Annotated in this window: 32 protein-coding genes and 13 pseudogenes (2 of these 45 cut by a window edge); 22 read left to right on the top strand and 23 right to left on the bottom strand. The window is 58.9% G+C overall.

The window, feature by feature from the left end; translation table 11 throughout:
* Positions 1 to 1279, bottom strand: partial view of an acyl-CoA synthetase gene (locus XH89_RS39730; RefSeq protein ID WP_128929873.1) — the 5' portion only. The gene continues 263 nt to the left of window position 1, outside the view; 1279 of the gene's 1542 nt are visible here — the first part of the coding sequence; its start codon is at positions 1277 to 1279; its stop codon lies off the left edge, out of view.
* A gap of 1717 nt (positions 1280 to 2996) precedes the next feature.
* On the opposite strand from XH89_RS39730, the gene XH89_RS39725 reads away from it, so the two are divergent.
* The 3 genes and pseudogenes from XH89_RS39725 to XH89_RS39715 all read left to right on the top strand — a co-directional run.
* A complete protein-coding gene (locus tag XH89_RS39725) occupies positions 2997 to 4388 on the top strand; it encodes an MATE family efflux transporter (protein ID WP_128929874.1) in 1392 nt (463 codons plus the stop codon).
* A 656-nt stretch (positions 4389 to 5044) separates the two neighbouring features.
* The gene (locus XH89_RS39720; RefSeq protein ID WP_164934297.1) at positions 5045 to 5203 is read left to right on the top strand and encodes a hypothetical protein; all 159 of its coding nucleotides are present in this window, start codon (positions 5045 to 5047) and stop codon (positions 5201 to 5203) included.
* Positions 5204 to 6151: 948 nt separating this feature from the next.
* Positions 6152 to 6832 (top strand): annotated as a pseudogene (locus tag XH89_RS39715) (transposase); the annotation flags it as partial.
* Between the two features lie 338 nt (positions 6833 to 7170).
* On the opposite strand, the gene XH89_RS39710 reads toward XH89_RS39715, so the two are convergent.
* On the bottom strand, positions 7171 to 8199 hold the full coding sequence (locus tag XH89_RS39710; protein WP_128929876.1) for an IS110 family transposase: 1029 nt from the start codon (positions 8197 to 8199) through the stop codon (positions 7171 to 7173).
* Positions 8200 to 8327: 128 nt separating this feature from the next.
* Positions 8328 to 9005 carry a hypothetical protein gene (locus tag XH89_RS39705; protein WP_128955123.1) on the bottom strand — a complete coding sequence of 226 codons (678 nt, stop codon included), beginning with the start codon at positions 9003 to 9005 and terminating at the stop codon, positions 8328 to 8330.
* Positions 9006 to 9089: 84 nt separating this feature from the next.
* Here XH89_RS39705 and XH89_RS41615 point away from each other — a divergent pair.
* Positions 9090 to 9200 (top strand): annotated as a pseudogene (locus tag XH89_RS41615) (IS110 family transposase); the annotation flags it as partial.
* 132 nt (positions 9201 to 9332) lie between these two features.
* Here the strand turns inward: XH89_RS41615 and XH89_RS39700 are convergent.
* The 7 genes and pseudogenes from XH89_RS39700 to tnpB form a co-directional block, all read right to left on the bottom strand.
* Positions 9333 to 9435 (bottom strand): annotated as a pseudogene (locus tag XH89_RS39700) (transposase); the annotation flags it as partial.
* A gap of 128 nt (positions 9436 to 9563) precedes the next feature.
* A pseudogene (istB, locus tag XH89_RS39695) lies at positions 9564 to 10374 on the bottom strand (IS21-like element helper ATPase IstB).
* Positions 10371 to 11843, bottom strand: coding sequence for an IS21 family transposase (gene istA, locus XH89_RS39690; protein WP_128955187.1), 1473 nt, complete (start codon positions 11841 to 11843; stop codon positions 10371 to 10373). The pseudogene istB (XH89_RS39695) and the gene istA (XH89_RS39690) overlap by 4 nt, the downstream one beginning before the upstream one ends.
* A gap of 281 nt (positions 11844 to 12124) precedes the next feature.
* Positions 12125 to 13150, bottom strand: a complete 1026-nt coding sequence (locus tag XH89_RS39685; protein WP_164934317.1) for an IS110 family transposase — start codon at positions 13148 to 13150, stop codon at positions 12125 to 12127.
* Positions 13151 to 13427: 277 nt separating this feature from the next.
* On the bottom strand, positions 13428 to 13661 hold the full coding sequence (locus XH89_RS41610; RefSeq protein WP_232995632.1) for an IS66 family transposase zinc-finger binding domain-containing protein: 234 nt from the start codon (positions 13659 to 13661) through the stop codon (positions 13428 to 13430).
* Positions 13658 to 14059, bottom strand: coding sequence for a transposase (locus XH89_RS39680; protein ID WP_232995633.1), 402 nt, complete (start codon positions 14057 to 14059; stop codon positions 13658 to 13660). The genes XH89_RS41610 and XH89_RS39680 overlap by 4 nt, the downstream gene beginning before the upstream one ends.
* A gap of 69 nt (positions 14060 to 14128) precedes the next feature.
* Positions 14129 to 14395, bottom strand: coding sequence for an IS66 family insertion sequence element accessory protein TnpB (gene tnpB, locus XH89_RS42285; protein ID WP_367401008.1), 267 nt, complete (start codon positions 14393 to 14395; stop codon positions 14129 to 14131).
* Positions 14396 to 15261: 866 nt separating this feature from the next.
* Here tnpB and XH89_RS39670 point away from each other — a divergent pair.
* Positions 15262 to 15987, top strand: a complete 726-nt coding sequence (locus tag XH89_RS39670) for an outer membrane protein (RefSeq protein ID WP_128955124.1) — start codon at positions 15262 to 15264, stop codon at positions 15985 to 15987.
* Positions 15988 to 16432: 445 nt separating this feature from the next.
* Complete coding sequence (gene ectB / locus XH89_RS39665; RefSeq protein WP_128929879.1) at positions 16433 to 17713, top strand: diaminobutyrate--2-oxoglutarate transaminase; 1281 nt, start codon at positions 16433 to 16435, stop codon at positions 17711 to 17713.
* Positions 17714 to 18293: 580 nt separating this feature from the next.
* Here ectB and XH89_RS39660 read toward each other — a convergent pair.
* Positions 18294 to 19379 carry a uridylate kinase gene (locus tag XH89_RS39660; RefSeq protein WP_128955125.1) on the bottom strand — a complete coding sequence of 362 codons (1086 nt, stop codon included), beginning with the start codon at positions 19377 to 19379 and terminating at the stop codon, positions 18294 to 18296.
* Positions 19380 to 20641: 1262 nt separating this feature from the next.
* On the opposite strand from XH89_RS39660, the gene rpoN reads away from it, so the two are divergent.
* Entirely contained in the window at positions 20642 to 22246 is a 1605-nt protein-coding gene (gene rpoN, locus XH89_RS39655; RefSeq protein ID WP_128929881.1) for an RNA polymerase factor sigma-54, read from the top strand.
* 579 nt (positions 22247 to 22825) lie between these two features.
* Here rpoN and XH89_RS39650 read toward each other — a convergent pair.
* Positions 22826 to 23087: pseudogene (locus tag XH89_RS39650) on the bottom strand (transposase); the annotation flags it as partial.
* A gap of 203 nt (positions 23088 to 23290) precedes the next feature.
* Here XH89_RS39650 and XH89_RS39645 point away from each other — a divergent pair.
* Together XH89_RS39645 and XH89_RS39640 are read left to right on the top strand one after the other, a co-directional pair.
* A pseudogene (locus XH89_RS39645) lies at positions 23291 to 23745 on the top strand (transposase); the annotation flags it as partial.
* Between the two features lie 1019 nt (positions 23746 to 24764).
* The gene (locus XH89_RS39640; protein ID WP_128929882.1) at positions 24765 to 24971 is read left to right on the top strand and encodes a cold-shock protein; all 207 of its coding nucleotides are present in this window, start codon (positions 24765 to 24767) and stop codon (positions 24969 to 24971) included.
* 706 nt (positions 24972 to 25677) lie between these two features.
* Here XH89_RS39640 and istB (XH89_RS39635) read toward each other — a convergent pair.
* From istB (XH89_RS39635) to XH89_RS39620, 4 genes and pseudogenes are all read right to left on the bottom strand, one after another.
* Entirely contained in the window at positions 25678 to 26490 is an 813-nt protein-coding gene (gene istB / locus XH89_RS39635; protein ID WP_206736872.1) for an IS21-like element helper ATPase IstB, read from the bottom strand.
* On the bottom strand, positions 26487 to 27959 hold the full coding sequence (gene istA / locus XH89_RS39630) for an IS21 family transposase (RefSeq protein WP_128955127.1): 1473 nt from the start codon (positions 27957 to 27959) through the stop codon (positions 26487 to 26489). The genes istB (XH89_RS39635) and istA (XH89_RS39630) overlap by 4 nt, the downstream gene beginning before the upstream one ends.
* A gap of 281 nt (positions 27960 to 28240) precedes the next feature.
* Positions 28241 to 29266, bottom strand: coding sequence for an IS110 family transposase (locus XH89_RS39625; protein WP_164934317.1), 1026 nt, complete (start codon positions 29264 to 29266; stop codon positions 28241 to 28243).
* A gap of 2105 nt (positions 29267 to 31371) precedes the next feature.
* Positions 31372 to 32260: pseudogene (locus XH89_RS39620) on the bottom strand (IS110 family transposase).
* 1734 nt (positions 32261 to 33994) lie between these two features.
* On the opposite strand from XH89_RS39620, the gene XH89_RS39615 reads away from it, so the two are divergent.
* The 4 genes from XH89_RS39615 (at position 33995) to XH89_RS42280 (ending at position 38651) form a co-directional block, all read left to right on the top strand.
* Positions 33995 to 34306, top strand: a complete 312-nt coding sequence (locus tag XH89_RS39615; protein ID WP_128929884.1) for a hypothetical protein — start codon at positions 33995 to 33997, stop codon at positions 34304 to 34306.
* A 131-nt stretch (positions 34307 to 34437) separates the two neighbouring features.
* The gene (locus XH89_RS39610; protein ID WP_128929885.1) at positions 34438 to 35352 is read left to right on the top strand and encodes a transposase; all 915 of its coding nucleotides are present in this window, start codon (positions 34438 to 34440) and stop codon (positions 35350 to 35352) included.
* A gap of 217 nt (positions 35353 to 35569) precedes the next feature.
* On the top strand, positions 35570 to 36496 hold the full coding sequence (locus tag XH89_RS39605; protein ID WP_128955128.1) for an AAA family ATPase: 927 nt from the start codon (positions 35570 to 35572) through the stop codon (positions 36494 to 36496).
* 1441 nt (positions 36497 to 37937) lie between these two features.
* A complete protein-coding gene (locus XH89_RS42280; protein ID WP_128929887.1) occupies positions 37938 to 38651 on the top strand; it encodes an ATP-binding protein in 714 nt (237 codons plus the stop codon).
* A 307-nt stretch (positions 38652 to 38958) separates the two neighbouring features.
* Here XH89_RS42280 and XH89_RS39595 read toward each other — a convergent pair whose 3' ends face one another.
* Entirely contained in the window at positions 38959 to 39339 is a 381-nt protein-coding gene (locus XH89_RS39595) for a response regulator transcription factor (RefSeq protein WP_128929888.1), read from the bottom strand.
* A 56-nt stretch (positions 39340 to 39395) separates the two neighbouring features.
* Positions 39396 to 40067 carry a response regulator transcription factor gene (locus tag XH89_RS39590; RefSeq protein ID WP_164934295.1) on the bottom strand — a complete coding sequence of 224 codons (672 nt, stop codon included), beginning with the start codon at positions 40065 to 40067 and terminating at the stop codon, positions 39396 to 39398.
* A gap of 776 nt (positions 40068 to 40843) precedes the next feature.
* Here XH89_RS39590 and XH89_RS39585 point away from each other — a divergent pair.
* Positions 40844 to 41590: pseudogene (locus tag XH89_RS39585) on the top strand (IS256 family transposase); the annotation flags it as partial.
* A gap of 51 nt (positions 41591 to 41641) precedes the next feature.
* Here XH89_RS39585 and XH89_RS39580 read toward each other — a convergent pair.
* A complete protein-coding gene (locus tag XH89_RS39580) occupies positions 41642 to 43030 on the bottom strand; it encodes a transposase (RefSeq protein WP_128929889.1) in 1389 nt (462 codons plus the stop codon).
* 72 nt (positions 43031 to 43102) lie between these two features.
* Between XH89_RS39580 and XH89_RS39575 the strand changes: the two are divergent.
* Positions 43103 to 43352, top strand: a pseudogene (locus tag XH89_RS39575) (transposase); the annotation flags it as partial.
* A 312-nt stretch (positions 43353 to 43664) separates the two neighbouring features.
* Here the strand turns inward: XH89_RS39575 and XH89_RS39570 are convergent.
* A pseudogene (locus tag XH89_RS39570) lies at positions 43665 to 44881 on the bottom strand (IS110 family transposase).
* 252 nt (positions 44882 to 45133) lie between these two features.
* Between XH89_RS39570 and XH89_RS39565 the strand changes: the two are divergent.
* From XH89_RS39565 to XH89_RS42275, 3 genes and pseudogenes are all read left to right on the top strand, one after another.
* Positions 45134 to 45393, top strand: a pseudogene (locus tag XH89_RS39565) (transposase); the annotation flags it as partial.
* 2635 nt (positions 45394 to 48028) lie between these two features.
* A complete protein-coding gene (locus XH89_RS39560) occupies positions 48029 to 48835 on the top strand; it encodes a LuxR family transcriptional regulator (RefSeq protein ID WP_128929890.1) in 807 nt (268 codons plus the stop codon).
* A 1614-nt stretch (positions 48836 to 50449) separates the two neighbouring features.
* Positions 50450 to 50753, top strand: a pseudogene (locus XH89_RS42275) (IS3 family transposase); the annotation flags it as partial.
* Here the strand turns inward: XH89_RS42275 and XH89_RS39555 are convergent.
* A pseudogene (locus XH89_RS39555) lies at positions 50733 to 51019 on the bottom strand (transposase domain-containing protein); the annotation flags it as partial. The pseudogenes XH89_RS42275 and XH89_RS39555 sit on opposite strands and share 21 nt — an antisense overlap.
* 9 nt (positions 51020 to 51028) lie before the next feature.
* On the bottom strand, positions 51029 to 52069 hold the full coding sequence (gene nolL / locus XH89_RS39550) for a nodulation factor fucose acetyltransferase NolL (protein WP_210345287.1): 1041 nt from the start codon (positions 52067 to 52069) through the stop codon (positions 51029 to 51031).
* 1075 nt (positions 52070 to 53144) lie between these two features.
* Between nolL and dctA the strand changes: the two genes are divergently transcribed.
* Complete coding sequence (gene dctA / locus XH89_RS39545) at positions 53145 to 54374, top strand: C4-dicarboxylate transporter DctA (RefSeq protein ID WP_206733223.1); 1230 nt, start codon at positions 53145 to 53147, stop codon at positions 54372 to 54374.
* An 839-nt stretch (positions 54375 to 55213) separates the two neighbouring features.
* A complete protein-coding gene (locus XH89_RS39540) occupies positions 55214 to 55885 on the top strand; it encodes an FkbM family methyltransferase (protein ID WP_128929894.1) in 672 nt (223 codons plus the stop codon).
* A 169-nt stretch (positions 55886 to 56054) separates the two neighbouring features.
* Here the strand turns inward: XH89_RS39540 and XH89_RS42270 are convergent, their stop codons facing one another.
* Positions 56055 to 56186 carry a transposase gene (locus tag XH89_RS42270; protein ID WP_237867166.1) on the bottom strand — a complete coding sequence of 44 codons (132 nt, stop codon included), beginning with the start codon at positions 56184 to 56186 and terminating at the stop codon, positions 56055 to 56057.
* 370 nt (positions 56187 to 56556) lie between these two features.
* Between XH89_RS42270 and XH89_RS41590 the strand changes: the two genes are divergently transcribed.
* Together XH89_RS41590 and XH89_RS39525 are read left to right on the top strand one after the other, a co-directional pair.
* Positions 56557 to 56865: an integrase core domain-containing protein gene (locus XH89_RS41590; RefSeq protein ID WP_128929896.1), complete on the top strand. Its 309-nt coding sequence runs from the start codon at positions 56557 to 56559 to the stop codon at positions 56863 to 56865.
* Positions 56866 to 57103: 238 nt separating this feature from the next.
* A protein-coding gene (locus XH89_RS39525; RefSeq protein ID WP_164934317.1) for an IS110 family transposase crosses the window boundary here: on the top strand, positions 57104 to 57671 show its 5' portion. Its footprint extends 458 nt past the window's final position; the window shows 568 of its 1026 coding nt (coding positions 1-568); the start codon lies at positions 57104 to 57106; its stop codon lies beyond the right edge, outside the window.

The raw sequence follows: 57671 nt of genomic DNA, 5'->3' as shown, positions 1-57671 counted from the left end.
TATGGAGAGCCGCTTCGATCTCCGCGGGATAAATGTTGACACCGCCTGAGATTACAACCTCCCGTTTTCGGTCACAAAGAAATACATATCCATCAGCGTCGATATAACCGAGGTCACCGGAAGCAGTGAAACCGTCGTCATCGGCCTCGGCAGAGCTCCCAGGTCGATTGTGGTACTTGAACCGTGGGTACCATACGTTGCGTGAACAGATTTCTCCTATTTGTCCGGCCGACAATTCTCTTCCGTCTGCACCAATCACACGCAGCTGAACGTGCTCTAGCGGCTTGCCGACCGTTCCCGGCTTTGCAAGTGATTCTCGCGAACTCGCAAATGTTACCGCACCGGCCTCCGTCGAGCCGTAGAACTCGCATATAATGGGGCCCCACCAATTTATCATGGCATTCTTCACGATCGGGGGGCAGGGCGCAGCCCCGTGGACTACGTGTCGCAAGGACGCGAGATCATAGCTTCGTCGAATACTGTCGGGCAGCTGCAGAAGGCGAATAAACATAGTCGGCACCATCAAGATGGTGTCGATCCTCTCCGCCTCTATCAGCCGCAACAACTCTTCAGGCTCGAACCGCGGCATCAGCACAAGCGCACCACCGCGGCGGCTGAACCACATTCCAAATAAATTCGGCGCTGAATGATAAAGCGGGCCTGGGAGTAGCGCGCGAGTGCCAGATCCATAGACTATGGCTCGCATTTCCTCCAATCCGATCGCCTGCTCGCTGGTTGGTGGGCTACGACGCACGCCTTTAGGACAACCAGTCGTTCCTGAGGTGTAGATCATCGTCATCGGCTGCCGCGCGGGCGCTCCTGCAAAGAGCGGCTGATCCGCTATCCACTCTTCAAAATCCCGCGCGAAGTGCGGCACTTTGAGGCGCGTCCCTTCAATCTTGTACGCCTCTGCTACTTCGGGCGGCGTCGGAACGCTTAGAATTGGCAATCTGCTAGCGAGATCGGCATCCAACAAATGCAAGAGGTCCGCGTGGCCTATTAGCAAACGTGCTCCACAGTCGGCCAGAATGTACCCGATCTCCTGTCGCTTGAAATGCCAGTTTACAGGTACTGCAAGGGCTTCGGCTCTCATGATCCCATCGGTAACTTCGACGAATGCGATATCATTCCGCATTAAGATGCATACACTGTCCCCTTTCCCAATGCCGAAGCGCTTGAGCCCCCCAGCAACGCGAATTGCGCGATCTGAAACCTCAGAATGACGGCGGCGCCTCTTACCTGAGATAATACCCCGAAATCGTTTAGACGGCTGATACATCGCTCTTCCTTTAGTGGAGAAGGGCGACGTCGACGATCCGGCCGTTGGCTGGACATGCCCGAGACACGTGCCCTGCCTTGCCTCAGAGCAAAGCGCGTGCCGATTTCATACAAATTGGGACAGTGTAGAAACGCAAGAGACACCTCAGCTGCTCTGACAACTACTATGCTTTTTCTGACACTCGTGTTTGTCCGCCGCACGCGGGTACCTTTTCATCCGGCTTCACCACTCTGGAGCCCGCGTCGACATTATGGCAAGGCGCGTCGGCCCCCTTTTCCTGCAACACAAGCTCGCAATCGGAGAACTAAACTCAATCCCATTCGATGTGTTGGAATCGGCTTACTGACCGGCGACGACTTATCTGATGTCGGTCCACAGACTTGGTTGTCCCAATATCGCGATCATGATGATGATGGAGATCGACCTGAAGTCGCTGACGAGGGTCGAAATACAGTGCAGGCTAGCTGCGAACCCGGGTCGTGTTGGCTTTCTTGCAGAGGGCAGAACCAGAAGGAGACGACCACATGGACCTGAAGTCCGAAATGGGAGAAGTGGCGGCGCCCGATTCCCGCATCGAAGCCGGTGATCGCGCGAGGGAAACTGCCCCAAGACGACCAACCATCGGAGTTTTCGCGGCACGGTAAAGGCCAGCGGCGGCCGGTATCGACATGCACCGCATTCGCCGGCCTTCCGGCTCCCCGCGCCTCGGATCAGAGAGATTCAGGCTCGACCGATCCGTACGTCTTGATCGACATTCGCGATGCCGTCGGATTTTAGGGCTCCCCAAGGATCGTTTCGTGTGCGGACACACAGTAGTAGCCTCAAGTCATGCTTTGGGCCGCAGCGCGCCGATGTTGCCGATGCGTCCTGGCCACCCAGCCGCAAGGAGCCATGACTACAAGCTGCATGGCGCCAAATCGCTATTCACGTTTAACATTGCGAGGCAAACGCCGAACTGGCACTGCGAATAACCCGAAAGAAACACCTAGATACTACTCAGTAACTGGTTTCAAGTTATTATTACAGCCGCCTCAGGCTTTGAACCGCAGGAGGTCATGGCCCGAAGCTGACTTGAGGCTTTAATCGTTAGGTTGTTTGGACCACAAAGAGTTGACCGTGACACTCTGCGCGGCTGGTTGGATTGACCGCAAGTGCCAGCCCTGAGTGACCCAGCAGCCCCGCTCTTCCCAACGGGGACTGTCGCAGATGCGACAGCTGTCCGCCTCATGGCGCCTTCCCTTCGGCAAATTCACTCAGACTTTCATTGTGGCACAGGTTTTGAAAGGACTTGCTCATCTGCCGGGACGGTAGAAAACGCCCCAATGACAGAGCACTACCTTACGGCACTTCGGCGCATCCTACACTGCGCACTTAACCTCAAGACTAGCTGGACAGCGTTAGCGATACTTTCTTGGAGAGAGAGACGCACCAGCGCGCGGCGCTCACTATGGCGGCTTCCGTACGTTCATCATGTCTTCTTCCAAACCAACATGCACCTTAGCACGTTGATCGCGTTTTCGTTGTCAACGGACACAGGCTCGCTTGGGCCTACCAATGACGGCACTAGCATCGAACCGGGGCACCGTATCCTGAGGGCTGCGACGCACCTGGTTCTACCTTCTTTACAGAATCAACACCTTTTGCACTCGACGCCCAACATCGCGGGACCGTGGGCTCGAGGCGGGCAGGCGTCTTCACCGAGCACGAAATACACCAAATGAAGCAGCTTTCTGCCTTGCGTCGCAATCCAAGGACACGAACGGTTTTGAGTAGATTCGCTGTCGAGCTCCGTGCGACCGCGGTGTTGGCTTGGCCAATGGCACTGGCGCAGCTTGCTCAGGTCGCAATGATGGCGACGGATCTTGCCTTTGTTGGTCGTCTTGGGCCCCGGGAGCTCGCGGCCGCAGCATTGGCCACCACCCTGTATGTCATAAGCTTCACGTTCGGCGCCGGGTTACTGACGCCGATCGCACCTTTGACGGCACAATCTCTTGCCGGCAAGGGTGCGGCCGATGTGCCGCGTGCACTGCGCATGGGGCTTTGGCTGGCCCTGCTTTTCTCGTTGCCTATTATGGCTGTTTGTACGGCAGGCGAACAAGTTCTGCTCGCCCTCGGTCAGGAACATTGCGCAGCACGGCTATCTCAGCAGTACCTGCTTGGACTCGCGTGGGGCGTGACGCCAGCGCTGTGGTTTCAGGCCATTCGACATTTCATGGGCGCAGTGGGACGGCCGCAACCGATCTTCCGAATTACCCTGGCCGCTATCCCGGTCAACGCGGCCATTGTTTATCTTCTGGGCTTCGGAAAGCTCGGGCTGCCACCACTAGATCTTCTTGGCGTCGGCATTGCGACCGCCCTCGTAAATTGGGGCATGTTCGTAGCAGCTCTATGGCCCGCAATAGCTTGCCGCCCGTTCCGCGACTACCAGGTGCTTGCGCACCTGTGGCACTTCGACTGGCCGCTCCTACGAGCGATCATTTTGATCGGAGCGCCGATCTCGGTAGCAGTCATCATGCAATACGGCGTGTTCGCCGCCGCCGCACTCCTTGTAGGTAGGATCAGCCCGAGCGCGCTTGCCGCTCATCAGATTACGATGCAGATCGCCACAATCGCCTACACGGTGCCCTTCGGCATCAGCATGGCGGCCGCAGTGCGGGTCAGTCATGCGGTCGGGCACAATGACGCCTCCGGTATCAAGCGCGCAGGCCTGGCTGCGATCCTGCTCGGTGTTTTGGCCTCTGCGCTTGTGACGGTTGGGGTCATTGCGACGCGTTTTCGGATCGCCGCGTTTTTCTTAAACAAGTCACTGAACGACACGGACACGGCAATCGGACTGACGTCATCCCTCCTTATGGTTGCCTCAAGCTTTTTCGTAGCTGATGCAGCGCAGGTCATTGCGGGTGGCGGGCTCCGTGGGCTGAAAGACACGGCAAAACCGCTTCTGTTCGCAATCTTTGCGTACTGGCTAATCGGCTTCCCGGTCAGTTTCGCCTTGAGCTGGGTCTTTGGTGCAATTGGAGTCTGGATCGGGTTATCCGCCGGCGCAATTACCTATGCAGGTTTCCTCGTCACCCGTTTTCTGTTGCTGGCAAGTCGCTTTACTGTATAGGCCGCTCCTATGCCTCTTAAACCCAAGGAGAAGATTCCGTGCTCGCGCGTGCCTCCGGGGTGAACTTCATGTTCGGCCTTTAAGCAATGAAACGCTGACTGCAGCAGCATTTTTAGCGTTTCGACGGGAGATACTCTCATTACGAAGGCCGCCTTACGAATCGGAGGAGGCCGCCGGCCACGAAAACAGTCATACAAAAACGGGGTTGCACACCGTCCTCACCATGAGCTTACCATCGGGGCTCCCAGTGACTGAATACATCCGTCACAATCTGAGCCCCGATGGTAAGCTCACGGTGCGGGCGTCGAAACTAGCGGCCGGGATGACGCAGCCGGAACACCAGGACGAATTCCTGTGCGAAGTCCCGGAGGGTGCGAAGTTCGTATGGGATCAGTAAATCGAGGGTGTGAGTGACGCTCGATGTAGATGTGATCTGTACTGCGGCCATATTCCATAGCTCGTGTGGCAGCGAGCGAACGGGGCCTTCGTTCAGAACCGTCGCTCATATAAGAGCGCGTATTCCGCTTTTAAATGACAACGGGCAAATATCCCGGCCTCCTCGGTTGTTGATTTACTCAGCGCAGCGGCAGGGCGCTATTTTCGCGCCGTTGGCGCACGCGCAACAATAGTCCCCTTCCTACAAGGAAAGAGCGATCATGGCTAAAGTCCCTCCATTCCATTCGATCAAACCCTATTCAACGAATGTCTATCATGACAACGACAAGTGCACTGAAGGCAACAACATCGAATGGCAGTATCGCCTTCTGGCGCAGCCGGTCGGCCCCGTTGCGAGCCACTGCATCCGGCTTGCCTGACTTCAACGGTGGTCGTGGTGTACGGCGCAAGCAGTCCCACGCTTCGTGATTATCCAATGCGGCACCGAACAACCTTGTTGGGGAGCACGTCCGCTTCCATCACCATCGGAAGCAATATTCGCGCTTTGGCGGCCTTCTTTCCGGCGATAGTTAGCGCAAAACGCCGACAAGTCGCATCCGATATGGATTCTAGCCTGCCCGAGCCGCCCCTGTCTTCAAAGGCTCGGGTCCTGTCGCAAACGCAACACTATAGCGACCGTATCGCACCACGCTCCTCGGCGGCAGGTATTCTAATAAGTTGGGCAGTTCCGAGGTCTGTTTGGGCGAGCTACGAGATCGGTTTGCCCTTAGCAAGTCGGCACATGCAAGACAACTGTGGGTCCACGCTGCTTCAGGCCAGCCTTTGGCAAGGATTTCGCAGGAGATCCCAGCAGATATTGCCGGATTCGCCAAGAGAGCCGATGCCCATCAATGATGAATTGGCTGCCATGCGTAGTCATCGTAACCGCATTCACCGCTACAGCCAGCTCCTGGAACGCGAGCTGCCAGAGCACGATCGCAGCTATTTGGAAGGACGCTTGTCTGAAGAATGCCGCGCGCTTAGACGCCTGACAGACGCCGTTTTTCCCATCGCGCTTGGACTCCCGCGCAGAATTACTCTTTCCGTACGGTCAGCCGAGTAGAGTAGGCGGCTAGCACGTGGCTAAAATCCAGGTCACGCTGCCCGACTGTGCCATACCGTAAACCCAACGGCTCGCCACTCGTAAGCTAGTCCCCCGTGAAGTAACGCGAACAGCCTGAAGTTACGGGCTAGTTCGAGGAATGCCGGCGATTGATTTTGCCGGCAATCGCGATGGCGAGGCCGATTTCCTTGCAAGATCGAATGAGGTATTCCGTCGAATTCAATCGTGATCCTCTGCTCGTCGGAGTGCATGAGCGGAGGTTTTGATGCGGCCACGGGAGCGGCGCGAGACCGGCGAGCAGGATCTGTTTCGCTCCCTGCTCGATCAGATCATCGATAGAAAGCATTCGCTGGCGACGCTGGCGCGCACGGTGGATTGGGGCTTCCTGGAGCAGGCGTTCGGAATGGTCTACACGGACGGTCCTAGCCAGTCGCCGCTGCCGACGCGCTTGATCGCAGGGCTCGGGATCCTTAAGCACACCTATGACCTGTCCGACGAGGTCCTGTGCGAGCGCTGGGTGGAGAACCCCTATTACCAGTTCTTCTGCGGCGAGGAGTTCTTCCAGCACCGGCTACTGGTGTTCGATCACTCGTCGTTGAGGCGCTAGCGCAACCGTATGGGCGAGGAGCGGCTTCAGGCCCTGCTAAGAGAGCCTGTCGGTTGCCGTCAGGACCAAGGCGATCGAACCGTCGGAGTTCTCCCGGGTGATGGTCGACACGACGGTGCAGCCCAAGAATGTGATGTTTCGGACTGATGCCAAGCTTCTGAACCGAGCGCGCGAGAAGCTGGTGCGGCTGGCGCAGCTCACCCGGGTGCGTTTACTCCAGTCCTATGCGAGGGTGGGCAAGTTCGCCCAGATAAAACATTAGCGCTACGCCCATGCCAAGCGGTTCAAGCGTGCCAGGCGGGCGCTGAGACGATGCGTACCTATTTCGGCCGGGTAATGTGTCATTGTCAAGCTCACATTTTTGAACTCTCCAACGGCAAGGTGGTAGCGCTCGTGCCGTCGCAGCTGGTCAGGGTTGCGGAGACGGCACGGGCGCGGGTGATACATGGTTTGCCGGCCAGGCTTGGGATCGCTCGGACCGGTTGACGTCGTCGCTGGGGTCATGGTCCTTTCCGAGGTCGCGCAGCGCCTCATGATGATGTCCGGGTCGGGTGCCTCAACGTCTGCAGCGGAGTACGGTCAAGCCGCCACCAGCCGAATGAACGAGGTCGCCACAACACCGTCCCAGCTGGACATCGCCAGTCCGGCGGACCGGACCAGGAACTTCACAAATCGGATCAGGCTTCCTTCGCCTGGCCCCAGTCGAACGATGTGCCGTCTACCCAGATACAGTGAAGAACTAGGGCGATCTTCCGCGCGATAGCAACCTTTGCCTTTCTCATGCCAATCCGCTTGGCAAGCTTCATTCCCCAAGCCTTGAGAGAAGACCATTTCTTCGTCCGATAAAGCAGAACTGTCGCCGCTTCGAACAGGTAAGTTCGGAGAAGACGGTCGCCCCATCGGGATATCTTGCCATTGATATCCGTTTCGCCAGACTGACTGCGCCGCGGTGTAAGACCCAGATAGGCGCCGACGCTCGATGCTGATCGGAATCGCGATGGGTCATCGATCGTATGCCGGAACGTCAAGGCAGTCACCACACCAACACCAGGAACCGTCATTAAGCGACGCGTCGTCTCATCCGACCTCGCAAGCTGTCGGACTTCATCGTCGAACTTGCTTTGCTGCTTGCAGATCTGCTCATGGATCGACAGAAGCGGCGCGATCACACCGAGGAGCTGATGACCGTCAGCCAACAGGTCACGGACCAGATTGCGGAACTGCAGGCCTATCGCGCGTGGAAACAGCAGCCCGGATTCTTTGATCAGGCTGCGGACCTGGTTTTCGATATCTCGACGAATGGCCACGAGCCGGGATCTCGCGACGAGTATCGCGCGAATCTTCTGACTTTCCTCGCTCTTGACTTTGACTTCTCGATACCAGCCAACTCGCACCAGTTCGGCCAGACCTCGAGCATCATTCTGATCGCTCTTGTTCATGCGTACCGACAAGGCCGCGTGGGCATGCCGAGCGTCGATGCAAACCACCGGAAGATCGACCCTGCGAAGTTCATGCCACAGCCAACTCGCCATCGCGCCGGTCTCAAAGCCGATGCGCTCCGCCTGTGGCGCCCGCTTGCGAAGCAGTGCCGTGAGCGCCCCCGGGTCGGACTTGGCCTTCCCCTCGAACAAGACCTCGCCCTCTTCATTGACCACGCACATCGAAGTTTCTTTTTGCGATACATCGAGTCCGACATATTGCTTCATGACAGGTTCTCCGAATCGGTTGATTGCGAGAGCTCGATTCTAATGGAGCTTTTCGTGCCCACGAGCGCTGACCGCAATTACGTCATCGTTTGCAATATTGACCCCCCGTATTGCCTCACCTGAGGATGTTACTTTCGCTTGACGGATGTAGACCCCACTGTCAGCCGGTCCGAGGTTGCGTCATTGCTCGCAGGATCGGAGGGACTGGGGGACGTCGCGGAATGCCCATCACACGCAGCGGCGGCCCCAGTCCCGGGATCACCGGCCAGTGCCGCACCCTCAGCCGTGCGCGGGATGATCGTCTCGGCTGCTTTGCGTCTGAGCGATCGCAACAATCGCTGCACGATGGTGTGCTGCGGCGGACCGAATTGTTCGGGGCGTTGTTCAGCGAGGCGACCGAGAATTGCCAGCGCGGTTAGACGGGGCTCGGCCGCCAGCCAGCGCTCGATGTCGGCGAGGTGCGGATCGAGCATTGATGGCATTCTCATGCGCTTTTTGTATGGCTTGTGCAGACGCCGATGGATGATGCGCTGCTCCCCCAAATGCACATCATTGCCGAGCCTCTTCGCGAACGCTGCTGCGTTCGTTGTCGGTACCGGTGGGCTGGCTGCTGCCACGAGCTTGCCCGCTCGGGCGTCGACGCGCGTGCCGAGCTCCGCCTGGGCGTCTCTCATCTCGGCCAGCAGGGCCACAGGATCGAGCGTGCGATAAAGCTCTCGAAGACGCCGTTTGACGACCTTGCTCAACCTCGGATGCGCCAGTGCGCGTTCATAGGGCGTGGCTGGAACATGATAGCGCTTGATCACTTTGGCGCCCTCGCGTCGCTTGTCCTTCAGCTTGGGGAATGTCCGAAGTTTTGTGTAAGCGATCGACGACGGCAATCAGGATAGAAGGCAAAGGTAGCCGTTGCCCGGAAGATCGCCGTAATCCTGCACTGTATCTGGGTCGACGGCACATCGTTCGACTGGGCCAGGCGAAGGAGGCCTAACCCTATTTTTTAAGTTCCTGGTCCGGCCTGCCGGACTGGCGATGTCCGCTGGGACGGTGGTCGTGGCGACGGCTCCAGCATCTGCTGGTGGGCTTCGATCGGAATGCTGCTGTATGTTGGAGGGCTCTCGAAAAGATCCCCCTGACGACGCAGTTGCCCAGTGTCGCCCGATCAAGCCGCAGGCCCTGGCGCGCATAGATCTCGGACTGGCGGTAGAACGGCGTATGGTCGCCAAACTTGGAGACGATGTAGCGCGGCAATCTGGGTAGGAGGTGCGCGGCGATCAGGATGGCGAGGCAGTGTCGCGGCCTGATGATGATTGCCGCGATGATTGTCGCGCGCAAGAGTTTTGTTGAACTCTGATTGTCGCGCAGCGTCAATCAGCGACGGTTTTAGGTGTCGCGTGCGATGGCGGCCGTCCTGGACCGCGTTTTCGTTCGAGGGCGGTCCGTCTGCGATAGCTCTCGACGTTCATCTCGACGATGGTTGCGTGGTGAACGAGGCGATCGATAGGCGAGGGTCATGGCGGGATCCGGGAAGACCCTGTTCCATTCGCCGAATGGCTGATTGGCGGTGATCAGCATCGAGCGGCGCTCGTAGCGTGCACTGATGAGCTCGAACAGCACGCTGGTCTCGGCCTGATCCTTGGTGACGTAAGCGAGATCATCAAGGATCAGGAGATCGAAGCGATCGAGACGATTGATGGCCGCCTCGAGGGTGAGCTCGCGTCGCGCCAGCTGGAGCTTCTGCACGAGATCGGTGGTGCGGGTGAAGAGGACGCGCCATCCGTTCTCGATGAGGGCCAGGCCAATCGCTGCCGCCAAGTGGCTCTTTCCGCCGCCGGGCGGGCCGAACAACAGCAAATTGGCGCCCTTGCCCAGCCAGCTGTCACCGGCGGCGAGCGCCATCACTTGCGCCTTCGAGATCATCGGCACGGCTTCGAAGTCGAAGCTATCGAAGGTCTTTCCGGCGGGCAAACGTGCTTCGACAAGGTGTCGTTCGATCCGACGGCGTCCGCGTTCGGCGATCTCGTGCTCGGCGATGGTCGCGAGGAAGCGGCCGGCCGGCCAGCCTTCCTTGTCGGACTGTTCGGCAAATTGCGCCCACAGCACCTTGATGGCAGGCAGACGGAGCTCATTGAGCAACAGATTGAGGCGCGCGGCATCAACCGTGTTCGTTACGCTCATGCGGCACCTCCGGTCTCGGCGGTACCGATGAGGCATTTGTAGGTCGCAAGCGGCACGAGCTGCACCACGACGTTCGGCAGGTTGGCGGGATCGGGGGCGAAGTGAGCACCTAGCCGGTTGAGGTCGGGCAGTCGGCCGGCCTCGAGGTCGGCGGTGAGCTGACCGGCGAGTTCGGTCTCGCAGCCGCGTTCATGAGCGAGCGCGAGGAGATCGACCATGATCCGGCAGGCTTTTTTGTCCGGCAAGCGTTCGCGCAACCGATCGAAGGTCTTCCGATAGGCATCGCGCGGGAACAGCCGATCTCGGTAGACCAGATTGAGAAGCGCCATCGGCTTGCGCCGCAGGGAATGGATCACGTGCCGATAATCGACGACCTGGTCGTACTTGCCATTGGGATGCGGCCGCCCACGCGGCAGGGTGACGAGATGGGTGCCGCCGACGAACACGTCGAGACGATCATCGTAAAGGCGCACCCGCAGCCGGTGACCGATCAGGCGCGATGGCACCGTGTAGAACACCTTGCGCAGGGTGAAGCCGCCGGACGATGTCACGCGGACGATCACCTCTTCGTAGTCGGAGGTGCGGCGATCGGGCAGCTCCTGCAACACCATGCGCTCGCTATCGATCCGCTTGGCGTTGCGGGCATTGCGGCGGCTGACGATCTCGTCGATGAAGCCGCGATAGGTGGCAAGATCGTCGAAGTCGACAGTTCCGCGCAGCAGCAAGGCGTCCGCGATTGCTCGCTTGAGATGACCGTGGGGCCCTTCGATCGAGCCATTCTCGTGGGCGACGCCTCGATTGTTGCGGGAAGGCCTCATGCCGTAGTGGGCACAAAGGGCCTCGTATCGCTGCGTCAGATCGTCCCGTGCATCACGATCGAGATTGCAGAATGCGGCCGACAGACTGTCGGTCCGATGCTCCCGCGGCGCCCCACCGAGCGACCAGAGGGCATTCTGCAGGCCTTCGGCCAAGGCAACGAAGCTCTCACCGCCAAGCACGACGTGGGCGTGCTCGAACCCGCAATAGGCCAAACGGAAGTGACAGAGACGATGATCGAGCGGGACCCCCGCGATCGTCACACCCAACTCGCCCATGTCTGTGAAGTCGGAGAGCCCTAGTTGGCCAGGCTCGTGGGTTTGGCGGAAGATCACCTGCTGCTCCTCGCCGTGGATCGCCCGCCAGGCACGGATACGGCGTTCCAGGGTACGACGGATACCGCTGCCGAGATCCGGATGACGTCGGAGCATCTCCTTGAACACCGCCACCGGGCGTAAGCCAGGGGCCGCCTTCAGGATCGGGACGATCTCGGTCTCGAACACCTCGCTCAACGGGTCCGGTCGTCGCCGGCCGCGGGGCGCCTTCCTTTGCGATGGAAGTCGGGGGTCTCTCTCGATCCGATAGGCGGTCGACGTACTGAATGACGCCTTGGCCGCCGCCACTGGCGGGCTATCGGTCTGACGGTACTTCATGTAGAGCCTTCTGTGGTTGCCGCCCGCAATGCAAGAAGTTTCTGACCCTTTGGCGTGTGATCGAGTGCGGTCTTCTGTCAGGCCTTCCTTTACGGCATTTTCAGAAGCCGCTGGCCGGTATGGTGATCCGCGGACCAGGTCCAATTCTCATCTCCGAGCACGTCGGCTCTTTGGCTCTAGCTGGTTTCCTGATCCAGATCTGTTCGATCGTTGCGCCCATTCGGGTCGTCGCCTTCTCACACCCCCTTCGCCAACGTCAGGCTATTTCGTGCTGCATGCAGTCATGCCGTCACTGCCTGCGCTGGGTTCCGATAATCCTCCTTCCGGGTGAGCATGGCCCAAATCGTCCGAGCCATCTTGTTCGCCAAGGCGATCGCCACAAGCATGCGCGGCTTCCTCGCCAGCATCTGCGCCAGCCAGGATCCGCTAGGGATCGACTTGCGCCCGAGCCAGTTCAGCCGCGACATCGCCCCAACGATGAGCAACTGGCGAATGTCCGCCTGTCCTTCCTTCGAAACGCGTCCGAGCCTTTCCTTTCCCCCTGAGGAATGTTGCCGTGGGACCAAGCCGAGCCAAGCCGCGAAGTCTCGGCCACGTCGAAAGGCCGCCATGTCGGGCGCGAAAGCCTCGATCGCGAGTGCGGTCAGCGGGCCGACCCCCGGCATTGTCTGCAGCCGCTGCGCCGTGACCGTCCGCGTCGCCAACTTCTTGAGCTGCTCTGCCTTGGCATCGATCCGCTCCGTCTTGTAGGCGATCTGATCAATGAGACTCCGACATTCCTCGCGGACCAGTTCTGGTAGATCGCTGTTCGGATCTTCGAGGATTGCGTCAATGCGTTTAAGTTGTTCGATTCCTTGCGGGATGATATGGCCGAATTCGTAGAGAACAGAACGCAGCGCATTCACCAGATCGGTGCGCTGATGAACAAGGCGCTTCCGAGCCCGAAAGAGCACTGCCCTGGCCTGCTGTTCTTCCGATTTCGGCTCGACGAAGCGCATCTCGGGGCGCTGTGCCGCGATCACGATTGCTTCGGCATCAGCCGCGTCGTTCTTTTGGCGTTTCACAAAAGGCTTCACATATTGCGGAGCGATCAGTTTCACTTCATGGCCGAGCTTGACCATCTCCCGTGCCCAATAGTGGGCGCTGCCACAGGCTTCCATCACCACCACTGCCGATGGGTGGCCCGCCATGAACTTCCGAAACTGAAGCCGCGACAGTTTCTTTCGAAATTTCAAGTGTCCCGCCATTGACGCCCCGTGGAGCTGAAACACATTCTTGGCTAGATCCACTCCGATCACCGTATCCATCAATTTGCCGTCCTCTTCGCTTCGGGGTTCAAACACTGCGTTCTTGGCACATTACGATGCCGTCTGGGGAGGGCGGCAACCATCCCATCTCATCTGGTGATCTGTGATGTGTCGGCCGGGCACGCGAGTGATTCCTCTTGGCGGAAGAACCACTTGCATAATCCCGACCGGCCGCGATCACCAGTCGGCGCGGTCCTCCTAGGGATCGCGCCGACGCTGGGCTCGTAACTCCGGTCGGGCTACGCCCTCCCTACGTCACGAGCCCAGCGAAACTCTCTCACCTTGATTGACGCTGCCTTCCATCCTGATCGCCGCGCGACAAGACGATCACGTGCGCAATGGCCGCTTCGGTCGGCGGCCCGCTGAGTACGACGTGCTCCGGCGCATGCGCCTGCACGACAGTGCCGGAGTAGCGGCGGCAGATGTATTTCGGGCGGCGTGTGACCAGCACGCGCCATTGCGCCGGGATCACGTCAAGGCGCTTGCTGACGTCCTCGCCGATCTTCGTCATGGTCCGCAACCGCACGGGCAGAGCGTGCTCGCAGGCTCGATGATCCGTTCCACGCGCGGCAAATGGGCAGGCAAGCAGCCGCGATTGCGATGAGAACCTTGATCCGGTACGCTCCGCGATCGGCCCTTGATCACAGCCTCGGCTCTCTCCTGCGCCGCGTCCAGGATGCCTTGCGCGATCTCCACGTCTTCCAACGGTAAATGATACTGATCTGGCCGCAGCTTCTCGGATTTCGCGCCGAACCTGTCGCGCCGCAATTCGCCGAGGATGACCTCCAGCCGACGCTGCGCTTCCTCCGACGCCGCCAGCGCCCCCTGATGCTCGCTCAAGGCCGCCCGCGTTTGCGCCAAAAGGGCTTTCAGTTGTTCATTTTCGTCGCGCAGCGCCGCGATGCTCATGCGCTATTTCGAGCACATCGCCGCCGCGCGTGCCACGCTCAAAATAGCTGCCGAGTCATTCTGCCGCAGTTATCCCGCCGCCTGGGGGCGCCGTGCTTCTTCCGGGCGGACCAACCTCCAATCCAGCCCCTCGAACAGTGCCGCGAACATCGCCGGTGATATCCGCATCACGCCGTCTGCGATCGTTGGCCAAACGAACTTGCAACCTTCAAGACGCTTGTGCACCAACACCAGGCCCGTTCGATCCCAGACAAAAGTCTTGATCCGGTCCGCTCGTTTCGATCGGAACGCGAAGGCGCCTCCGCTGAATGGATCAAGACGAAGTATCTCCTGCACTTCGCCGTAAGCCCATCGTGGCGACAGTGGAAGTCGATCGGCCGGTTGCAATGTAACTCTTATCAGCAGCGGCCGCGATCATCGTGACGCTCGCACCTTGCGGATCACCCCGGACAGCTGCTCGCCATCTGTCGCCGTATCCGTCTGCAACACGACATCGTCGATTGCGGCGTCTCAAGCTTGATCGCGGAACTTGACACTCCTCCGACGCATCTCCCACGATCAGCGGCGCGAATGTCGGATGCGACTCGGATAAGTCGCCGAGAGTCTGTTATCCCGTGTCGCGGTGGCCGAGGGGCGCGCAAGCACGGAGCGACGCGCTAGCAGATCTACGATTGGCGACGGCAGTTTCGGGAGCGAGGCGTGTTGCCGCCGTGCGAGGCGGCTCTCAGCCTCCGAACGCACGCGGCGCCCCGAAGGTCCTCCAAGAACCTCCAGCCGGCTCACCGACCTCGCCGATGAGACGTCCAAATGGACATCCTTTTTGCCGTCTAATCCCATCTAAACCTCGATCCAAGCCGGACGCTTCTTCGCACAGCTATCCGCTCTCGCTAAGCGCTTACGCGCTCTCGTTCCGCATTCAACAAAAGCCTATAACGGCGTATACATCCGGGCCGCAGCCGGCACGCACTGTCAGCTATCATTTGCTACACGAGCCAACACGCAACATCGAGCGCCGCAGGCGCCTTCGTTCGCCTCGAATTCCGACGCCTGCGCGCCATGCTCGCACTATCTCTTCACAACCTGACACTACGTCAGGTTCGGCTCTGCTATCGTCGAGCTCTGTTGCACTTCAGGTACAGCAATTCGCGTAAGCGCTGATACAACGGCCACACTGGGGGCCATTAAAGAGAGTAACAACCGAAATGAAAAAGCAGTCACTCGTTTGCGCGAGCATTCTTGCGATGGCCGCTGCGACGTCCGCGTCTGCCGCAGATCTCGCCGCGCGTCCCGCATTTCCGAATACGCCGACGCCCAGCCCGGCTGTCATCGCGCTCTACGACTGGAGCGGCTTCTATGCCGGCGTCAATGGCGGCTGGGGCTCGAGCCATAACTCCTGGGATTTTCTCGGCTCTATCCCCGAGGGCTCTCACGACGCAACCGGCGGCACAGTAGGGGGCCAGATTGGATATCGTTGGCAATTCGGCAATACCGTGCTCGGACTCGAAGGGCTGGGCAACTGGGCCGATCTCAGCGGCTCAAACGTTAGCATTGCCAACCCGGGCACCACCAATCACACAAACATCGACGGTTTCGGCTTGCTGACCGGCCAGATTGGCTATTCGGCCGGCAACGTACTGCTCTACGCCAAAGCGGGCGCGGCTGTGGTAGGGAGCACTTATCGGATCACTAATTCGGCTGGCTTTCTGGGCGACGCGGATACCACACGTTGGGGAGGTACGGCCGGTGCCGGTCTTGAGATTAGCCTAACACCGAACTGGTCAGCTGGCATCGAGTACGACCACGTGTTCATGCCGGCTAGTGACGTTAGCTTCGCAACAGGACTAGGAAACGACCGCATTCGTCAGGACTTTGATCTCGTCACCGCCCGCCTCAACTACAAGTTTGGCTGGCCACTCGCGAGCAAATAAGGATCTCAGTTTCTCAATCAATGATCGAGGGCCCCGGCGCCTGCCGGGGCTCTTTGTCCAGGGTCATCGTCCTGTATCGCCGTCGGCCTTTCAATAGGTGTTATCAGCTCTCTTGATCCATGAGGGCTGCGTATAATTAGGCTCGCTTCGCCCGGCGATCACGGTCTGGCCTCCGACGAGTCCCTATATCGCCGCCTCAAGCTCGATGTTGGAAGCTTGATATTGCCACGGCGAGCCGTCCGGCATCGGCAACAGTGCGCATGCCAGCCGTATTCAAGCCGCGCTTAGTGAATGGCCTCCTGACCAAACCGCAACAGCGTCGCACCGGCTCGACGATTCTCCCTCGCTCGACGAGGGACTACCAACGCTGAGAGGTTTAATATTCCGCATGGTGGAGTATGTCACGTGCACCAGCCATATTCATGGACAAAGTGAAGGTGCGATCATGAATAACTCTGCCGACCCCTCACGTACTCTTCGAACGTTAGAAACGTTGGAATCCAACGTTCGCCTGTACTCGCGTCTCTTCCCAGCGTGCTTTAGTCATGCGCGCGGGCCCTTTCTGCTAAGCGAGACGGGCGAACGGTTCATCGACTTCTTTTCCGGGGCTGGAGCGCTCAATTACGGCCACAACAATCATCAGCTAAAGGCAGCTATTACAGAATATCTGGGATCTGATGCTGTCGTTCACGGCCTCGATATGGCCACTCCGGCCAAGGTCGACTTTATGGAGACTTTCAACTCAGTTATTCTTCGTGAGCGGGGCTTGGATTATCGATTTCAATTTACTGGACCTACAGGTGCCAATGGCGTTGAGGCGGCATTGAAGCTGGCGCGTAAAGTAACCGGGCGCCACAACATCATTTCATTCACACGTGGTTATCATGGCCTCAGTCTCGGCGCCGCGGCTGCGACCAGCAGTCGCTTTCTTCGCGAAGCCAGTGGAGTCCCCCTGTCCGGCGTCACGATAATGCCCTATGATGGTTATCTTGGAGATGAGATTGATACGGCGGAGCACCTGCGGAACATATTGCTGGACTCTAGCAGCGGCATCGATGCGCCAGCCGCCATTCTCCTTGAAACAGTACAGGGGGAGGGCGGCATCAACGTCGCTCAAAAGGAATGGCTACGATCCGTACAAGCCCTAGCGGCAGAGATTGGAGCCATATTTATCGTCGACGATATTCAGATGGGTTGCGGCCGTACTGGCGATTTCTTCAGCTTTGAGTTCGCCGAGTTGTCACCAGATGTCGTAATATTGTCGAAGTCCTTAAGTGGATATGGTCTGCCGTTATCCATGTTGTTGATCAAAGAGGCAATTGATATATGGGAACCGGGAGAGCACACGGGCACCTTTCGAGGAAATAACCTAGCGCTTGTCTCTGCAACTGCAGCTTTGAATATCTACTGGCGCACTGAGATCTTTTCGCAAAGCATTTATCGACTGGGAACGCTGATGCGTCACCGGCTTAATGCTATTGCGCGCGCGCATGGAGACCACTTCACTGTCCGCGGCCGCGGAATGGCGCTCGGCTTTGATTGCCGAAATACTCACCTCGCTGAGACTGCAGCACGCAAGGCGTACGATAGGGGCCTCATCATTGAACGATGCGGCCCGGCGGACGAGGTCATCAAATTCTTTCCTCCGCTAACGATCGACCCGGAGACGCTGACTAAGGGTTTGGACATCTTTGAAGATAGCTTAGCGGAAGCAGCCCCGCTCTGACATGACATCTGCATCGGGCCTCGCTGCCTCGGCGAGGCCTCACGCCAGACGCTTGATCACCGCGGCAGGCTAGCACCTGTTCCGCATCTCGCTGGTGCTACACTTCGAGTACCACGACCGTCTAACTCTTGTTTCTCCCTGAACATGTTCCAGCTTCAGTCGACTAGCTCCCTGGGGACGGGCCTAGTCGTCGGGCAGGTCGCCTACCCGCATCACACTGCGGCCCAGGTCAACCTGGACTCGGATACGGATACGCTAACCGCCCGCACTCACGGTGAGCCCGGCTACAGAACCAGTAGGCTAACGAAGGCCGTTTGCATGTTGGGCGCGCGGTAATTGGTTGCGCATCACTTGCCTGGCAGGCACCTGGCAGATCGTGCGTTCTGGCGTTGCGTAACTCAACTGCCCAGTAGCGGAATGCACTTATCGAAGGATCGGTCCGCTCGGCGATGGTCATCGTGACAAGCCATCTCAAGACTTCTACAAGGGAGGTGAAGTTGCCGCTGACGACTCATTTCCGCGGTGAGTAGCCGGCTCTCCCGACCTGCAGCGCGGTATATCGCCAATCAGGAGGTGATGGCTAGTGAGGTGCTTCCACCCCACTAGTGCGGAGCTCTGCATGGACCCTCTGAGCACAGTAAGAAGCGGCCTCAAGATCTCGCAATTCGTATGTCTTTGGCTTGGACCCGGTGAGCGCTAAAACAACAATCTTCTGCGCACTCCTCACGGGGTGGATGCCTTCCCGATGCAGAGCGGTAAGCGCGGCCTCCGCGTCATGCGTCAAATACCCCTCGGGGCTTTCATCCTGCTCGAGATCGATCCACATGATACCAAGCCTTCGTAAAACGTCTTCAGCATTACGTTTTTCGAAGACGCTTTGAAATGCAACCCGTGTTGCTGACGGGTTGATGACCACGCAAACCCCGCCTCCTGCGTCAGTCACCAAAGTACCGGCCATCTCATTCGGCAGTAACGATTTGCAGGAGATGGCTATTCTCCGGCCGGCAGCATAGTCGATTGCGCCATGGTGAAGCACTTTCGCCCCGCAGCGTGCTATCCGACTTGCGTTGGCATAGGAGACTGTCGGGAGCAGCCTTGCTTGCCTCACAATCCTCGGATCGGCGGAGTAGATGCCACAGACATCCGAGTAGACTTCGCAAACGCCACTTCCCACCATATCGGCGGCTATTACCGCAGTCAAATCCGAGCTATTGCGGCCGAGCATTGAGACCCGTCCACCTTCATCCAGACCCTGCGCTCCGGCAAGGATTACCACGCGGCCATAATCGAGCGCCTTTAGCAGCGGTTTGTTGTCGACCTCCTCGATGACCGTCCTACCTAGAACCAAGGATGTCTTGATTCCAATCGAATAGCCAAAGAGCGATGATGTCGGCACCGAGTGTCTTTGCAATGCTGCCTCAAGAAGTCCAGCGGAAATCATTTCTCCCGCTGTCAGGACGGTGTCCAAGGCAACGGTGCTGCAGATTTCATTCACAGAGAGCGCTAGAGACTTCAGTACGTCCGTCTGGCCGTGCATCGCGCTAACGACGACCACGACTTGCCGCGCGTCATTTGCAAGCCTATCTACTATATGTCTGGAGACAGCGCGGTACGCCTCCGCATCACGAAAGCTCGATCCCCCAAACTTCATTACTTTGATTGACATGCGCCGTGGCCCAACGTGCGAGATCACTTGCTTTAACTCACCCGGCGCCGCATTAGATCAGACGACGAGCCGCTTCGCGCGCTCGACATCCGGCTGCTTCTTGAGAGCTGCTCCTCGCGCTAGGCTTGTCATCGTCGCAGCAATAGCTGTACCACGAGATAGCTCACGATTAGCGCCGCCCGGCATCTCGCTGGCGGCTTGGGCGTGTTGCGGCAGCACAGGACGATGCACCTAAACAATGGCGCGCTAGTTGCCTGAGACCTCCATCCCGCGTTGTTCGATGTCGCCCATCTTGATTGTTGCGGTTGCCACAAAGGTCGATCGGGCCGCTAGTTCACACACCGCAGCGAGCTCCGTCGTACTGCATCACTACCTGAGATCATCAACAAGGGACATGAGCGGCATCCGGCGTACTGGCTTGGCACACCTCTTGCTGATGCTTCCACTGAACAGATCTCGGGAGGCCTCTTGCTCAGTCCGTTGAATGATGTCCGGCACGCCGCGTTGTTGCTGCCCGGTCTCCGGCACTTGCCGCCCCAGACCTGCGATGGAGCGACGTGTTTCGCCCGGTTCACTCGAACGGGCGACCCACTGCGCCGAGCCAGAATTTGGCCAAATACGGCCTTGCACGGAAGAGCTCGCCTCTGGGAACGCGTTCCCAAGATGGTGCTGCGACCGCAGCGGCAAGCGGAGCGTTGCAAAAAGCGCTCCGGACCCTATGCCACCCTCGGCGGGGACAGCACCAAGCGATTATATGCGCTCTACCTCAGCCCGGGCCCCGCCGGGACACAAAGCCCTCGCTTTTTTTCAGCTGGAGCGACCACCGCCGGTAAGCAGTCCGGTCCTGCGCCTGTTAACAATCGAGGCGCGCCAATCGTGTCAGGCCAAGAACGTATTGTGTGGAAAGGCCGGACGATGACACACGCCTGCGGCGTAGGTCGCCGCGACAACTTCGATGCGAAACCCGGCAAAAACTATGGCCTCTGGCAATCAGAACGCAGATTCTATTTGCCAACTGGACAGTTCATTGTCGTGGCGCCCTCGTCTCGGTTCACCAGAACCAGACTATCAACAGCAGGCCGCATCCTTGGCCTCCCCACAGGCGGCCATCAAACATTCTATGAAGATAGAGCGAGAGGGGACTCTGCGCCTGTAGGGCGGGAGATCGCCTTGCGCTTCCATATCCACAACCGTCTGCGTGCCGAACATCAATTGGTAACTCGCATACAGACGCCGTACATCAGCCGGGGAGAGACCTTACAATGAGCCTGGGATATCAGCAGAATGTTCGGCAATCGCAATCAGCCGTACTATCGCCGCGCCTGGCGAAGGCGATAAAGCTGCTGAAATTGTCTAATCTCGATCTGGCTGATTTCGTGGAGGAGGAGCTCGAGTGCAATCCATTGCTGGAGCGCGACATAGACATGCTGACGCAAGAGGATGCCGGAACAACGACCGACCTCTTCAGCGAAGCCAGCGGTCCGGACGACGCTAGTGATCTTGACAGCGACGCGTTCGACAATAGCCAACAAGACGGCTTGAGCGTAGACCCTGGCACTCGCCCCGAGCTCGACGCGGCGCCCAGCCCGGAGCTTGACGATCTTCATTCCGAGCCATTTGATGAGGACATTCCTCAGAATTCGGACCAAGATCGGCTGGACGTCGGCACAGAGGCGTCCCGCAGCCGATCTTGTCAGGAAGACTATAATCTAGAGGCGTGCGTACCGAAAGAGATCACCCTCCGCGATCATTTGACCGAGCAGCTCGGACTCGCGCTGACGTCGCCCACAAAGCGACTCATCGGACGCTATCTAATCGACCTCGTCGATGACGCCGGATACTTGCCGCAAGACCTAGGAAATGCCGCCAAACGGCTGGGGGCCTCGCAAACAGATGTTGATCTCGTTCTGGCAACATTGCAGACGTTTGACCCTCCTGGCGTCTTCGCTCGTTCTTTGAAAGAATGTTTCGCGATCCAGCTGCGCGAGCGCAACCGCTATGACCCAGCGATGCAGGCACTGGTTGAGAACCTCGCTCTTGTACCTGAGGGGGTTCCTGCCCTGCGCAGCGTTTGCGGAGAGAGCGATGAGGACATCGCCGATATGATTGCGGAACTTCGGTCACTCGACTCGAAGCCGGGACATAAGTTTGGTTCGGTGCGCCTGGAACTTTTGATCCCAGATGTCTTTGTTCGCCGGGGTCATCACCACAATTGGGTAGTCGAGCTGAACAGTGAAGCGTTTCCCAGCATTTCGCTGAATCAGGTTTATTATCGCGATTTCAAGGGCAAAATGCGCAACCGTAATGACAAGGCCTACCTGGCCAATAAGTGGTCTGATGCACGCTGGCTGGTAAGTTCACTTGAGAGACGTGCGAACACAATCTTGAAAGTTGCGAGCGAAATTGTGCGTCAGCAACATGACTTTTTCTCCTACGGCGTAGAGCATCTACGACCCCTCAATCTGAAAGCAGTGGCCGACGCCGCGGGGGTGCATGAGTCCACCGTTTCACGCGTAACGAACAACAAGTACATGGCCTCCAATCGTGGACGGTTCGAGCTCAAATACTTCTTCAAACCATCCATTGCTTCAGCCGTCGGCGAGACGGCTCACTCGGCAGAGGCTGTTCGCCACCGCATTAAGAGGCTCATCGACTCCGAGGCCCAAGCATCAGTGCTCTCAGATGACGCAATCGTCGAGCTATTGCGTTCCTCTGGGATCGATATAGCGCGCCGGACGGTCGCAAAATACCGTGGCAAAATGGGCATCCCTCCGTCCGTGGAGCGACGGCGCCAGAAGCAAGCTGCTCTCGGCTATGTTTCCTCAACGACTCCGCTCAATTCCCCAGACCGTACGGAGGCGGCTTGATCCTATTGAAGGATTTCGTTCACAGCGGCGGAGAAACGCATAGTTGAGCTGTCAGGCAGGACCATCAAGCTTGCTAGGCGCCGGGGATTGCCCCCAACCGCCTAAAGCCCTTAGATTGAAGACGGCCAATTGGGGCGTTAAGTCGCCCCGACGGCCGTTCTGCTAGGCTCAGGGGCAACGGCTGCATCCTTTCGCAGCCCCGATGGCCCCGCGTGAGCGTGATCCTCTCTCAGGCTGCTACGCGATTTTCATAAGCAAGAAATGGGTTGACTGGTTTAAGCAGGGCATCCGAAGCATCGATTGGAGCTCTGCCGCTAAATTGCTTGGTCAACCCTGCACTGATGAACCATAAGATGCCATCGGCGAGCATCCTGTGGGACGCTTGAACACTTCGTCTCACAAGATCGCCGTGTTGATGCCTAGGCCGCTCCTCGACGGGTAGATACCGCGCCTCAAATGCTGAGAAACGAAGAGACGTTCGATCCAATTGACGCAAGCTCCGCTGCCAGCACCCTGCCGGGGCATGGTGTAGCTGACGGTAGGTTACCTGCGATTTTCCGGCAGGCGGGTCGGAAGGCATCAGCCTGCCACGTCGGGCAGACCGACGATGAATTCATCGCTTAATGGCGCGATGCTTTCCGGCGTCATGTAGCGGGCGCCTGGACCGCACATTCGTCGTTCTGCTCGACAGGGTCGCATCGATTAGGTCGGCGATTGCGTCTCCGTTAGGGAAGATGCCGACGACCTCGGATCGCCGCTTGATCTTGCCGTTGAGGCGCTCGATCGGATTGGTAACCGGTATTTGAGTTTCTCGGTGCCGATGTCCCGCTGCGATATTCAAGATAGTGGCGTATGGTGCAACCATCGGGAGAGAGGCACCGGGAGCACCAAGGTGCGGGCAGGCCGATGCATACGATCAGCCACGAGCTCGGGTTAGTAGCTGGCCGCCTCTGCGACCAGCCCGGTTGCGCTGAGAGCGCGCATCCGTAGTTGTCGTGTCGCCCGTAGCTCCCGTCATGTGGTCTGATTTGGCAGGAGGTGCAAGTGCGACGGGTGATTGACATCGACGTCCGAACCTCGGAGAGGTGGTGGTTTGGGAGGATGGCAGCCTCCGACATGCGGGCCGTATTGATATAGACGCGGACTGCGTTGGACGGTTTTGGCAAGACCCTGCTGGCCAGTGATGCGGTGGTGGTCGAAGCGACCGCGAACAGAGTGGCGGTGTCGCCGGTTCTGGCGTCGTTCGTGGCACGCGTGATTGTCGCCAATTCGCATCAGGTGAAGGCGATCGCCCAGGCTCAAGTCGAGACCGACAAGATCGATGCCGGCACACTCGCGTGTCTGCAGGCGCCCGCGGCACCTGCCGCAGATCCGGACGCCTGACGCAGAGACGGAACGCAAGCGTCGGCTAGCGGCGCGGCGCTACCAGGTCGTGCGGCATCGCGCGGCTCAAGAACGAGGTGCAATCGATCCTGCACGCGCACCTGATCCCGAAGTGCTCCAGGCCTGCTCGCGGTCCCCGAGATCGTCCGCGCCACTTGTCGGGCCAAGCGCGCGTCCGCCGGGTTTCAGCAACGGTGCGCTTGATCTAACACCAGGCAGTACGATTATTGTTAGTTTTGCGCCAGCTGCCCATGTTAGATGTCCAACGATGGCAGCATGGGCGCTGCAACTGCTGCCGCGCATACCGTCATGGACCGCCTACATGCGGCAAGAGCCTCTCCCTCATAGCGCCAGGACCTATCTCAGGAGATTGAGCGTCACTCTCAAGCTTCTGGGCAACGGCCCAAATGTTCTGCGGCCGAGGCAATGCTGCGAGCAGGAGCATAGTCTCTCCCACACTCCTACATCACCAGAACCAAAACGGCAGAGCAACCTAGTCGGCAGTTGGTCCCGTTGTCATAAGGCGCGGCACGCTACTTGCTTAACGGCCAATGAGAATAGATGCATTGGTCTCTCGCGAGAACAGGTGCTCGATGACTTTTGTCAGGATACTTCTGCCAACACTTTGGCGCCGAGGCGCTGCAATCGCAAGCGGCGGTGCATCTTATATCCGAAGTAGCGACATGAGCTCTCGCTTGGATTCCATGCGAGCGGCCACAGCTGCCCCCACTAGCGCCGTGTCCGCTTTCACCGCCGTAGATCTCATCCAAACCGACCGGCGCACTTGCTCGACCGCTTTGCGCCGAGCGGTGCGCCTGACGGCGAATGACGGTCACCACCACCTTTCACTCTTCTTCCAACCTGCGTCGCTCGGACATGCGATAATGACGCCTTGCGTTGAGCAACGGCAAGCTGACAGTGCACCAAAGTCCGCAATCTTGTCGCGCCGCGATCGCACTTTTCATGGAGCACAAGCGAGCGCATCAAGTGAGATACGCAATTGTATGGCATACCGACGGCTTTTTACCTTCTTTCGCAATCTTACATTGTTCTACAGCGCCCTTGCGTGCGGCATGAGCTTCGCTGGCTGAGTGCGTACTTTTTGTTAGCTTTTGAAGACGCCGGAGTTCGACACATGGCAACAGGTATCGTGAAATGGTTCAACGCAAGAAAGGGATATGGCTTCATCAGACCGGATGACGGAGGTCCGGACGTATTCGTACACGCCAGCGCGGTCGCAAAAGCCGGAAGAAGCGACTTAGCCGAAGGCATACGAATTTGCTACGAGCTCAGGACCAGTGCGGCAGGCCGAACCTTTGCAGAGGACCTCAGCATCCCCTAGACCCTTTGTCCGCCCTGTGAGGTGACGGGCGGCCCCGCGGCAAGCTCCTATCGAGGGTTGCGCCGGATGGTCCGGCGCCGAACCCCAAGCATGGGGAGCGGGCCTGATGAACCATAGCATTTTCGTAGGGCTGGATGTACACAAGGCAACGATTTCGGTTGCGATGGCCCAAGGAGTGCGCGGCGAGGAAGTTCGCAACTTAGGGATCATCCTAATCGCGCCGACCAATCAACAAGCGGGCAAAGAGCCCAGGTCAAGCTGTGCATCCTCTATCACCCCTTGTCGGCGGCCAGCAAAGCCGGGGTGATCGTCACCACCGCCATTGCACGCGAGATGGTCGGCTGCCTGTGGGCGACGCTCTTCAAGTAAGAACTCGGCCCGGCCGCGTGTGAAGAGCGCTGGTCGAGCGTATCGGTGCCAGGGCGGGAGGCAGGGCGCGGTGGGGACTCCTCGTATGAGCCGGCATTGTCGACGCTCGCTCGCAGATCTCGCCGCAAGTCCAGCACGGGACCTATTTGACGCTGGATCGAACGAAGCCACGTCTTGTGAGCGTGTAACTATGGGGGCTTGATCTAGGCTGTAGCGCGGCAATCTGGGTAGGAAGTGCGCGGCAATCAGGATGGCGAGGCGTGTCGCGGCCTGATGATGATTGCCGCGATGATTGTCGCGCGCAAGAGTTTTGTTGAACTCTGATTGTCGCGCAGCGTCAATCAGCGACGGTTTTGGGTGTCGCGTGCGATGGCGGCCGTCCGGGACCGCGTTTTCGTTCGAGGGCGGTCCGTCTGCGATAGCTCTCGACGTTCATCTCGACGATGGTGGCGTGATGAACGAGGCGATCGATAGCGGCCAGGGTCATGGCGGGGTCCGGGAAGACCCTGTTCCATTCGCCGAATGGCTGATTGGCGGTGATCAGCATCGAGCGGCGCTCGTAGCGTGCACTGATGAGCTCGAACAGCACGCTGGTCTCGGCCTGATCCTTGGTGACGTAAGCGAGATCATCAAGAATCAGGAGATCGAAGCGATCGAGACGATTGATGGCCGCCTCGAGGTTAAGCTCGCGTCGCGCTAGCTGGAGCTTCTGCACGAGATCGGTGGTCCGGGTGAAGAGGACGCGCCATCCGTTCTCGATGAGGGCCAGGCCGATCGCTGCCGCCAAGTGGCTCTTTCCGCCGCCGGGCGGGCCGAACAACAGCAAATTGGCGCCCTTGCCCAGCCAGCTGTCACCGGCGGCGAGCGCCATCACCTGCGCCTTTGAGATCATCGGCACGGCTTCGAAGTCGAAGCTGTCGAAGGTCTTTCCGGTGGGCAAACGTGCTTCGACAAGGTGTCGTTCGGTCCGACGGCGGCCGCGTTCGGCAATCTCGTGCTCGGCGATGGTCGCGAGGAAGCGGCCGGCCGGCCAGCCTTCCTTGTCGGACTGTTCGGCAAATTGCGCCCACAGCACCTTGATGGCAGGCAGACGGAGCTCATTGAGCAGCAGATTGAGGCGCGCGGCATCAACCGTGTTCGTTACGCTCATGCGGCACCTCCGGTCTCGGCGGCACCGATGAGGCATTCGTAGGTCGCAAGCGGCACGAGCTGCACCACGACGTTCGGCAGGTTGGCGGGATCGGGGGCGAAGTAAGCACGTAGCCGGTTGAGGTCGGGCAGTTGGCCGGCCTCGAGATCGGCGGTGAGCTGATCGGCGAGTTCGGCCTCGCAGCCGCGTTCATGAGCGAGCGCGAGGAGATCGACCATGATCCGGCTGGCTTTTTTGTCCGGCAAGCGTTCGCGCAAGCGATCGAAGGTCTTCCGATAGGCATCCCGCGGGAACAGCTGATCTCGGTAGACCAGATTGAGAAGTGCCATCGGCTTGCGCCGCAGGGAATGGATCACGTGCCGATAATCGACGACCTGGTCGTACTTGCCATTGGGATGCGGCCGCCCACGCGGCAAGGTGACGAGATGGGTGCCCCCGACGAACACGTCGAGACGATCGTCGTAAAGGCGCACCCGCAGTCGGTGACCGATCAGGCGCGATGGCACCGTGTAGAACACCTTGCGCAGGGTGAAGCCGCCGGACGAGGTCACGCGGACGATCACCTCTTCGTAGTCGGAGGTGCGCCGATCGGGCAGCTCCTGCAACACCACGCGCTCGCTATCGATCCGCTTGGCGTTGCGGGCATTGCGGCGGCTGACGATCTCGTCGATGAAGCCGCGATAGGTGGCAAGATCGTCGAAGTCGATAGTTCCGCGCAGCAGCAAGGCATCCGCGATTGCTCGCTTGAGATGACCGTGGGGCCCTTCGATCGAACCATTCTCGTGAGCAACGCCTCGATTGTTGCGGGAAGGCCGCATGCCGTAATGGGCACAAAGGGCCTCGTATCGCTGCGTCAGATCGTCCCGTGCATCACGATTGAGATTGCAGAATGCGGCCGACAGACTGTCGGTCCGATGCTCCCGCGGCGCCCCACCGAGCGACCAGAGGGCATTCTGCAGGCCTTCCGCCAGGGCGACGAAGCTCTCGCCGCCAAGCACGACGTGGGCGTGCTCGAACCCGCAATAGGCCAAACGGAAGTGATAGAGACGATGATCCAACGGAGCACCCGCGATCGTAACACCCAACTCGTCCATGTCTGTGAAGTCGGAGAGGCCGAGTTGGCCAGGCTCGTGGGTTTGGCGGAAGATCACCTCCTGCTCCTCGCCGTGGACCGCCCGCCATGCACGGATCCGACGTTCCAGGGTACGACGGATACCGATGCCGAGATCCGGATGACGCCGTAGCATCTCCTCGAACACCGCCACCGGGCGTAAGCCAGGTGCCGCCTTCAGGATCGGGACGATCTCGGTCTCGAACACCTCGCTCAACGGGTCCGGTCGTTGCCGGCCGCGGGGCGCCTTCCTTTGCGATGGAAATCGGGGATCTCTCTCGATCCGATAGGCGGTCGACGCACTGAATGACGCCTTGGCCGCCGCCACTGGCGGGCTATCGGTCTGACGGTACTTCATGTAGAGCCTTCTGTGGTTGCCGCCCGCAATGCAAGAAGTTTCTGACCCTTTGGCGTGTGATCGAGTGCGGTCTTCTGTCAGGCCTTCCTTTACGGCATTTTCAGAAGCCGCTGGCCGGTATGGTGATCCGCGGACCAGGTCCAATTCTCATCTCCGAGCACGTCGGCTCTTTGGCTCTAGCTGGTTTCCTGATCCAGATCTGTTCGATCGTTGCGCCCATTCGGGTCGTCGCCTTCTCACACCCCCTTCGCCAACGTCAGGCTATTTCGTGCTGCATGCAGTCATGCCGTCACTGCCTGCGCTGGGTTCCGATAATCCTCCTTCCGGGTGAGCATGGCCCAAATCGTCCGAGCCATCTTGTTCGCCAAGGCGATCGCCACAAGCATGCGCGGCTTCCTCGCCAGCATCTGCGCCAGCCAGGATCCGCTAGGGATCGACTTGCGCCCGAGCCAGTTCAGCCGCGACATCGCCCCAACGATGAGCAACTGGCGAATGTCCGCCTGTCCTTCCTTCGAAACGCGTCCGAGCCTTTCCTTTCCCCCTGAGGAATGTTGCCGTGGGACCAAGCCGAGCCAAGCCGCGAAGTCTCGGCCACGTCGAAAGGCCGCCATGTCGGGCGCGAAAGCCTCGATCGCGAGTGCGGTCAGCGGGCCGACCCCCGGCATTGTCTGCAGCCGCTGCGCCGTGACCGTCCGCGTCGCCAACTTCTTGAGCTGCTCTGCCTTGGCATCGATCCGCTCCGTCTTGTAGGCGATCTGATCAATGAGACTCCGACATTCCTCGCGGACCAGTTCTGGTAGATCGCTGTTCGGATCTTCGAGGATTGCGTCAATGCGTTTAAGTTGTTCGATTCCTTGCGGGATGATATGGCCGAATTCGTAGAGAACAGAACGCAGCGCATTCACCAGATCGGTGCGCTGATGAACAAGGCGCTTCCGAGCCCGAAAGAGCACTGCCCTGGCCTGCTGTTCTTCCGATTTCGGCTCGACGAAGCGCATCTCGGGGCGCTGTGCCGCGATCACGATTGCTTCGGCATCAGCCGCGTCGTTCTTTTGGCGTTTCACAAAAGGCTTCACATATTGCGGAGCGATCAGTTTCACTTCATGGCCGAGCTTGACCATCTCCCGTGCCCAATAGTGGGCGCTGCCACAGGCTTCCATCACCACCACTGCCGATGGGTGGCCCGCCATGAACTTCCGAAACTGAAGCCGCGACAGTTTCTTTCGAAATTTCAAGTGTCCCGCCATTGACGCCCCGTGGAGCTGAAACACATTCTTGGCTAGATCCACTCCGATCACCGTATCCATCAATTTGCCGTCCTCTTCGCTTCGGGGTTCAAACACTGCGTTCTTGGCACATTACGATGCCGTCTGGGGAGGGCGGCAACCATCCCATCTCATCTGGTGATCTGTGATGTGTCGGCCGGGCAAGCGAGTGATTCCTCTTGGCGGAAGAACCACTTGCATAACCCCGCCGGCCGCGATCACCAGTCGGCGCGGTCCTCCTCGGGATCGCGCCGACGCTGGGCTCGTAACTCCGGTCGGGCTACGCCCTCCCTCCGTCACGAGCCCAGCGAAACTCTCTCACCTTGATTGACGCTGCCTTCCATCCTGATCGTCGCGCGACACTAGGCGCCCGTCGGCGCGATTGACTCGATGTCCGCGAGCGAGTGTGGCCGCCGGTTGTCGCTGAACTGGCAGCAAAGAACGCTGCCTATACCGGGACGCGACTTGCACGAGCGGCTCAGGCGCCACAGTTTGCTCGTTTTGACCGATGGCGGCGACGGTGCGAGGAACGCGATGCTCCAGCTGAAGCGGCAGGCCTGCTGTAGAGTGAGGGCAGCTGTGCTACGTCTGATTATGGGATCAACACCAGAACGCAACTGACGTCCCCGTCTGTCAGACTCGGGACAGTTGTCGCACTAACATGGCGTCGCGACGCTCTCGCAATGGTGCTCAGAATCCCCTAACTCATTTATACGTGTCAGAACTGTCATGCTCCCGCCGATGGCATCGGACTTGCTGATCCTCTCCTTGAGAGGCTTGCCCGGAGCTACTCCGGGGAGGTTTATTTGGCCCTGGAGGGGAATTGTAAATGGCGGAGAAGGCGTGCTCGAGATGCGGTCGATATCAATAAGATCAGGCTACGCGCTGACCAATACGTCCATTATCCAAGATACTGTTCGACCGATCCCACCTTCGGGCGCTCACGACCGCCTAAAACGGTAAAGCATGGAGCGCGCGGTGATCTTGGCACTCTGCGTGGCCGCTCTCGCAGCCGGTGGAGTGCTGCTTTCGTTCGCCAAGCAAGCGCTATACGTCTTGGCATTGGGGTAGGAAAGTAGCGTAGCGATCATGTGGCTGTGGCACTTGATTGGCGGCAGCCAATATTTGGATCAGCAGCACTGGCTGCGCAGGCCGCCAGGCGGGAGCTTTTTGACGACATCTTGGAGCCGACTGTCGAAACGACCGTGATAAGGAGTCGAACGATGAGCAGCTGGAAGTCCCTATTGAGCTGTACGGTGGTGGGAGTCCTGATGGTTGTCCAGTTGGAGCTGGCGACGGCAGCGCCGATGCCGAGGAGTGTCGGAGTCGTGCAGGCCTTTCCTGGAGGCACGACCACGATGTCCCCTGTCTCTCACTGCAACTGCGAACGGAGGATCTCCAGTCTTGCAAGAGCCGAACTCTTCCGTGGCGCAAGTACGAGCGGCGGCTGTTATGGCCCTTATTGCGTATATGCGGAGCCGCCTTATGGATACCCTCCGGTCAGTTATGGCTGCAGTCCGTACCATACCGGCCCGCGGTCGTACCCGTTCCGCGCATATCCCTGCCACGGTTATAGGCACGGTTGTTACGGACGCCACTGTTGTTATCGCCAGTACGACTGCCCGGATTTGTGACCGACCGGCGAGACGAAACTGTCGGCTACTGGTGAAGCGGATCTATAGCAAGGAGCAATATAAATGACCCCGATGTATGGTCCGGCCGTGCGTTGCAAGTGGTTTCGCCGAGCTGGCGGTGAGCGGTCTTGCATCAATGTATCCGGCCTTTGATTGGAGCATTTGCTCCGGCCACCATGGATATCAGCGCGCGTGCGTTCTCGTTAGCGGACAGGCCTCGATTGGACCATTCGGGTCACCAGTGTTCGCATGCGCCGGGAAGACCGAACCTCCATCTCGTCTCATCCTCTCGCAGACCTCGGCTGGAAATTATTGATAGGGGCTTACGTCATCGCTTGCTCCTCATTTTGCTCAGTTCCTTTGTTCGAGCCAAGGGCCGTTCCTTCGTCCCGGCCCGCAGAACGTCGATCGCGTCGCGCGCAGGGGCGGTCAAGGCCAGCCGTCGCGCTTGGCTTGCGGCTGGCTCCGGCGTTGCCAGGCTGCGCCTTGACCGCGCCCAGCACGGCGCGAGGATCAAGCGGGTCGGACGCCTGCATCGTCAGTCCTCGTCAGCTCGAAGGCGCGTCCTTTGGCCAGCACCGCCCAGGCGATGCGGGCAAGCTTGTTGGCGAGCGCGATCGCGAGCACGTTGTGGTGCAACCGCCTTTTGGCGGCTTCGATCCAGGACTTGAGCCCATAACTTTCCCAGTTCTTTATCCTGACCAGCACAACGCACGCCGCCTGCACGAACAGAACGCGCAGGTAGCGATTGCCGCGCCTCGAGATTTTGCCGAGGATCGTGCGGTCTCCCGTCGAGATCTGCTTGGGCAAGCCAAGCGCCGAAGTCGCGGCCTTTGGAGAATACGTCTCCGGTGCCGATCGCGGCCACCATGGCGCTCGAAATGATCGGCCCGATGCCAGGCACCGTCATTAGGCGCGAGCATGCCTGATCTTGACGGGCCAATGCTTCAATCTCGCCGGAGAGGCCATCGATGCGCTGATCCAGCCGGTGCCAGTCGCCTGCCAGCTCCTCGATGACACGCAACATGCGTGGCGACAGGGCATCGGCGCGCGTCGCAAGGATGGTGGGCAGTTCGGTGCGCAAGAAGCCGATACCTTGGCGCACGGCGATCCCGCGCTCCAACATGAAGGCGCGAATCTGGTTGATGATGCCGGTGCGTTGCGATACCAGCCGCTCGCGCACCCGGTGCAGCGCCTGCAGATCCAGTTGCTCCGCGGTCTTGGTCGCCACGAACTTCATCGTCGGGCGCTGCACGGCTTCGGCAATCGCTTCGGCGTCATTGAAGTCGTTCTCCTGTCCCCTGCTATAGGGGCGGACATATTTGGCCGGCATCAACCTCGCATCGTGACCAAGCGATGCGAGTTTGCGGCTCAGGTGATGTGCGCCGACGCAGGCTTCCATACCGATCAGGCAACGCGGCAGATTTGCGAGCCGCGCCTCCACTTGCCCACGCGGTCACTTTTGACGCAGAACGATGGCGCCGCGCGCATCGTGGCCGACGACGTTGAACGAGTTCTTGCCGATATCGATGCCGATCACGGCGATCGCGGTATTGGGTGTCTGAGACATGGTGTGCTCCTTGTCTTTGCCGCCCCTTACCAGCTTCGCTTGCTGGCGGGGGCAGGAGGCCCATTAGCGGAGCTCGGAAGAGGAGGCGAACATGCCGTCGATATCGGGAGAATCAGGCTCCGCGATGACCAATATGTCCGTGAGTTTATTCGAACCTGATAACGACGTTCCAGGCGGCAAGCAATTGTAAAAGAGAACGCATGGAACACGTGGCGTCTAGGCACTCCGGGGCGTCGCTCTGTCGAGGAATGTCTTGGCCATCTCGCTGTCAGTCATGCAGGTATACGTCGGCATTCATCTCCAGTGCCGGATCGAGGTCTGCATCCAGGTGCATCTCCGGCGCCGACATGCTCCGGCAACACTATCCATGCCTGTTGCGAGTGACTGTCGAGTTACGAAGAACTCATGACCGCACATGGACGCATGGAGCACGCAGAGCATGCTTTGCTGATCGCCGTGCTGGCGCTATTCCGGTATCCTGGGCGATCTCGGACAAGCTCGGTAAGAGTGCACAAACCGAAGCGATCAGCAAACCTGTGGACGCCGTCATCGACTGGGCCTTGTTCATGGCCAAGACCAGCCGCCGCACAATGGTGGAGATGGTAGCTGAGCTGGAATCTCCTGCGGCGTCTATGTCACGCGTTCGCCGAGCTTCGACAAGCCAGGCCGATCGCCAGGACGGGCACTACGTTGGGGCCGGCAGCAATCACGCCCTCCCGCTCGATGCCGTCGGGAGCGCTGACCTAAGCGATGTGAGGTTGATACTTTGTGCCTCCGTTATGAAAAGGCTTGAATCGCACCTAGCGTCACATTGTACGATCCTGGAATGAAGTCGAGACCTCTGGTGAACCAACGCCGGCTACTCCTTAGCACCTGGGATGGCATACTTGGCTGTGGAGTTCTCGTATCTGTTCTAGTGGAAACCGGATGAAACGCGCGCTTTTGACTACGGCCGCACTGCTTTTGTTGGTAGGCACTGCTTCAGCCCGCACGCAAGAGGGCCCACCGGAAGGCGCGCAGGAGCCCCCCGCCCGGGAGACTCCCTGGGACCCTGATGACCCGGGTGCGGCGTGCCGCCGGGTGCCGGTTCCTTGTTCTGAGGAAGAGAGAATTAAACATCCAGGCCGGCTGATTTGCGGCCATCAACGGCGCGGCAACTGCCGCACCTGACAAAGAGAGCCCGCCGACGACCGTGCAACTTGATCGATCGGCCGCTATTTGGACTTGTGTTAGTTACCGCCGTCCACATCGAGCCTCGACGTCAGCACACCGAGGCCTACTCACCGCGCCGCAACCTAATCTCGGCAGAGGCTACACTTATCGATGCGGAGATTCCGTTCCGGACAGCAGGGACCATAAGAGCCCGTCGATGGGGATAGTGCTCTAGGGTTGGGTGATGGCTCCGCGACAGCTGCAATGTCGCGGTCGATCTCTTGCGCAAGCGAGGCCAGTTCGCTCCTCGCAGTATCCACGATCCATTGATCGAGACCGAAAGCATCTTTGCCCCCATAACAAAGCCGTGAGCCGTCGAGCGAGCTCGCCGGCGGTGACGAACTTGCATTCCAGATGACTACTGTCCTGACTCACAAGTTCGCAATCGTAAAATCGCATTGGATTCGCTTGGTTGTGCCAGAGCTGGGTGCTGGAATAGCGACGAAGGATTTGATGTCGGTCCAGCTACTTGCGCCCCTGATATTGAGCGATGATGAGCGTGCCGCACTGACGTCACTGACGAAGCGGCGGAACACGGCGCAGGCGCTGGCTCTGAAAGCCCGGATTGTGTTGACCTGCGCGGAGGGAGGACAGAACAAGAAAGTGGCGGCCAAGCTGCGCCTGGAGCGGCGGGACGGTAGGCAAGTCGCGCCACCGTTTTTGTAGAGCAGCGCGTGGCCGGGCTTCACGACGAGCCGCGTTCCGGGGCTCCGCGCACGGTTGATGATGTCCGAATCGAAGTCGTGACCGTGCGAACGCTGGAGAACTGCCCCGCCACGCATTGGAGCTCCCGCAGCATGGCAAAGGCGAGCGGTCTGTTGGTGTCGACGGTTCAACGCATCTGGCGGGCCTTCGGGCCAGCCGCATCGGATGGAGACGTTCAAGCTCTCGACAGACCCGTACCTACTGGCCAAGGTCCGCGACGTCGTCGGCTTTACGTCTCGCCGCCGCAGCACGCCATCGTCCCGTGTGTGAGCGACAAATCCCAAATCCAGGCTCTGGATCGCAGCCAGCCGATGTGGCCGATGCGACCTGGCCAGCCGGCCCGAAGGAGCCATGACTACAAAAGGCATGGCACCACCTCGCTGGTCGCGCCCTCGATATTGCGACCGGACGGGTCATCGGCAAGTGCTACCGACTTCACCGCGCCGCCGAATTTTGCAAGCTCCTCGACGAGACCCAGCCCGCGCCGGCTCGACGTCCATCTCGTCATGGACAACTACGCCACGCACACGACCCCGCTGATCCGGCGATGGCTAGTTAAAAGGCCGCGTTGGCATGTGCACCTGACCCCGACCAGCTCGTCATGGCTCAATCAGGAGCGCTTCTTCGAGCTCCTGACCGACAAGAACATCAGGCGCAGCGTCTATCGGAGCATTGCCGCCGTCAGGGCCGACATCGCTTCATTCATCGAACGGCACAACGCCGATCCAAAACCATTTCCATGGACCAATTCAATCGAGCGCTTCTGCCGATCCAATGCTCTGGTTCAGGACACTAGACTTGCAGCAGCACCCAGTGTGGGGCTCTGCGCATTTGGCCATAACGTTAATCATGGGCATGTACTCGAAGAGCGACCAAACACAGTTCGGCCCGCCGAACGGAATCGAGGCAAGAATGTGTCGACCCACGATCACGAGGATAAGTCTGGCCAGACCGCCCAACTGCTCGCAACGGCCAGGCCACTGAATGCCGAAGTGATACTTCATTGAAAACAAGAACGCCGCGGCATTGCTTGGTCGATTTCGGACAAGTCTGTCGAATTAGCCACACATCGGTGTCGCAACGGGTGAATACATAAGCCTTCCCTTCACCAGCCACGTGACTGCCGCCGGTCAGGATCGCGGTCGCTATACGGACCTCGTTTGCGATGGCACAACTATTGCTACCCCTTTACTCTGACACTCCATCTAACAATCGAGGAAGTACATGAAAGAGGCCTTCTCCGTAAACGAGAACAAGGACGAGTGCGTGGACGAGTGCGTCGACGAGTGCGTGGACCAGTACATGGATCACGAATTCCATCTTAATGCTGCGCTGTGGGCGCGGAGCGGCACGACCTTCCTCCCAGTCTCTGACGCTTCCTTGGAATTGCCAGCAGGTGCTTATCGCTGCCGCGAAAATAGTTGCACCGTTTTTTTCGAAAAGGTGCCGACTGTAACTGACACGCTCTTGAACTTGCCGGACACCGCCGCGGAGAGGCTTTTGGTCGAGTTCGACAAGTTCTGGGCTCTGCGCGAGAAGTACGTCGAGTACGGCTTCACGCACAAGCGCGGCATGCTCCTGTGGGGCCCTCCCGGTAGTGGCAAGACCTGCGCAATCGGACAAATGACACAGGTCGTTGTCCGAGATCATAATGGCGTAGTTGTCTTTATCGATCGCCCGCAACTGGCTAGCGCGTGTGTCGGTCTGCTGCGTCGCATTGAGCCCGAGCGGCCCGTGGTCATGGTTATGGAGGATCTGGACGAGCTCGTGGAAAGATGGGGCGCTGAGCACTTTCTTGCGTTGCTCGATGGCAACGCGCAAACTGCGAACGTGCTGCACGTTGCGACCACCAACCACCCTGACCGTCTGGACAGGCGCTTTGTCGATCGCCCTTCTCGCTTTGACACCATCATGGAAGTTGGTATGTCGTCCGCCCAGACCCGCCGCGCCTACTTCAAAGCCAAGGAGCCATCGCTTGACGATGCTACGCTCGACCGCTGGGTCGAGCAAACCAAACGCTACAATATAGCACATCTGCGAGAAGTCATCATTGGCATTAAGCTCTATGGCCAGAATGAGCGATCAGTGTTCGAAAGGTTGAATAGCATGCGTCAGAATCGCTTCGACTGCGAGAGCGAGGACAAAGAATGATGTCTTACTCCTAAGCTATGGCGACGCTGATCCTGTTTTAGGACCCGAATAGCTCGGCCGGAAGGTGGTGGCTCGGCACGCGTCATCCGGGTGTCAACTCGGGGGACGGACAATGGAGCCCTGCCGCCTGAGGCAAACGTACGCTACGCTCCATTGATCCTGACGAACCTCTGGCGGGGGTACGGTCACCCTGCGGCACGTTTCGTCGGGCCTTCCGCTGGCGCTACCGAAGCACGGACGCGTCGATCAAAACAGCGGTCTTCGAGCTTTGAATACCCGGGAAGGAGTACGTAGCTTGATCGTTCCCGTCATTAGTGTGACCGTCGCACTTCAAACATGATGCGGAGCCGAACCATGGCGGATGAGCAGCGAGCTTCTGTCCAAACTGCACGCAGGATACTCTATTTTACAAGGTCCTACTAACCCTTCAGCGTCGCCTTAACTCTTCGCGAAACGAGCAGGCGAACGCGCTGCTGCTTGCATCGGCCGTCAGCACAGCACGAACTGACGACGTCGCAAATGCCTAGTAACGAAAGGAGCCGGTCATTGCGCAACCCCGGCCAGCTCCACGGCCGGCCTTCTCCTCCGTTCCCCCCGGGGGCGAATTTGCACGGGGCAACCACCGCACGTTCGGGAGCCTCCACATACGCTCTCACCCTGACCGTCGCGCTAGGTCGTTCTCGATCCGATCATGAGAGACCGTGAGATATCGTATGGAAGAGTTCACTCCTGCGCGCCTTTTGCTTCGTGGTCTCAATCCAGGAGTGTATAACGATGCCTGCCCTGCGGGCCAGCCGAGAGGCCTCAATCAAAACCACGGCGCCAACTCGCCCTTCGCAAATGCGGCGAGCAGCTTCTCGAACCCGCGACGCGCGGTGCCACCACCAAAGCGACCGAGATCATGGTCGATCACGCTCACCTCGCTCCAGCCAAGCTGCCGCGCACCGTCACCTAAGCCTTACTGCCGGCGCGGTCCACTCGGTTGTTGATAACCTGGTCGTCCGCCGACTGACGAACGTGCACGATGGCCCGGCGAGGAGCGTGCTCAGGCGTGTTCTTGCTCACCGCTGTCCTCCTCATGTCGTTTGCGTCGGTCACCCCGTCGGTGAGCGATTCGGTAGGAAGCTCCTTCAACAGCTCCAGCGTTGCTGGCAAGTTTCAATCGGAATGCTGCTGCATCTTGGAGGGCTCTCGAACCGATCTCCCTGTGAGGTGACGCGCTCGCCACGACGACGTCCCCACAAATGGGACGAATAACCCTAAGAGGAGGATAAAACCGCGTCGACAAGAGCGCGCACCTCCAGCGACCGTCCACCGCAAGCCGCGGAGCAGGGATCAATCGGAAGGACGCGGTGGTGCACCGTCCATGCCGGCAGGAGCGTTAACATCCCATCAGGTTGCCTGATAACTAAATCGGTCTCACCCTCAAGCCGCTTGCAAGGTGACAACGACGACTAACGCTGCGCATTGCGGATGGAACGGGGAGGATCTCAATCGGGCTCCTAGACATCGGCCAACGCTGGTTGCCCCGGGGACTGGCAAGACTAACCTCGCGATCGCAATTGCCCGCAGCTGTGTCCGCGCTGGCGCCCGTGGCCGCTTCTACAAGGACGTCCACCTCCTCAACAGGCTAGGAGCCGAGGTCCGCGATGGCCGCCAAAGACGGCTCGCCGATCACCTGACCCGGTTGGACTTCGTTGTTCTCGACGAGCTCGGCAATCTGCCATTCGCCCAATCCGGTAATCAGCTCCCTGTTCCACCTCATCGGTCGCCTACGAGCGCACTCGTGCTGGTGACCACCAATCTGGTAGTCGGGAATGGCCGAGCGTCCTTGCGGACACACCAAGATGACCACCGCGCCGCTCGACCACCTGAACCTTCATTAGGATATTATCGAAAGCGGAATCGACAGTTGGCGCTTCAACAGTCGGGAAGAAGATCACGCCCGAACGCGCGCTCCCCGCGTCTCCGCAACCCCGAAATTGTGAACGTTAATCGACATTCCGACATTCCGAACTTGACGGCCACTTCTCGCCTTAGGGGGAAAACCATCGCATTCGCGTTCAAGACGCACCGCCCACCGAATCTCCCTTATTCGGCAATAGTCAGGAAGCGGACGCCGGAAGCGTACGACTCGCCCACGCTCAGCCTTTAGGGACCAGGGCCGAGAGTTAAACCCGCCGAAGATGTTCGGCGACCGCTTCATGATCAACGATGTGCGACTTCGCCCGAGCGCCTCAACTGGAAACAGCTTTCACTTGAAACTGCGCAGTAAGATGAGCGCGTCGGCAGGATTTGGCCGCCAAGATTAACTGCACTGAACATCAAGGAGCCTCCGTCAACGCACGCGTGCATCGCAATTGCAAGAGTTCCGATTAGGACGTAACGTGTACCGCGAGTGCAGGCGATTATCTCAGACTCACCAATTCCGTTGAGGTGCTTTCCGCAAAGAGTGGTCGCTTTCATTTCCTTGTGTCGTCAAGTCCTTCGAGCGCTGCAATGAGGCAGTTGATCAATGTCATTGTGGTAAATGGTTTAGCGAGAAGGCAAATACCGCCAGCTTCGATTGCGCGGGCGCGAACTGATCTCTCTGCATTGGCCGTAATGAAGATAAACGGCGTTTGACGACCGTCGTTTCGCATTTGCCGTAGCAGCTCAAGCCCGTTCATGAAAGGCATCTGGATGTCGGCGATTACACACGACGTGGCAGCCAGCACCTCCGAGCGTAGAAACTCTGGGGCGGATGCAAACACTTGAACGTCGTAGCCGCGAGAGGACAGAAGGTTGTTCGTGGCGGCACGAACGGACGGATCATCGTCAATGATCGAGATGAGATGAGGCATTATAAGCGGAAAGCCTTTAGCTGCAGCGCTATCCAACCGAGAGCCGCCGCTCGTACTCAGGTTTGCACGTTTCCATTTGAGCGGGACAGGCCCAGCAACTCAATCATTCTTATGAGATCGGCGAGCGACTTAGCGCCGACTTTGCGCATGGCTTGGCCACGGTGGACTTTGACGGTGATCTCGGCGAGGCCGAGCTCACCCGCTACTTGCTTGTTCAAGAGCCCTGACGCAACCAGCGTCAGAATATCACGCTCTCGCTGCGTCAGACCTTCAAAGCGTGAGCGCACGCCGGCTCGCATCTTCTCAAGCTCTCGCCTTTGTCGATCTCTTTCGATTGCAATCTGGACTGCGCGAAGCAAATCCCGATCGCGGAAAGGCTTTGTCAGGAAATCAACCGCCCCCCCTTTCATTGCCTGTACCGTCATTGGAACATCCGCATGACCCGTTATGAAAACAATTGGCGTATGCATATTCGCGCTAGCGAGACCGGATTGCAGCTCGAGACCGCTCAATCCAGGCAACCGAACATCGAGCACAAGGCAGCTCGGCCCCTCGGGGCGGTCCGCTTTTAATATCTCCGCGGCGGAGGCAAAGTCCTTCACTTTCAAACCCGCCGATTGGAAAAGGTTCGTAAGAGCCTTCCGTATCGAGGCATCGTCGTCGACAATCAGCACCACTGCTTCGTTGTGATCCGGCACCAATTGCGATGCTTGCAAGCGCTCGTTCACGTGCCATCCTTTCAAACAGAACCATGGCAAATCCAAAAAACCTAGATTCTCGGCCTTATAACGGCTCTGCTTGGTCCGGGATGAGGGCCGATTACTGCTCTCGCCCAAAACCTACGGACTTCCGATTATAGGCCCGCTCCGGTATACACAAGTATGACCCGGGCCCTCACTGCTTTCTTCTCGAGCTACCCCTCCGAATTCGGCAATTCAACCTGACGTAGAGAACAAAGCCGCAAACGAGCGCGACCAGCCCAGACTTCCCGCTCAGGACTTCGCCTGCCCGAAGATCACCGTGCTCCGATATTCCTGGCACACCTCGATCGACAGTACCACGTTCCAACATACCAGCAAAATCAACAACCTGAATCCTTGCCGCATGAGGTGGCAAGGTACCTTGCAGCCGCCACTTGGGTTGTACAGGTCGAGGCAACTTGTTTCAGCTGAAACGGCCTGATTGAGGCAGATAGGGCAAGCCGGCGCTCCTGCGACTACCCGCTGAGAGGCGAGCATTTACACCATCTTTGCTTGCATTGCGCATACGTCACACCTTTTGGCGTTGGATTCCGACGCGGTACTCGCAACTGGCTTACCTCCTTAATCTCGGAGTGACGAGAGTGGGGTCGTGTCCCAGGGAGTGGTGTAGCTCATTAGCAAAGCCGCTCGCGACGCGCGCTCCCCCATAGCGCTGTAGCGAGCGAGCGGCTTTGCGAGTGGTCACCGATGATTCGTCGGTAAGGTTTGGATTGCGACAGCCAACCTGACTCGAGGAACCACCGATGACCGACGACATGATGAACCTGCGCACGCTCGTAGAGAAGATCCCCGATGCTGATCTGTTGCGCGAGATGATCGGCTTTGCTGCCCACCGGCTGATGGAGCTGGAGGTCGAGGGCCTGACCGGAGCCGCGTACGGCGAGAAGAGCCAAGAGCGGCAGGTCCAGCGTAACGGCTACCGCGATCGGAGCTGGGAGACCCGCGCCGGCACCGTCGAGCTGCGCATTCCCAAGCTGCGCAAAGGCTCCTACTTCCCCGGCTTCCTGGAGCCGCGGCGGATGGCCGAGAAGGCGCTCACCGCGGTGGTGCAGGAGGCCTATGTCCACGGCGTCTCGACTCGCTCGGTCGACGACCAGATGCAGGCGAAGGGCATGAGCGGCATCTCCAAGAGCCAGGTGTCGCGGCTGTGCGGTGAGATCGACGACAAGGTGAAGGCCTTCCTCAACCGCCCGATCGAGGGCAATTGGCCCTATCTGTGGATCGACGCCACCTATGTGAAGGTGCGCCAGAACGGGCGCATCATCTCGGTCGCGGTGATCATCGCGGTCGGCGTCAACAGCGACGGAAGGCGCGAGGTGCTCGGCATGGACATCGGCCCGTCCGAGGCCGAGACGTTCTGGACCGCGTTCCTGCACAAGCTGGCGCGGCGGGGATTGCGCGGCGTCAAGCTGGTGGTCTCCGACGCCCACGAGGGGATCAAGGCGACCGTGGCCAAGGTGCTCAACGCCTCCTGGCAGCGCTGCCGCGTGGGGTCGTTGAAGAAGTGGCCCATAGATTCGCGCGATGCAGCGACCGGCCTATCATGGCCCTCGCGTCAAAGCCCGCGCTACGGCGCGATCTGAAGCCGCAAACGCATTTTGAGGGACAATCCAAGACAGAATAAGCGCAAGGAGAGCGGTTGCCAGCCGCTTGAGGTTGATGGCGGCGGCCGTCAGGTAGGCCTGGATCTTCATATTCGGTAGACCGCGCCGTACGGCGCGCGCCAGCCCATGCCAAGTTTTGGCTTCGCCGTGGAATCCCTCTGAGCGCCAGCGATGGCGTTGATAGAGATGTCGATCCTGCTTACTCCATCGCTCGCGACGGCGGCGGGCGCGCAGCAGTGCCGGATAATGGTCACCGACAACGACCGCTTTGTTAACCCGCCCTTTGGATAGGCAATCCCGCTTGAGCGGACACCGGGTGCAATCCTTCGCCTTCGCGTAAAAGAAACGGCCGTGCTTGATGGGCCGCGCGGGGCGCAAGATACGTCCTCGCGGGCACTTCAAGATGTCGTTCTTGGCATCGTACCGGAAGCGTCTGAGCGGTACGCGACTCTTGATTGGTTCGGCTTTAGCTGGGATGAGGGCATCAATGCCGCGCCGCTCGAGCGCGCCGTAGACTTTAGCGTAGGCATAGCCCGCATCGGCGGTGACGACCTTGATGTCGATGCCCGTAATCGCTTCGATCTCATCGACTTGCGGCTCGATCATCTCTCCTTCGTTCGTTTGTTCAGTCGTGACCGCGACATCCAGAATGACACCGACCTTGTCATCGACGGCAGTGTGCTGCTTGTAAGCGGGTTCCAGCCGCCGGTTTCGGGCATTCGTAGCCATTGTCGCATCGGGATCAGTCGTGCAGACCTTTTTGTACTTCCCGCTTTGCCGGCCCTTTCTCTCATCCTCGCTTTCATCTTCGCTTTGATTTTCGCTCAGCACATCCACCGCATGCTGCTCGGTGAGGCTATCCCAACTCACGTTGGCGCGGATTAGCGACGCATCGATGTGAACCACTTCGGCTGTTGCGATCTTGGCCTTCAGACAGGCCTGGACCGTGCGTTTAAAGATCCTACGGAATCGCTCTTCGCCCCAGCGCTGGCGGATGCGCGTCAGGCTGGAATGGTGCGGTAGCCGCTCATGCAGGCCATAACCAGCAAACCAGCGAATGGCGATGTTAACCTGAGCCTCTCGGATCAGCTTGCGATCGTGTACGATGCCGGTGAGCAGACCCGCGAGCATCAGGCGGACCGCGGCCTCCGGATCGACGCCCGGCCGACCGTCGTTCGCGCTATAGCGGTCGGAGACCTCTTCCCTTAGCCAAGATAGGTCGAGCACACGATCGACCCGTGCCAGCACGTGCTCATCTGGGACGAGCTGTCTGAGCGAGCCAGTGATGAAGAGCTCCAACTGATCCCGCTCCTTGCGCCCCAGCATCTCGTTTGCTCCGCCAATCGCGAATCGCCGACGAGAACGGAATCAGCCAATTGCAGCTTTTTCAACGACCCCCGCGTGCACTTCATGCGCAACGCGCTGGCGCATGCCGGCAAGAGCGGCCGGCGCGTCGTCTCCTCCTTCATCGCCACCGCCTTTGCCCAGGACCATGCCGAGGAGGCGCGGGCGCAATGGCGGCGCATCACCGACCAGCTCCGCCCCAAGCTCCCGAAGCTCGCCGCCTTCCTCGACGAGGCCGAAACCGACGTGCTCGCCTACATGAGCTTCCCAGCCGCGCATCGCGCCAAGCTGCACTCGACGGATGAGATGGACAAGCGATTTCTTCAGACCGAGACGACGACTGCGAAAATCGCTGTAAGTCCATTCTTTTGTTCGGTCGCGCGGGTCATTCTTCCGTCCCGGCCACCGATCACGCAGCCGCCGCGCGCAGGGGCGGTCAAGGCTGGCCGCATTTGCGGCTACCGCAAGGCTTGGCCATGATCCGCCCGAGCACGGCGGCTGCGTGGAACGGGACTGGCCCGGCTGGAAGTTGCCGTCAGCTGCGATTATGATTGTTGGGCGCGGGCGACCTCGTGGCGAAGCGTGACGCGTCGGCTGCAAGCGTCACCGGACTGCCCTATTTTGTCTTGCCGAACTGAGGCGCCCGCGCGCCGGTTTTTGGCCGCCGCGCTTTCCATTGCGACATGAACCGTTCGTAGCTTCGCTCCGCCTGGGCGGCAATCGACATCTCGCCATCGCGCAGCGCCTTGATGTTGCAGGTATAGGCTGGTCCACGCCGGTTGCCTTTCTGTTGCGGATGTCCGGCTTGAAGTTGCATCGCGCGGGTCTTATTGGCGACCATCGCTGGGCGGGCCCACAGGTAATCTTCGCCCCTTGTCAACAAATGCCAGCAGAGCACAGTGAGCTTCCGAGCCACGGCGACCGCGGCGATCTGGTGGCCACGCCGCGCACGGATGCGCACGAAAAACGCATGCAGTGGACCGGGCGCCTTGGCCGCTGCCCAGGCCGCCTCAACCAGTATGGCGCATGCGTGACTGCGGCCGATCTTGCTGATTCGACCGTGATGGGCGGCTCCCAGTCCCGACTGCCGCACCCTCGGGTTCAGCCCGAAATAGCTCACCAGCTTCTGCGGGCTGCTGAACCGGCTGATGTCGCCGATCGCCGCCACGATCCCGGTAGCGACTGTCACATTCACGCTGGTGATCGTCATCACTCTGTTGACCGCGGAATCGTCGATGGCGTCCTGCGCGATCTCGCGGTCGAGCAGGGCCAAGTCCTCCGCCAGCCGGTCGAGCTCACGAACGTGCCGATCGATCGCCGCGCGCTCATCGTCCGGAAACTGTTGAGCGGCCAGCCACGCCCGGCCGCGGGCATTGAAAAGATCGGCATGCGAGCACTTTGGGATCAGGTGCGCATTCAGGATCGAATGCACTTCGTTCTTGAGCCGCGTGCGATGCCGCACGACCTGGTAGCGCCGCGCCACCAGCCTGCGCTTGCGTTCGGTCTCCGCATCAGGCGTCCAGATCTGCGGCAGGGAGCCCGCCGCCTGCAGGCTGGCGAGTGTACCGGCGTCGATCTTGTCAGTCTTGACGTGCGCCTGAGCGATCGCCTTCACCTGCAACGGATTGGCGATAGTCACCCGCGCCACGAATGGCGTCAGCACCCGCGACACCGCCATGCTATTTCCAGTCGCCTCGATCACCACTTCGTCGGTCGACCGCAGACTCTTGCCCATCCTTCAAGGGCGGCCCGGGTCATGTCGACCCGGCCCGCATGTCGAAGGATGCCGTCTTTCCAGATTACCACCTCGCCGAAGGTTCGGTGAACATCGATACCAATCACGCGTCGCATCTGCGCGTCCTCCCTTCCGTTGATTATTGCGGGAGCGGCGGGCGACACGACAACTACGGACTCGCGCTCACGGCGCAACCGGGCAAGTCGCAGAGGCGGCCAGCTACTAACACGAGCTCTCGGCTCATCGTGTGTATCGGCCTGCCCGCACCTTCGTGCTCCCGGTGCCTCTGTCCCGATGGTCGCACCATACGCCACGATGTCGAACACCGCAGCGGAACGTTGGCACCGAGAACTCTCATACCGGTTACCAATCCGCTCGAACGGGTCAATGGCGAGATCAAGCGCCGCACCGAAGTGGTCGGCATCTTCCCCAATGAAGACGCCATCGACGCCTCGTCGGTGCGATCCTGCTCGACCAGAACGACGAGTGGGCGGTCCAGCGCGGCCGCTACATGACACTGGAAACCATCGCCCCGTTGGGCGATGATCCCGCCGTCAGCTTCCCGGCAATCGCCAGCGACCGATCCGGCCCATGCCGGCGAACGCGGTGACCCGCACTCAGCTACACCACGCCACGGAACACGATCTCGAATTGGTCGCAAATCATAAGAGTTTGTCGCTGATCTCGTAGCTGCAGAACTCCAAGGCCGGCCCCAATTAGACTCGAGCCAGGCTGAGTGTCAGCGCTTTTGGGTTGAGGCGCAAGGGAGAGCATCAATTTTGCCCCACGCATCGTCGCGCGGCTCTGGGCTCTTACATCATCACGCGCCCAATCGAGACCGTAACTCCACGTCCCACTGATTGGGCCGCACGAACGAGTACGGTCCATCAGGAACTTGCTGCGAGGTCCTCGAAGCAGCACAGTTCTTCGAGTAACAGAACGTAACAGCTACTCGTTGCACTACAAGCTTCTACTCTGTTGAAGCGAACCAGCGGACACTTCGCTTCTGATCGAGGCAATCAAAGGCAGCCGCGAGGATGAGCGACGGCATGCCACAATACCCATGCTCCTACCTAACACAACGGCAGACAGCGCTTCGAGATCGCCGAGAGAACAAGTCGATTCGGCTCCATCAACGAGCCCTCGTTTGAGACCCGACAAGCGGTCCTTTGGCACCCCTGCAAAGCGAGCTCGCGAACCAGCCCCTTGCGCGCGGATTAACGGCTCGATCATCCACCGCTAAACGCGCCATCTTCTCGCAGATCACAAGACGTTCGGCGTCACGGAGCATGGAGCGAACTGCGACCATGCAGCAAGGACACAGCGCTTTGCACGGCACGTGCCGCGAATCACAAATAGGTTGGCCTAAGGCCCACTCTCATCTGTTATCGTCTACGATCGTCGGGGCGGTCCGGCAGCAGCTGGTCGTGCCGAACCCGCCCCTAACATCACCACAAGGGAGGCGGGATGGTGATGCTTCTTTGTAGGCAGCAAGAGCCGTGCCTCGACTAACCAAGAGAGAAGAGGGGGACACGCTGAGAGGCGACAAGATGAACTCACTGCCCTGCATGCCGTCGCATAGAAGTAAGTTGCCAAATGAGCGTCGAGTTCTGGCCAAGACTAGATAAATTCCATGCGATGGACAGGCAGCCCGACCACGGAACGCTCTTCTGGCATTTCCTTCGAAGCGAGCCCACCGGCCATGACCACCGTTCCGCAACCATCCTTGTATTTCCCGGGGAGCGAGGCCAGCCGAGGTACGGTTGCGATGGCATTCGCGCAAGCGGTAGTCACCGCTGAGATCAGGAGCGAAACGAGCGGCCGAGGACGGTGGGCCGGCCGAGCCGGGTCCCTTTTCGTACAGAGGCGTTGGATAGCGCGCATGCGACGTTTTTTTGGGGGCACACCTCTGTGCTCCTCGTCTGAAACGAAACACCTCACCGCGCCAGCCGTGCTCGGCTGACTTGAATGAGCTAAAGCGAGAGCCCCTTGGGTCCCAACAACTGTTTGTTTTAGATCGCTCCATAACTAGCGTTGATCTCTCACAATTTGTCTTGGCTCAGCAGAGTGACTGACAAGACGCTTACCTCCCAATATTCCGCTAAAGCAAGGCCTCGCTAGACGGCGTAAATCGCCGCATCTGAGCACCGTATACGCTGGTGTTATTAGCCGCTTGACGGTGCCTTCGATACCGCTGAGAGCGGGCACCACGCTTAGCCCGGGCATGCGGCGGCCAAGAGATCTCACGATAGAACATTGCAGCGCGCCCGACTGTCATGCCCGAAGATCGGCGATCGTCTTTTGAGAACGGAACCCAAATCAACACACCTGATTCAAACGTGCCGCTTAGGTCAGGGTCTCTCGGCCAGAGCCGCTCCTAAGCGATAACGGATTTCCTCAGGAAGTTAGCGAGCTCTGGGCAACTGCGCTCGCGTGGCATCCGATCGATACCCCTTGGGCCATTTCGGCTGACCCATAGTCCCTGTTTCATTGTGATCGCCTGCTCGCGATCACAAGCGAAGACTTCCATCTTCAAGAACAGAAGTCACCGCTCTCGCCCATCAGCTGTGCATTACCCGCTAGTTCTATTGTGCTCCTAAGCACGCGCATCACCACGGCATTCTTAACAACAATCGTAACATGGCGCCTGCATGCAGCTGGTCGACCCAGCGGCACGCAACTTGCTCACCGAGCATAAAAGCGTTGGAGATCCACATGAGCAATGGCTTCGTAGCTTGTCCCCACTCAGACACCGAACAGCGGCGCATACGCAATAGGAACACCGCAAGAAAGCGCGTCAAACCCGGTCATAGAGTTGTGAATGCTCACGACAACCGCGCGACGCTGACCTCGCGATTACCTAAAAAGTTACGTCTTTGCGTTCATCCGAGCCTATGTGGACGCCGCACGCGCCTTAAACAAAGCAGGGCCTTTAGGCAGCACGTCGTTAGTTTTGCTCGCCGGCTTCCGCAGCGCCGGTCCGCCGGATACATCCCGCTCGTCCTGCACGAGTCGGAACAAGCGGCGCATCACACCGTAGGAGCGACGCCACCGCCCGCACCCAGTCTTATGCCAAAGCGCCAAGAAAGGCAGTCGCTACTACCGTCTCGGAGTGAGGACCTACAACCAAGCCCGCTGGTCCTCATCTCGGCGGCCACCGGGAGACGGATGACAGTCGATATCAGTCGGACCGCTCGTCTACCCCGCAATCAACTCCCCAAGCATGAACCCATCGCGTGGCAGCTATGAACTACGACTTGATCAATTGCGCAGCCAACACGCAGTCGCTTTCACCTCTGTTCCAAATGCTGGTAAGCAAAGCAGGAAAGCTGGGCTTCGGTTCAGTAGCATATGCGGCAGTAACATACGCCCCGCCCAAACGCCTTCGTGAAAGTCCTGCCCCCATGATCGCCTCGAACTTTCCATCCCACTGGAGTAAGCCCTACGCAGAACACGAATACGGCAATATAGACCCCGCAATTCATCGATCACGGCGTTTTTCACGCCCAATATGCTGGGAGGAGCTGTCTGCACGATGTCGATTGCTGCCAGAAGAGCAACGCGCACTGGATTTCTACAAAATAGCGGGCTTTAAGCGCGGCATAAGCGTTCCCCTTTTCGCAGCGCAGGGCCATGTATCCGTGGCGCTGTTTGCCTCCGAAAGCGATCGGGCTGATCCGAAAGGCTCCTTACTTCACCTCGCCGCACTGGCCTCTCAATTCCACATCGGTTATGGCCTTATCGCGCCCCTACCAGATGAGAACCGATATCTGAATGTTACTTTCACTCCACGTGAAAAAGAGATCCTCTTGCACGCGGCGGAAGGCAGGTCTTCCTGGCATATCGGCCGGCTCCTCCACATCAGCGGGAATTCAGTCGACTTCCACATGAAGAACATTATGCGAAAGATGGGTACAAGTACGCGCACTGTGGCAATCAGAGAAGCCTACCGCGCCGGCCTTATTCACTACGCTTCCCCAACGAACGAGGAGTGCCGCTTCTCAAAGGGACATACAGTGAAATCGAAGAACCGTACTTTGGCAAGGCAATGAAGCATGGCCGCTGCCGGGTGCCCACAAGTTCAGACGATCCCCTGAGCTTTTCTGGTCCTGATCCGACGGATGCCCGGCGCGCGAACTGCTCAGAGAATAATTCCGGTGCTACCGATCCAACGCTGCGCTTGGTCACGTCCGGCTAAGTGAGAACAACCATAGCTTGCACCCGAAGTGATGGATAGTTCGCTTACAATGCTCGACACTGCGCCGCCTAACTTGCGTGGGAGATCAACACGTTCGCTGCGCCCCGATTTCTCAGGCTCATGCCGCGCGGCAATTAGGGTGGAAGCTCCCCACCCAGATTGTCGCGCTATACAGGCTCACTTGCTTTCAAGCGAGAGGAACGGTTGATGCGACTGCGAACAGATACTCCCGATCCATCATGCGCTCGCAAGTCCCGACTGTTCGCGGATCAATCCTTGCTGATGATGCAAATGCGACGCTGGCACATTCAGGCGCTTCCCCCGGGGTGGCGATAAAAGATGCCGCCGAAGACATGCCGCTCTTCACGAATGAGGCTGGCACGGCCGCCGACTAGCGAATGCATCCCAGAAGTGCTTGTAAGCCTTGGCAAGACCGGTGCCTTCCTGATATTGTTCGCGTAAATAGGACACCGGAGCAAGTATGGCAAAACAGGTAAAAAAGAAGATTGCGCGACGCGAGTACAGTAGAGCGGACGTGAAGGAACTCCGCGCCCATTCAAGGGCCAAAACACCGGTCATTCAAATTGCAAAGCTTACAAAGCGTACCGTTGGGTCGCTGCGTCAGAAGGCGCGAAAACTTGGCTTGCCTCTCGGTCACCGGCGCTAATCAGGGTCCTAACTCGATGGCTCTCTATTATTATCCCTCTCGTAACCACGCCATTGATGATGGCATTAGCTAGTGATCCGCCCTTCAGGGGGCCTGCGCCCGAAGCAGCAGTCGTGGGCAACGACAAACCTTCGCTATCGGGCCAGTGCAATTCTCTCGTGTTCCATGTGGATTGGAACGTGCGGGGTCGTTCCCGTATTCCACAACATCTCGGTAAATTCGTCGCCCCCCGGGCAGGATGCTGCATCTCGTTCACCCTTGAAGGGAAGGGCGCAAATAGAGCTTGAGCCCCCCTAACCCGATTTGGCGGTTTCGCGATCGCATTTGATGTCTGTATCTCGTCTGGCTTGCCCAATCACAAGCGTCACATTATGCAACTCTCAAAGCATGGTGCCCCGCGGACCACACGAGCTCTGCGCCTGCCGTCACGACATCGCGTTTTGACGAGTTGAGTCTGGATTAGTGCGCTGCATCGCTCGGCTCTCACGAGCTTATCGTGGTGCGGTGATCCATTCATGTGTGTCTACCTTACAGCGATCAGGCGCGAGCATCTCCTGCAAATGGGACGCTATTTAACTTGCTCAGCCGCGAATTCGTCTCTCTTATCTTTCTGATATCCCCTGGAGCTCGCGTACGGTTTTCGATTTAATCCACCAGGTGTGTGCGGCTACCAAGTGGGTTTCAGATAGGTCGGGTAAGAGTGGATGATCGCGCTAGCTCCTGTCACCATGCGCACGGCTCTGCGGGGCTGGTTGAGCGATCCACGAGCCGAATAGCCGGCACTAGCCGAGCCGCGGCAGCGAGGGAGAGCCCCGGCAACTAACCGGATCTAGTGACTTTTATCGCGGGAAAGGCCCCCCGTCCGCCAGCGGCGGGCTCGCCACAAAGCCGTGGGACCGTGCCACGACCCTTGTCGAGGCGTGGCCCAACGCGAGCCGTCGCTGGACTTTGTGCAAGACAGGTTCTCCAGTGGATCTCAGGATGGCGCGTCGCCCGCGAACTGACGGCGATCGTCGAGCGACGCGACAAGCCAGGAATGATCGTGTCCAACCACGGCACAAGTGTAAGCGGCAGGGTGAGGCCGTCAGATGGCGTGGTTCCATGGCATAAGGGCGTGGATTTCGCTGCTCAGCCAGCCGTTGGCGATACGCTGAAGCGTGAGAGCAAGCCAGCGAGCGGATCGACGTTGTTCTTCTTCGCTGTCTGCAACAGTGTCGCGATGGTCGCCCAGGTTCGTCTGCCGCCGTCGCTGCCGGCAAACAGACTATTCTTTCTCGTAATTGTTTGTGGCCTGATGGCGCGCTCGACGATGTTGGAGTCGAGCTCGATGCGACCATCGGTCAGGAAGCGTTCGAAGATGGCACATCTGGCGTCACGACGCTAAACGCTTCTGTCCCAAACGGAGGCCACACGGCCAATAGCGATCCGAGTAGCGCTCCGGCGACACTCCCAGATCCTTCGAAGGCCGCGCACAATCCACTGAATCGCTGCGGCGATGACAACAATTCCCGCCCCTAGCGCCGCAGCGATTGCGATTCTAACTGATAGCTCGAAAGGTCTTTCAAACGAAATAAAGTCCATCAAGCGGAACACGGCGCCCTGGATCAGATAAAGGACCAGCGTACGCTGCCCAAGACCTACCGCAACGAAGAGAACCACGCGACTAGAACAGCCAAAGCGCCAGACCTGCAGCAACACTTCCATTGCAATTGCCGAGGCAGATGCAGAGCCAAGAAACATAAGCAACACTTGCTTTGTATCGTGAACCAGTACTAGGTTGTTGTAGGCGTAGGTTGTTTTGTTCCAGTTGAAATAGCACGCACAAGCCATTCCACTAAGCAAGACCATCAAGAGCGATTTGTATCGTGAGATTATGGCCGTCCGCCATTCCTTCGAATGAGCGAACACGACTCCAAGGCAAAAGAATGGGTAAGTGTATCGCGCCAATGGCACTATCGAAACTGTCAACGGAGTGAGGGCAACAAAGATCGCTGACGTGCCAATCACCCAGGCCGATACCCGGCCGCACAACGCGAAAAGACTCCTCATGACGAGGAATGAGGCAAATGTGGTCCAAATGAACCAATATGAGCCTACTAGCTCCTTCGCAAGGTCAAACAGTACATCACGCAGGCTTGTTGGCACTGACCCCGTAGCTAGCTTGAACGCCCCCAACTTGATTGCTTCGAGAAGCGTGCCGCAAAATAGCGCCGGCAGCAACAATTGCTTCACACGATCAGCGACGCTGCGCGACAGCGACTTGTAAACTAGCGCTCCGTGGGACAAATAGCCGCTTATCGCCATGAAGAGCGGCATGTGAAACATGTAGATGAACTTGAAGTAAGGCGAATGCCAATATTCGTTATTTCTACAAATAACGTATTGTATCAAATGTCCGATGATCACCAAGATGATGAGCATGCCTTTAGCAAAATCAAGGCTTAGGTCTCGCGGCGCTCCTTTGAGCGCCTGCGAACTACACTCGGTTGATTGTGCTGAGCAATGAAACATGATGCCTCGGCATGCGATTTACGACCCGCGGAGCGCCAGTTGGGCTGACCCGATCGGGCTCGAAGGCTTCCCGACCGATTGGTGCACCCTCCGACGAAACTGACGTAATCATTGCGACGAATGCGACAATTCCGCCGTTCCGTTCCTCGTCTTTGCTCATCTTTCCAGATTGGTACAATCGGTTGTATTGATGCGACACATCCAGATGGTGAATGATGTGAGACGATCGCCGCCCGGCCACCGTTACCAGAGCTCTTGCACAATTAGTCGTCTTGCTACCCGCAATCAATCGGCTGCGTTTACGCACCCCATGGTCTCCGCAATAATAAGGCTCTCCTTGAACAGTAACACTCGTGGCACGCAGTTTGCTCTTTTAGGGCAAAGCTCACGAGAATAGGGGAGGTCCGCATGCACACTTCGTCTGCATGATCCAGATGCCCGGGAATAACCAGATTCCTCATCCCGTTACTATCATGCGCCACGCAGCCTGATCGATCTCGAAGAAGAACGCAGTCTTCTCTAGCGAGGCGCCCTTAGACATTGGATGCAGGAACGTGAAATAGTGAAGTACCTGCGCTTACGCCCACAGACCCTCTTGGCGGAACGCTGCGACTGGGAGATGAAGGTCGTGATTTTGGATCACCTAGACTGGGAGCGTGTAAGGCAGCTATTGCCCGCTGACCGGTGGCGACGAGGCTGCGCAAAAACAGCTCAATCGCTGGCTCTTTTTGGTTTGATCCACGACAGCCTAAAAATACTCGAATGAACTCGGGATCGGCCTGAGGCGAAACCGCTTAAGCCGCCTTCCTGAGCACGCCCACATGCCCCAATAACATGCCGGCCACTATGCCTCACTGGCGCTGCCAACGCCAAAGCTCGTTCTGCACACTGGGAGCCGATCGCCAGGAAGGATGGAGACATGACCAAACCCATTGGAGGCGTCGGGCGCGCCGAGCAGCCGCGTGCCGGAGCCCGCTCACATAAAATGCTATATGTCCAGGTTTTGGCGGCAATTGCTCTCGGCGGCATCGTCGGCTGGCGCTGGCCGCACCTGGCCACTAATGACTGGATCAAGGCGCTGGGCGAGGGCTTCATCAAGTTGATCAAGATGGTGATCGCTCCGATCGTCTTCTGCACCGTCGTCTCCGGCATCGCCCATATCCATGATGCCAAGAAGGTCGGACGCATCGGCGTGAAGGCGTTGGTCTATTTCGAGGTCGTCTCCACCTTCGCGCTCATCATCGGCCTCATCATCGGCAATGTCGTGAGGCCGGGCGCGGGCTTCGGCAGTGCGGCGGCCAACGCGCAGGCGGTCGCCAACTACGCCAAGCAGGCCGAAGGCCAGAAGTCGGTCGACTTCATCCTGCACATCATTCCCGACACCGTGGTCGGCGCCTTCGCGCAAGGCGAGATCCTGCAAGTGCTGCTGTTCTCCGTCCTGTTCGGCTTCGCTATCCTGGGGCTCGGCGAACGCGGCCATTTGATCCGCAGCTTCATCGATGATGCCGCGCATGCGGTGTTCGGCGTGATCTCGATCGTAATGCGCGCGGCGCCGGTCGGCGCCTTCGGCGCGATGGCCTACACGATCGGCAAGTTCGGGACCGGCGCGATCCTCAATTTGATGGGCCTGATCGCGACCTTCTACGTCACTGCGGCCCTATTCGTGCTCCTGGTGCTCGGCATTATCGCGCGCCTTGCCGGCTTCTCGATCTTCAAGTTCCTCGCCTACATCAAGGACGAGCTGCTGATCGTGCTCGGCACCTCGTCCTCGGAGAGCGCGCTGCCGTCCTTGATGGAGAAGCTGGAACGTCTCGGCTGCTCAAAATCGGTGGTCGGCCTCGTGGTGCCCACGGGTTATTCGTTCAATCTCGACGGCACCAACATCTACATGACGCTAGCGACGCTCTTTATCTCGCAGGCGCTCGGCTACGATCTGACGTTCAGCCAGCAACTCACGATCCTGCTCGTGGCGATGCTGACCTCGAAGGGGGCCTCTGGCATCGCCGGTGCAGGCTTCATCACGCTGGCGGCGACGCTCGCGGTCGTAGATCCACGGCTCGTGCCGGGCATGGCCATCGTGCTGGGCATAGACAAGTTCATGAGCGAATGCCGCGCGTTGACCAACCTCTGTGGCAACGGCGTGGCCTGCGTGATCGTTGCCTCGTCCGAGGGCGAGCTCGACCGAGAGACCTTTAATGCGGCTCTGAGCTATTAGTTGCAGCCGTTATGGCCGTCATCTCGCACCCTGTCATGGCGCGGCGGCCTGCACGGTGCACAAGTTGGTATGAACATAGGTCTTGAAACCGAGCACCGGAGCCGTTCACTCGGCAGTATGTCAACGGCCATTGATGCCATCTTTGTAAGTGACGTGCCATCGTGGTGTCGCACATCAACTTAGAGAGGGCAGGGCATCGGGTCCCCACCTAAGTTTGAATGACCATAATCATCGCGAGTGCGGGTGGCCCCGTACGCCCGGCAGCACGCGGCCAGACCCCAGGCGCCACCATCGGACGGTGATTGCGCGTGTGTTGTATTTAAATGACCTTTTCGCTGGCCTCTGGAGGCCAACTATCCATTAGCCAAATATAGCCCATCATTGAAATCGATTGTACAGCCGAGGGTGGGCCGCGCAATAGTAAGCAGCAGCTCGGTGCGAGCTCGCAAATAGAGATCCCTCAATGAATATTAGGGCGCAGAACGCTACCGGAAACACGATTGTTGATACGCTCCTATTTGCCTACTGCTTGGCCAGATCTCACCGATTGTGGACGCTCTATCCAACCATAGGGTTGCCTGTCTCGCCTCCGATCGCGTGCTCTCGGGTAGCCGCACCGTTTCCTCGACCTCGCAATTTCCACTTGTGAACGCGGCTCTGAGCCAAAGGCTACTTACCCCGGTCAATGATCCGCCAGAGCCTCGCAACAGAGCTGCCATTGCCCTCTCAACGTTGTTACTCGTTACTCGACGAGTGCCCTTATTGAGCAACCCGCCAGCACCTCCCAGGCTCCTGGTTCCACCGGTTAACACACATCGCAACGAAAAGGATAAGGACAGATGCTAGAGTCGTTACCTACACTGGAAATACACCAGAAGATCGTTTCTCATCTTCGGGTCACATGCCCGGTTATCTTGGACATTGGATGCAATGATGGTAGCGACACACAGCGATTTCTTGAGCTGTGTCCAGACGCCAGCGTATACTGCTTTGAACCTGACCCTCGCGCAATAGCTCGCTTCAAGGAGAATAAGCGTCTGGCTCGACCCAACGTGGCGCTCATGCAGCTCGCCATCAGTGATCGAAACGGTACCATCGAGTTTCATCCGAGCAATGGGGACGGAGATGCGAGGGGGTGGGACTTATCGGGCTCCATACGTAGACCCAAAAATCACCTTTCAGAATATGATTGGGTTCGCTTTGATGACTCGATTCTGGTCGAGACCCAGCGACTGGATGACTGGAGCGGCGAAGCTGGTCTCAGCGGCCCTGTTGATCTAATCTGGATGGATGTTCAAGGAGCTGAGTCGGACGTAATCGCTGGCGGTCAGAAAACCCTGGGCAGAACACGGTTCATCTACACCGAGTATAGTGACCGCGAACTGTACGAAGGCCAGCTTTCACTGCGCTCCATCCTTGACCTCCTTCCCGCGTTCGAAGTGGTTACTCTGTATCCGCGAGAGATTGAGGGCGACGTTCTGCTTAGAAACAAGGTGCTCCGGTCTGTTTGAGGAAAGCCACGCTCGGCAGAGTGGATGACCGACATGCGCGGTTCGCGGGCTTGTTTGTACCGCAGCACTCCTATCGCGGGGCCGACGATGAAGTGGCAAGTTGCCGAAGCTTTGTTTGCATACCGCCTAGGGTGGCTCGTTGGCTATCCAAAGCGCGCCAGGATACGGCTCAGACAATTCCCAGCCCGGAGGCATGCATGGGCAGATCGCAGGTGGCGCATAGATCGATGCGTTCCCGTGGGAGATGCTCCGCCAGTGGCCGGCGGGCTGGCTTGCGGCGCTCGAACGATGGCACCGCCATCTTGTCCGCAGCCACCTGAGACCGGTCTGGACTGCCCAGCTTTTTCCTCCAGGCCAGCGAGCTGCAGCTCGAGCCAGTCCAGCAATGCGCCTCGCTCCGGAGGACTGTCCGAACTGCTCGTGCTGGAGCTTCTTGAGCGTGAGCTTCTCGATCTCTCGATCAGCTAGGTCCCCGCTTGCCTTCCGCCCCGCCGGCGAACCGGACTTACGTCCGCCGCGCAGGCTGTCTGCAGCGTCCGAACCGCTGATCGCGCAACCGATTTAACTCCATTGAGCGCGGCAACTCCAAGATGGTGGTCAACGACAACAGCGAGGCCGACAGCAATGGCATCATGTCGTGGGCTGATCAGAGCCGCCTAGCCTGGCACTAAATGGGGCCCGGCAAGCCTATGCAGAATGCGCATCGAAGACTTCAATGGCCAGCTGCGGGGCGAGCCGCTGTTTACGTCCCTGCCCAGGCCCGTGTCGTGCCTGGGTGCCGGCGGGCCGATTACAACGACGCGCGACCACACTCCCAGCTCGGATGGAAGACCCCGTTCGGGTTCGTCTTCACCTGCCGGGATCTGGCACTGCGCTATGCGAAGGCTCCGCGTCAGCTTGTCGCGCGGCGATCAGGATGGAAGGCAGCGTCAATCAAGGTGAGAGAGTTTCGCTGGGCTCGTGACGTAGGGAGGGCGTAGCCCGACCGGAGTTACGAGCCCAGCGTCGGCGCGATCCCGAGGAGGACCGCGCCGACTGGTGATCGCGGCCGGCGGGGTTATGCAAGTGGTTCTTCCGCCAAGAGGAATCACTCGCGTGCCCGGCCGACACATCACAGATCACCAGATGAGATGGGATGGTTGCCGCCCTCCCCAGACGGCATCGTAATGTGCCAAGAACGCAGTGTTTGAACCCCGAAGCGAAGAGGACGGCAAATTGATGGATACGGTGATCGGAGTGGATCTAGCCAAGAATGTGTTTCAGCTCCACGGGGCGTCAATGGCGGGACACTTGAAATTTCGAAAGAAACTGTCGCGGCTTCAGTTTCGGAAGTTCATGGCGGGCCACCCATCGGCAGTGGTGGTGATGGAAGCCTGTGGCAGCGCCCACTATTGGGCACGGGAGATGGTCAAGCTCGGCCATGAAGTGAAACTGATCGCTCCGCAATATGTGAAGCCTTTTGTGAAACGCCAAAAGAACGACGCGGCTGATGCCGAAGCAATCGTGATCGCGGCACAGCGCCCCGAGATGCGCTTCGTCGAGCCGAAATCGGAAGAACAGCAGGCCAGGGCAGTGCTCTTTCGGGCTCGGAAGCGCCTTGTTCATCAGCGCACCGATCTGGTGAATGCGCTGCGTTCTGTTCTCTACGAATTCGGCCATATCATCCCGCAAGGAATCGAACAACTTAAACGCATTGACGCAATCCTCGAAGATCCGAACAGCGATCTACCAGAACTGGTCCGCGAGGAATGTCGGAGTCTCATTGATCAGATCGCCTACAAGACGG

Origin of the sequence: Bradyrhizobium sp. CCBAU 53340, assembly GCF_015291645.1 — a bacterium.
Classification (GTDB): Bacteria; Pseudomonadota; Alphaproteobacteria; order Rhizobiales; family Xanthobacteraceae; genus Bradyrhizobium.
The sequence above is the reverse complement of the archived record's forward strand: the minus strand, read 5'-3'. Positions and strand labels throughout refer to the sequence as shown.

Bases quoted from the DNA above. Each gene is read 5' to 3' on its own strand.
- XH89_RS39725 (WP_128929874.1), top strand. From the start codon at position 2,997: ATGAAGCAGCTTTCTGCCTTGCGTCGCAATCCAAGGACACGAACGGTT.
- XH89_RS39720 (WP_164934297.1), top strand. From the start codon at position 5,045: ATGGCTAAAGTCCCTCCATTCCATTCGATCAAACCCTATTCAACGAAT.
- XH89_RS39710 (WP_128929876.1), bottom strand. From the start codon at position 8,199: ATGAAGCAATATGTCGGACTCGATGTATCGCAAAAAGAAACTTCGATG.
- istA (WP_128955187.1), bottom strand. From the start codon at position 11,843: ATGAAGTACCGTCAGACCGATAGCCCGCCAGTGGCGGCGGCCAAGGCG.
- XH89_RS39685 (WP_164934317.1), bottom strand. From the start codon at position 13,150: ATGGATACGGTGATCGGAGTGGATCTAGCCAAGAATGTGTTTCAGCTC.
- XH89_RS41610 (WP_232995632.1), bottom strand. From the start codon at position 13,661: ATGACGAAGATCGGCGAGGACGTCAGCAAGCGCCTTGACGTGATCCCG.
- XH89_RS39680 (WP_232995633.1), bottom strand. From the start codon at position 14,059: ATGAGCATCGCGGCGCTGCGCGACGAAAATGAACAACTGAAAGCCCTT.
- XH89_RS39670 (WP_128955124.1), top strand. From the start codon at position 15,262: ATGAAAAAGCAGTCACTCGTTTGCGCGAGCATTCTTGCGATGGCCGCT.
- ectB (WP_128929879.1), top strand. From the start codon at position 16,433: ATGAATAACTCTGCCGACCCCTCACGTACTCTTCGAACGTTAGAAACG.
- XH89_RS39660 (WP_128955125.1), bottom strand. From the start codon at position 19,379: ATGTCAATCAAAGTAATGAAGTTTGGGGGATCGAGCTTTCGTGATGCG.
- rpoN (WP_128929881.1), top strand. From the start codon at position 20,642: ATGAGCCTGGGATATCAGCAGAATGTTCGGCAATCGCAATCAGCCGTA.
- XH89_RS39640 (WP_128929882.1), top strand. From the start codon at position 24,765: ATGGCAACAGGTATCGTGAAATGGTTCAACGCAAGAAAGGGATATGGC.
- istB (WP_206736872.1), bottom strand. From the start codon at position 26,490: ATGAGCGTAACGAACACGGTTGATGCCGCGCGCCTCAATCTGCTGCTC.
- istA (WP_128955127.1), bottom strand. From the start codon at position 27,959: ATGAAGTACCGTCAGACCGATAGCCCGCCAGTGGCGGCGGCCAAGGCG.
- XH89_RS39625 (WP_164934317.1), bottom strand. From the start codon at position 29,266: ATGGATACGGTGATCGGAGTGGATCTAGCCAAGAATGTGTTTCAGCTC.
- XH89_RS39615 (WP_128929884.1), top strand. From the start codon at position 33,995: ATGACTACTGTCCTGACTCACAAGTTCGCAATCGTAAAATCGCATTGG.
- XH89_RS39610 (WP_128929885.1), top strand. From the start codon at position 34,438: ATGGCAAAGGCGAGCGGTCTGTTGGTGTCGACGGTTCAACGCATCTGG.
- XH89_RS39605 (WP_128955128.1), top strand. From the start codon at position 35,570: ATGAAAGAGGCCTTCTCCGTAAACGAGAACAAGGACGAGTGCGTGGAC.
- XH89_RS39595 (WP_128929888.1), bottom strand. From the start codon at position 39,339: ATGCCTCATCTCATCTCGATCATTGACGATGATCCGTCCGTTCGTGCC.
- XH89_RS39580 (WP_128929889.1), bottom strand. From the start codon at position 43,030: ATGCTGGGGCGCAAGGAGCGGGATCAGTTGGAGCTCTTCATCACTGGC.
- XH89_RS39560 (WP_128929890.1), top strand. From the start codon at position 48,029: ATGAACTACGACTTGATCAATTGCGCAGCCAACACGCAGTCGCTTTCA.
- nolL (WP_210345287.1), bottom strand. From the start codon at position 52,069: ATGCTCATCATCTTGGTGATCATCGGACATTTGATACAATACGTTATT.
- dctA (WP_206733223.1), top strand. From the start codon at position 53,145: ATGCTATATGTCCAGGTTTTGGCGGCAATTGCTCTCGGCGGCATCGTC.
- XH89_RS39540 (WP_128929894.1), top strand. From the start codon at position 55,214: ATGCTAGAGTCGTTACCTACACTGGAAATACACCAGAAGATCGTTTCT.
- XH89_RS42270 (WP_237867166.1), bottom strand. From the start codon at position 56,186: ATGGCGGTGCCATCGTTCGAGCGCCGCAAGCCAGCCCGCCGGCCACTG.
- XH89_RS41590 (WP_128929896.1), top strand. From the start codon at position 56,557: ATGGGGCCCGGCAAGCCTATGCAGAATGCGCATCGAAGACTTCAATGG.